This is a genomic window from Zarconia sp., from assembly GCF_057467645.1.
In genome coordinates, this window is record NZ_JBRJXU010000144.1 from 1 (window position 1) to 57,671 (window position 57,671).

Sequence of the window (57,671 nt, forward strand, 5' to 3'; positions counted from 1 at the left end):
GTACGCACGTCGGATTGTGTACAGAACGGCGTTGTACAAACTGTTGGCCGCTTCGCACTCAAACTCAATCAAAGCGCGAGTTGCGTCGTCAACGCTCAATCTCACTTGCTGCGTGTGGTAATTCACGATTTCGACCTCTATCTCGTGGTTTGGTGCGGGTTAAGCTGCTCGCATCTGTTAATTCTAATTGAAGTTCAGGCGCACAGAGCGGGTTAGGAGTAAGTATTAGCCCGTTGTTGAAGTGTTGAGTCGAGCCTGGATAAGGACGAGTGCATTCCCTATTCCCCCAATCGTTAACAAACGGCTAAAATTGTAGTATACTTAGAAGTACGCGGGGCCTTAATGGTTTCGACGTATTGGTGAAAGCTCCACCGCGATACAGGTCGAGAGTGAGTCTCCTCTCGTAAATCCAAGGCTCAAACAAAAAGTAAATGCGAATAAAGTCGTAAAATTCCAGCGTCAAGCAGCCTTCGCTGCCTAAAAATTACTATCTAAGTAAGACGCTACTTACAGTTTGACTCCGTTAAGGACTGCAAGTTTAACCCCAACGGATGCACCAATGATTTGCCTCTGGTCAATGAGTTGGTAAAGACTCTACCAGAGCATCCCACCATCGGGGATAAGTGATGGTTCCCGCCTTGAGGATAAGATAGGCTAAGCCTGTGAACGACCGGTAAGTCAATACCCAGTGCGGACACGGGTTCAATTCCCGTAGGCTCCATTTAAACGCTTAATTCAAAATCGTTTCACAACCCACGCTCTGGCAAGCGATCGAGAACGAATTTCGACGAACCAGAGCGTTTTGATTGGGTCTTCGAGTCACCAGCTCTTCGGAAGCGAAGGGGGCTTCGGGGGCTAAAGTTTCTCCGAATTCCGAATTCCGAATTCTCCCTTCCCCATTCCCCACTGACATCAATTAGGATTTTTGCTTCTGCAACATGGGCGTTACGTATTTCTCGATGATTCGCAAAAGGGTTTTGCGATCGAGCGGTTTGCTGGCAAAGCCAGATGCACCGGTGATTTTCGCCCGAAAGCGATCGACAACGCCATCGTTCCCGGTCACGACGATCGCTGGTATATCTTTAAACTGAGAAATGCGTCGAATCTGCGCGCAAACCTCGTAACCACTGGCAATCGGCATTACCAAATCGAGAAGAATCAAATCCGGTTTGCGATCGAGCAGCATGGGAATTGCCTGCACGGAATCCTGAATAGCGATAAATCGATAACCGGCATCGGTGACGATCGCCCCGATGTCATCGCAAGTCGTTGGACTATCGTCAATACAGGCAATCAGGGGTGGAACGGCTCCAGATGCACGATCGGATGGTGAGTGGGAAGCAACGCAGTCGGGTATGATGGGTGCGACCAAATCTGGAATGGGTTTGAGTTCGATCGCCCCCCGCTCGATGGCTCGAAAAACCGAGCTAGCGATCGCTGTCACTGGACGCTTTAGTTCCAGAGCAATATCCCACAAAGAATGATGTCCGCTCAGAAACTGACTCATGGCCAGATTGGTATTACCGCCGATGGGTTGGCGCAACAGGGGAGACCAATTCGGACAAAACGGCGGAAGCTGTAGGCTCTGTTTTTGAGCCAGTAGAGACTTCACCCGAGCGATTACTTTTTCCACATCGAGCATTAAACCCGAGATCGGTTCGGGGGCAGTCAGATCCCGCCATTGATGGCTCACATCCTGGCAACATTGCAGGGCGAATAACACTTCCCGAACGCAAAAGCCGATGATTTTTTGAGCTTGAACCCGCGCGAGCTGACCTTCAGATAAGCCTCGTGCGAGCAGGCGGTATTCCCAGGGTTCTCGGGCAAGAGATTGGGGTAATTTCGCTTCGTAGAAGTCGGGAGCGTGCTGTTTGAGAGCGCGATACCAGCGTCGAGCGCGATCGCTTCCTCCAGCCACGCACAGTAACTGACCTTCCCAAACGTAAAATTGCCAGGTTTCTCGACGATGGCTCACTTGTAGAACCCCTGTGGCTCGATCGCGCTTTAACTTTTTCAGGGTTGCCTCGACTCCTGCAACACCTTGCTCGGAGTGGGTTTTTTTGCGACGTTCCCGCTTGCATTCGGTAGAGGGTTTGGTGGAACGATTTGCGACCCGTTCCGATGGCAAATCCGCAACTTTAACAAATTCGAGGGTTCCTTGGCACTGGAATGGGAAAAGCAGTTGCACGACTTCAGACTCATCTTTCTTCGATTTCGCTGCGATGTCTCGGAGGGTTTGTTTGGTGTTGGTTAAAGCCAGCAGAGTTTTATAGTTGGGGTTGGAAGGATCGATATGGGGCGGGCAAACCGGTACTAAATTGGGCGATATATTTCCCCAACCCCGATCGCACCAAGCTTTCCAAGCCTGACGAGTATCCTGGAGCGCTCGATCCACACTGATGCGGGTAATGGGCAGTTTAATCCCAGACTCCCAGAGAAAATTTGCAGAAGCAGCTTGCTGGCGGTATTCCAATGGAGTGAGAGTTTCTCGTTGCAGAATATCGAATAAAACTTCGGAGATCGTATTGTGAATGAGCGTATTAAGTTGCTCTTGGGTCACGAGTCTGCGTTTGAGCAGAACGTTCAACACGTGATAGTTTTGGCACTCAAATGCGTCAGAATCGCGAATGGTAATTAGAGCTAAATCGAGATCGGGGCAAGAGCGGGTAAACAGTCGCTTCCAGCGTCGTTTAGGGTGAGTTCCCCCGTCTGCCCAAATTAGGCGAGATAAACAGAAATAGAGCGTCCACCGTTCGGAATGGGAGCGAATTTCGAGTTGACCGGTAAATCGCGATTGACAAATAATTTCTAATTGCTCGTCAATAGAATGGTTGGTCGATGGATTTGGGACGGGTTGCATATTTACCCCCTGATAACGAGATAAAATTCCATGAAAAAACTCGATCGAGCAGTCAGTCGCCATTGCTAACGATGACGATCGACTCACAAAAACTTGGCGTTCGATTATAGCAATTACAATTTACCCGAGTATTTCAATATACCGGTCGCGAATCGCTAAATTTTCGAACAATATAGAAAATTCTATATCTTGCTTTTTGTGATGATATAGGGTCTTGTTTTGATTAAAATTTTTGAGACCTCTCAAAATATACTTGAGGTATATCTTGACGCAGAACCTGTACGCAGCTCTATGAATGATGCTAGTTATAAAGATCGAGTAAAAATATAGTTTGGCAACTTATTGCCCGATTTCCAACTCGAAAAAATGGATAAATTAACCCAAGATACGAACGAACTGAATATTTATGAAGTTGAGAATAATGAGACTTCAGAAGCTTTATAGCAATCAAAAAGTGATTCAATTCACATGATAACATCTAGTTTTTTTTATGTCTAGATCGACCAATCAGTCGGTGTTCGTAACTCGGTCATGTGTCATTGATTTGAGAATCGTGGATTCAGGCTATGGAGGTAATGGAGTGACCGTTTAGAGGAAATGATTTAGGTCTGACAAAGAAATCACGAGCTTTTTTGATTCGCAATAAGATATTTTCGCTAAATTCTGACTTGAATTTAAATTTAAAAAATCAGTGGAGATACTGAATATTTATACTTTTAATACAAAATAAATTTAATTCGATCGCTATACCAAAAATCGAGATCGCTGATGAGAAAATTCCGATGGCAACGGATTGGAGAGACTTACACCGATCGCCGTTGTGAGAACTCATTCAGAAATGAGAATTGATGAGGTGGGGGAAAATGCGGATACGAACGATCGCGGATTCGAGCGATGGGTCTCGAACTCGAGTTTATAGCGCTTCGTCATCAGTTGATTTACACGATTGAAGAAATAGGTTGTTTCCATTCCCCATTCCCCATGCCCCATGACTGAAAATGTATAACGATACCGGCGCGAACTGCTATAAATGATTCTCACCCGAAATTCTAAGTGGTGCGAGTTCGGGTTCAGCTCGCTTTTGAGAAGCATTCCACGAAAGAATAAGGAGTTCAGGTTGTCTCGAACTGACGTTAGTCGACCGGGTGAGTTGTGCTGCGTACTTCCCACCCGGTCGATAAAGATAAAGGTTTGACATTCATGTACTCACGATCGAATATCGACTTTAATGGGCCAACTGTACCCGTCCCCGCAGTACGGCTCGCAACAGGCGATTGGCACTGAGTCGATCTTCTTCCGGTAGAGATTCATCGAGGGTTGCCGCCATGAGTCCGTAGCGATCGCCGAGGGTTAAGTATCCGGTATCTGCGACGGAAGCGAGGATTTCTGAAATAGCGCCGGGAATGAGTTGAATTTGAGGAGACATCGTGGAAAGCTGAACTCTATACTCTTAGTATCGGGTGTTTCCACTGAAGATACCGTGATGTAACATCCGACGCAGATGCGATCGTCAGGGTTTTTGCGGGTGATGGGAGAGCGGGGTGAGATGCGATCGCGATCGCATCAAATCTATATTTGAGAGATCGCGAAGTTTGGTTGAATTCTCAAAGCTTCAACGTGAATGTTCAAATGTTCAATGAGATTGCGATCGCCTATGTAGAAGTGGGGCAAGTTGAGAAAGCCTTAGCTGTTGCTCGCTCGATTGCCAATGAAAGTCAAACAGCGACGATACGAGCATCGATCGCCATTACGTTAGCTGAAGCGGGAGAGATTCAAGCCGCTTTGCAAGTGAGCACTCTCCTGGATGAGGATGACCGGCAAAAAGCTAAGGTATTTAGGTCGATCGCTGTTGCCTTCGCTAAAATTGGCAACATCCAACCAGCTCTACAGACTGCACGAGCGATCGCCGATGACAAGGCAAAAGATTCGGTTTTGGGTTCGATCGCCTATATCTTAAATCAACGGGGAGATCTCAAACAAGCCTTGCAAATCATTCGTGCCGTCACCCATACTGAGGAGCGTGGTTCGGCATTAGGCTCGATCTCTGTCGCTTTAGCCGAAGTCGGAGATTTCCAACAGGCTTTAGAAGTGGCTCGAGCCATTATCTGCGATCGGCAAAAAGCCAGGGTATTAGGGACAATATCTGAGACATTAGTCGAAATCGGAGATCTTCAACAAGCCTTGCAAGTCACAGAGACGATCGCTGATGACTGGGAAAAAGCCAGAGGGTTGGAGTCCATATCTGAGGCTTTAGCTGAAGTCGGAAATCTTCAACAAGCCTTACAAGTCGTCAATACCATTACTCACGACAAAGCGAAGGCTCGGGCTTTGGGATCGATTGCGATGGCTTTAACTGAAGCCGGAGAACTCGATCGAGCTTTACAAATCGTTCGTACCATCACCGATGATGAGGCAAAAGCCTCCGCGTTGTGGCATGTCTCCGAAATTTTAGCCGAAGCTGGAGACTTCGAGCGAGCTTTACAAATTGCTCGTACCATCGCAGATGACGAGGCAAAAGCGTGGGCATTACAGGACATTGCGATTGTCTTAACTCAAGCTGGACACCTTCAACAGGCTTTGCAGGTGACACAGACGATCGCCAATGAATGGGAACAAGTCAGTGCGTTGCGCTCAATTGTTTATGCCCTGGCAAGAACCGGAGACTTTCAACAAGCTTTGCAGGTGATGGAGACGATCGCCGATGAGACCTCCAAAGCTGGGGCATTAGAGAATATTGCGATCGCCTACGCAAAGGTAGGAAACTTCCCCCAAGCCTTACAACTCACCCAAACCATTCCCGATGATGAGATGAAAGCCTCGGCATTAGAGAATATTGCCCTTTCCTTCCACAAAGCCGGAGAAAGCGATCGCGCTGTAGAACTGCTCGATCGTGCCTTAGCACTGGTGAATGTTGAATCTTAGGCAGGGGAAAGATGGGGAGCGTAAATTTTGAATTTGTAACTTTTAATGCGCGAATTCTCTCCCCGATACCCCGCACTCTATCGATCTACAAATACTTGCGCAACAACAACTCCAACTTCTCCTTCGTCGCAGCCGGAACCTTATCGAGGGGGGTTAAAATTGCCGATCGCAAAGCGCGGTGAGCTTTCGATTCCGGGGCATTCTCGCTGATGCGGCGCACGGTTTCGCGAATCACCTGCTGGGCGTTGGTGGCATTTCGCCTTAAATTATCGATCACCAAATCCACGGTGACGCTTTCGTGTCCTGGATGCCAGCAGTCGTAATCCGTTGCTAAGGCAAGGGTTGCGTAGGCGATTTCCGCCTCTCGGGCGAGTTTGGCTTCGGGTAAATTGGTCATGCCGATGGTGGTTGCCCCCCAACTGCGATAGAGGTGGGATTCGGCTTTGGTGGAAAATGCCGGCCCTTCCATGCACAGGTAAGTTCCCGTACGGTGGACGGTGACATCTGCCAGGTTCAAACTCTCGGCCGCATCGGCGAGAACCTGTGCCAACGCCGGACAAACGGGATTCTCGAAGGTGATGTGGGCGACGATGCCATCGCCAAAAAAGGTAGAAACGCGATTTTTGGTGCGATCGATAAATTGATCGGGAACCACCATATCCAGGGGTTTGACTTCTTCTTGCAAGGAACCCACGGCAGAGGCAGAAATAATGTATTCGACGCCTACGCTTTTCAGGGCGTAGATATTGGCACGAAAGGGCAACTCCGAAGGCAGAAGATGGTGGTAACGACCGTGGCGGGAGAGAAAAGCAACCGGCGTTCCGGCTAAGGTTCCCATAATCAGGGCATCGGAGGGCGATCCGAAGGGGGTTTCGATTTGGACTTCCTTAATATCTTGCAGGTCGTCCATTTTGTAGAGTCCGCTGCCTCCGATAATGCCGATTTTTGCCTGAGCCATGTGTTTCCCTACGGTATTGGTTATTGGTGCAGGGCTATTTTACCTGAAAAGAAAGTGAGCCAAGAATCCCCTCACTTTTCTTTTCCGCAGGGGTGTGTCAATGAGAATTTCGATCGAACCTCAACCTATAGCGCAACGTCCGCAGTTTCTTTACACTAATCGAAGAAATAGGTTTTTTCCATTCCCCATTACCATGAGTGCTACCCCGATCGAAGCCACAGTAAAAAAAGCCACGGTAAAATACCTGCAAACGCCGACATCGGAGGCTTGGATCGAACAGGCGATCGCCAATCTCGACACGATTTTACTCGATCACTCTCATTGCGAGCGCAAAGCGGCTGGAGTCGCCCTCAATCTAATGTGCCGCTATCCCTCGAATACGGAATTAGTCTACCAACTCACGGAGATCGCCCGCGAGGAACTCGAACATTTCCAACTCGTCAACCAAATTCTCGAACGTCGCGGCATTCCCCTCGCCCCCCTTCCAGCCCCCCCTTACGGTGCCGGTTTGAAAGCCCAAGTGCGCCGCCAAGAACCGGAACGCCTGCTGGATTCGTTGTTGGTTTCGGGTCTGATCGAAGCGCGATCGCACGAACGGCTGGGGTTACTCGCCGCTCATCTGGCAGATCGGGAACTGGCGGCATTTTACCGCAGCTTGATGGCGTCGGAAGCTCGCCATTACGGGACGTATTGGGTATTGGCGACGACCTATTTCGATCGCGATGCCGTGACGCAACGGTTGGAGGAGTTGGCGGCGGTGGAAAGCGAGTTGCTGGCAACGTTGTATCCGCAACCGAGAATTCATAGTTAATAGACCTGGAGGTGGAAAAGGGTTAAGGGTTAAGGGTTAAGGGGGAAAGGGGGAAAAAATTCATGACCCAGGCATAGATATTGATGGCAATTTTTGCCCTTGAAACCATCAATTCTTCCCCCAGATCCGAAGTTCCCCGTTCCCTCTTTTCCCCATTCCCTATCACTGAAAATGTGTAATGGTAAGCTAATGCGCAGTTAAGTTGGTATAAAAGTAACTTATTCCAAAGCTCTCAAATCCTCTCCCCCTCTCCCCATCTCCCTCTCCCCCCGTCTCCCCCTCGAGCCACATATACAATTTAAATGCGTGACAGCTTAGGAATCCCCCAGAATCGATCTGGGGGAATGTCGTGGCTATATCTCCTCAGAAACACCAAAATACAGTGCCGCATACTGAATAATCTCATCAGCATGGGGCAACAACTCTGGCATGTATGTCGCTAGGGTATTGCGGACGGCCTCAGAGAATTCGGCATAGCTACCGGTTTTGTTCTTGACAAAGGGTTCGAGTTGTTTGATCAACTCGTAGTTGCTGTCGATATTCTCTGCCTTCATCGCACTCTCTAGGGATTCTTCTGTCGAATCGATAAAGTCGGGTAAAATTCGGCTGACAAAGGTGACTCGGTGCATCAGTCGCCAACAACCGGGCTTTTTCTCCGCTTGATTGGCTTGACGCATGGCGATCGCATTGGGATGGCTACTCTGTTGTAACCAAATGGGGTCTACAATCTTACTGAACAGATCTTCAAAGTTTTCCGTAGAAGAGTCCAAATAAAAGGTCATAAAACGGTAAGCATCGACTCGACCCGTAACTAATTTTGGCTGTCCGTTTTCATAGATTGGATCGCCAGTCTCTGGATCGCAATATTGCATATCCCCGGAAGGATCGATACTCACATCAATACTGAAGGATTTACTCGCCTCTTTACTCTTGGTTTTGGTGATATTGAGACTGCCGCCCATGCTACTATCGAGTCCAAATCCGCCAGCAACAGCCGCGATACTGAAATCCATGGAGAGTCCCGAAGAAAATTGGTTACCATAAGAATAGGAACCGGTAACCGAGTCTTGCATCACATCGATGGTATCGGTTGTTTCGGCGTAAAATCCGCCATCAGCGGTCCAGACATAGGTATTGGCTAGATTGCGTTTGGCAAATTTGCGGGCGATACTTTGGTCTTTGGTCAAGGCATCATAACGACTGCCGAAGGTCGCTTGCCCAGCTAAGGCTTGATTTACACCCGGTATATTCTCAGTACCAGCTTTTAAGACATTATAGTTATCCTTCATCATTTTGTTGACGGGATTGTTGGCAGAAAGGGGCGAGGCATCGAAGTTATCGTAGTAGTTTTGCAACTCCTGCATTTCTTGGTCAATGCGTTTTTTGAGAGCATACGCTTCTTTGGGTTTGAAGTAGCTATATTCTCCGTAGGTGGCTGCTTCGGGATAATTGGGATCGGTACAGACACTGCCGTTTTCGTTGTAGCCAATCTTGCCATCGAGAGTTCCCTGCATCGTATAGCGGGGATTGAGGGGGAAAGGAATGATATTCCAATCCTTGGGAATATCCGGGTTGGGTTGAAACTGGAAGGAGACCAGGGCATTGTTATGGGCCAAGCGCAGGGCAAAAATATCGGCGGTTTCTGATTGCACTAAGGCAAGACCACTATTACCGGATATCCAGCGCCGACCCAAGGTGGGATTGTACATATTGGTGGGAGCTTCCCAATTTCCCCCCAAAGCGGCACTCATTTCCTTGGTAACATTGCGACCGGTGGACATGCTTTGTTCCTGAGACCAAGCGCCGGAGGCTTCAAAATGGCTGGCGGTATTCGTCGCGATCGACGTCTCAATTGGCTGAGAAATGCCAAACCCTAAAGGGGCTATCAGTATCTCCGTCTCAAAATCGAATCCCACAAAACCGGACATGCCAAAGGAACTGTTAAAGCCGTTTTCTTTGGAGGTGGAGTAGTTGTACATCACCTCATCGGCTTGGGTGAAGGTAACGTTAGAACCACCGTCATAAGTGATAGCAGTGCCAAAGGTCATGTTTTCACTGGGGACTGGCGGTGTGCCTTCGATATAGCCAATCACTTGGGGGTTAAACTGTGCCTGACCCATCCATTCGGTGATTAAGTTCCCAACTTTGTAACCGGTGAATAAATGCCATTGACCGTCTTTAATGTAGGTGTAGCAGCGCTTCATCACCCCAGTTAGATTGCCTTCGGAGTCGTATTGGGTATCGCCATATTCCTGGACTGCCGGACGACTATCAATGGTGTCGTGGAATTGGGTGCTGACTCCGGCTAGGGCGGAGCGGACTAAGGCAATATCATTACTGATGGGGGCCGTTGAGACCATCGAATCAGGCTTGCTCTCGCCAGTGCCCACCTGGAGGTGATTGCCCAGGAGAGAATGGTCTTTGAGTTCGGTTTCGTCGTCCAAATCGAAGGTATAGTAAGCAATTAGGTCTTGTTTTTCCCCTTTGAGTCGGGTAAATAGATTATCCTGGATTTGCTCTTGAGTCCGACAGATTTTCCAAATCCGAATCTCTTCGAGGATACCGGAAAATGGCTCTCGTAACAGGCTGCCGTTTTTGTAACCGGCGAGGGTAAATTGGTCATTGCCCCAAGCTAAAGGGCTGGTCGTGGTGGTCTTGACGGGTTAGCCGTTGAGGTAAAGACTCAATTGAGACCCATTCACATCTGGGTTTTTCACCCATTGCACTGCACCGACAATATTGCCGTGGTTAATCCCCTTGGTGTCGTGGGCAATATTGCCCTGATTTTCTTCCAAACGCCACCAGGCCATGAGTCCGCTTTCTTGACCGTTCATCTCGCTATAGAGTAGATCGGGTTCTAAGGCTTTATTCCAAATACGGACTTCGCTGAGAATGCCGGAAAAATAGATTCGGTCTCCACTCAAAGACAGGCGACCAATTTCTAATTCTTGCTCGCTGCTACCGGCTTGACCCTCAAACCGATAATTTCCCGCCTGATTTCCATCAATGTAGAATTGAATATCATCCCATTGTTCAAAGTCAACTGAAGTCACTGCATCAAATGTATATGACTCACCGTTGACTTCAATGGTTTGTTCCTCTTTGTTTTGCCGGGTTGTTTGACCGCGTTTGCGCGTCAGGGCTATTTTGTGGAAACTGTTACGATCGAGAGCTGTTTTGGATTTGTACTGGTGATACTCGTGATTCTTGTCTTCAAAGGCAAACACCAGCTTAGAATCCGTATCAATGTAGAGGGCATAGGGAACATCTCGATCCGTACCGTCTTCTAGGTGTCCTTTACCGATCAGTCCCTGTTTTTGGTTGGTGTTATCCAACTCAAGGAAGATTTCAATCGTTAAATCTTGGTTGATGTTCAGGGAGGTTTCTGTACCGCATTTAAGATAGCCCCCGTTGAACTCTAGGCCGTAGGATTGGTTGAAAACGGCGGCCAGATGCTGCCATTTTTTCCAGGGCAAGTCTTTTTCGCTGACAACGAACCGATCTCCCACAGCCGCAACCACGAAGTAACGATCGCTTTCCTGTCGCGGCTTGAGTGCCAAACTATATTGGGAGTCAGGCGAATGGTGATGAATTAAACGGGTTGTACCGTCTAGGCTTAGACAATTAACCCAAGCTTCCAAGGTGAGGTCATCAGTGGCATCGAGTTTGGCAAGCTGACTATTCTCTCCCAGGGCAATATAATCATCTTGACCATCGAAACCATAAGCCTTCCCCGGTGAGTCGGCGACCCAGGCACAAGCTTGACCGATCCCATGACGAGTTGCTGTGCCATTGGACACATGACCTTTAGCCGTACCCAGATCGACCCGAAATAGCAGGGAACCTTTTTGCAGATTATAGGTGGTTGGATTCCCACTGGCCAGGGTTTCATAGTCGTAGGACAGTCGGTCAACTGAGGTTTGAGCGGTTAACTCGAGGCGGGCACTTTCAATGGGAATCACTGTGGCATTGCGTTCTACAGGGGCGCTGACTGTGACTTTCGTCCCACCCACTGACAGCCGGTCGCCAGTTTTGAGAGCTTGTTTGACTTTGCTTTCTAAAGTCAGGCTGGTAGTCGTGCCAGATACGTCAGCGGCCAGAGCACCAATGAACACCTGCTGATTCGCAGTACCATTCAACACCGAGGCAAACTCTGCGACATTGCGAGGAACTTGAGTCCAGGTTTCCGTTATCCCCACCGTTGTGTTCTCAATGACAACCGTACAGTTCTCAGCATTGCTTCCATCACTGACAGCGATCGCAGAAGTCTCCATTTCCGGTTCAGCCGAAGCCGCGATCGAATTCAGGGTTCCAGTTGCGGCATCCAGGGTATATTGGGCTTTGGCAACATTTGTATCGTAGTAAGCGGAGAAAAACTCTCCCGCTGTTCCTCGGAAGTAGAGAGACAGTTGACCGAGAACACTATCAAACAGTTGGGGCGTATCATTGGTCTTGGCAAACCCCAATAAACCACCTGCAACAGTTAAACCACAGGGGTCTGTATGTAGCAAGTGCATGGGCAAAGTCACATTCTCCAAACGCTGTTCGATAGCTTCGAGTTCTGTTTGCTTGTCGGCTAATTCTTGTTGTTTTAAGGCAGTCGAGTCCTTAATCCGATAGAGATAGGCACCACCTCTGACCCTTTGCCCTCTATTATCTGAGTTATGAATTCCGACAATGGCATAGTCTCCACTGATGGCGACTGAATGACCAAAGACATCATCCTCCTGCTTATCTGTGGCTTGGAGTTTAGCTGTTTGCAGCCACTTGCCGTTTTCCTTTTCAAAGATATAGGCTGCTCCAGCATCGTTTCCTCCAGTATCTTCCCCAGAAGCTCCGACAATGGCACAGTCTCCACTGATGGCGACTATACCAAAACCATCGCCCGCCTGCTTGTCTGTGGCTTGGAGTTTGGCTGTTTGCAGCCACTGGCCGTTTTGGTTACGTTCAAAGATATAGGCAGCACCGGCATCGGTTCCCCCTGTATCTTCGCCAGCAGCTCCGACAATGGCACAGTCTCCACTGATGGCGACTATACCAAAACCATCGCCCGCCTGCTTGTCTGTGGCTTGGAGTTTAGCTGTTTGCAGCCACTGGCCGTTTTCCTTTTCAAAGATATAGGCTGCTCCGGCATCGTTTCCCTCAGTATTTTCGCCAATAGCTCCGACAATGGCATAGTCTCCACTGATGGCGACTGAAGCACCAAAAAAAGCCCCGTTCTCCTGGTCACTTGCTTGGAGTTTGTCTGTTTCCTGCCACTGGCCGTTGACCTTTTCAAAGATATAAGCTGCACCAGCCCATCCTACTTCCCCAGTATCTTCCCCATAAGCTCCGACAATGGCATAGTCTCCACTGATGGCGACTGACCAACCAAACATACTAATCAGCTCCATGTTACTGTGTTGGAGTTTGGCTGTTTGTTCCCACTGGCCGTTTTGGTTACGTTCAAAGATATTGACAGCATTGGCCCCGCCAGTTCCGACAATGGCATAGTCTCCACTGATGGCCACTAGCCGACTAAATTCACCATCCTCCTGCTCGTCACTGGCTTGGAGTTTGTCTGTTTGCTGCCACTGGCCGTTGACCTGTTCAAAGATATAAGCTGCACCAGCTGTCTGGTCTATAGTATAAGTATATGGATTGCAAGATCCGACAATAGCATAGTCCCCACTGATGGCGACTGAAGCACCAAAACCATTGTTCTCCAGCATGTCATCGACTTCGAGTTTGGTGATTGGTCCGAAATCGAACAGACCTCGATTGAGCCCATCTTCTAGGGCTAATATTTCCTCTTGCAATTGGGCGAGTCTTTCTAAATCCCGATTGGAATCTGCTGCTAACGCTGTCCCCAAATCAATATTATCTGGCACTTGTGCCAGCTTCCCGAACCGGGAAAGACCAAAATCTAAAACCCCGACAGAATTCTCTGTCTCTGTGCCACCGGTGACCGCCGCCAGCATCACCCGCGCACTGGTCTTCATGGGCTTTTGCTGTTGGTCGTAGCCCCCCTGAGACTGTTCTTGCTGATAGTACAACAAAGAGGCAATGCCCGACTCAATGGTCCGCCCCTCAAACTTAAAGCTGGTACGGCGCATCCCGGGATGGTCTCCCACTGGGGCATCAGAATTAACCCATGTCGGAGTCCCCTGAATCGTACCGTGATAGGCATTTTCCGTTTGGTCGTAAACCATATCACCCGAACCTTCATCAAAACGCCAGTATCCCACTAACCCCAATTCATTCCCAATCAGGCGGTGGTTCATGTCTGCTTTGATTTCATCCCCAGCCCGGGCCCGGTTCCAGATGCGAACTTCGTCGATTTGACCTTTGAAGTTGACTCCTTGAGATGTTTTGCCGGCAATTGTGAGATTGACGGTGTTGCTAAACCCTTGAGCCAAGTTACTGTCGGTTTTGCTGCCATCGAGCTTTCCATCCAGATAAAGAGAAGCTGTTGTTGCTTCGAGAACCAAAGCAATGTGATGCCACTGACCGTCAGTCAGATCCGAGTCACCTGCAAAACCTGCATTTGCGGCTCCGACATCGAGGTTGACCCCTAAGCAACCTGTGGATTCATCGATATAAATTTCATAGCCTTTGTTCGTGCTCGATGACTCTCGTTTGGCGATAATTCGGGGGTTGCCTGCTTTTTCCGTTGTTTTCAGCCAAGCCGACAGGGTAAAGTTTTGACCGGCTGGCATTTCTAATCTGGAGTTATTATCAATCTCTACATCATCCTGCCCATCAAATGCCAAAGCTGATTCGGCATAGTCAGATTGGCTGACAATGGGAATCAAGGCTTCATCGGTAAAGGGACATTTCCCCGGTTCTCGCTCTAATACCGACGACTGATACTGAGGATCGGGACTGGTGTAAAGCTGAGTGCCTTTGGTATTAAATAATCCATCCGCCCCCCGCTCGATATTAAACGAATCAATTAATTCAGTGCGGCTGTTATGGGCAAAAATTTGCCAGCGCTGTACCGCAGCAATCTGAGTTGGCAATAACAACGCCGAAAAGCGTCCCTGCTGTAAGTGGCCAACAAACGCCAATTCTTGCGTCGGTTCAAAAAAGGGATTGCCGTTGAGATCTTTGGCCCCCAGACTATCTTTACTGCCCAAGGGGCGGGTTTTATGGCGACTGCGTTGGTAACGCACTTCCATTGTGGGACTCAGTTGAGTTCCGGCCAGGACAAAACGGTCTACAAGCAAGGTATCCTTAACAATGGGAACTTTGTCGCCTTCAATGTCGAGGACATAATCGTCCCTGTCGCTATCTCCCGAAGCACCGCCACTTTCGGTTTTGAAGACCATATCTTCATTGGCTTCAGCAATAGACTGACGGAAAATATATACATACTTCTCATCAGACAGGGCTTGAAAAGGAGCATCAGCGGTCAAGCGGGCGGTAGTGGAAAGGAAGGGGTCAATTTCTTCAGTGCGTAGGGTTCCTAATTCTGCTTCCTGGCGACTGCCTTTCTTGACAATGGGCATCAGTGTTGAACCGGCGATCGCATATCCCACCTGGGAAATCTCGTTGGGAAATCCTAATTCCTGGGGATTTTCTAACCAATAGTTCACATCTAGCGGACTATCTTGCTCCCCATCATCCAAGTTCAGCACAGTGTAGTAAATGCGTCGCGATCCATCCATCGCAAAAGCCACAACCACCCCATTGTGGCGAATCATGGTGGTGTGCTGATAGGTCTTATCCGTGTAGGTTTTGAGAAAGTTTTCCGAAATCGTCGTGTTATTTGTCGTCATTGTGATTGGCACCCTCAAATTAGATAAATTACAACAATTGAGTCCAGCTAGTGCGGCTACGCAGAATTAAAAATGCGTCATAACTTGGTACTTTATAGCCCAGCGCAAAGGACTTAGAACAATCGATTTAGGGACGCTAGAACTGTAGGGGTCAACGGCCGTTGACCCCTACCGAATTCTCAAGACTTATAGCGGTTTTCAAAAACATTGACCCGGCAAATAATTAGTCAGGAAAATGTGAAAATTTTTCGGGGTAGTGTTCCCGTGCATACCCCACCTACGAAACTGGGGTCTACCTTAATGAAAACCGCTATCACCTAAATCTCGATCGTCCTAATTGCGATGCGCTCGGCTATATTTCTGCCGCGCTGCACTAACGCCGTCATCCTATCAAAAACGCAAGAGGTGTTATATTAAAAGATCATGAAATTGATGATAAAACTTATCCGATTTGAGTCTAAACCCCAGTGAAGATTAACTACGGCGAATTTTTAATCCGAGATTGGGAACCGGGCGATCGCGATGCTGCGGCGAGGGCGATCGCGTCGGTACTGGCGGAATACGGTTTGGGTTGGGAACCCGAGGGGGCCGATCGCGATGTGGTGGAAGTCGAAGCGTTTTATCTCGAGGCGGGGGGAGAGTTTTGGGCGATCGAACGTCGGGGAGAACTGGTGGGAACGAGTGCCTACTATCCCGTCTCGCGGGGAGAAAAGGCGGTGGAGATTCGTAAAATGTATCTTTTACCCAGTGCCAGAGGGCAAGGGTTGGGCCGTTTTTTACTCCAACAACTCGAAACGGCGATCGCCGCGAGAGGATTTCGCACGATTTGGATCGAAACCGCAAGCGTCCTCAAAGAGGCCGTTCAACTCTACGAACAACGGGGTTATCAACCGGCGACAGGGGTAGAAACGTTGCGTTGCGATCGGATTTACGTGAAGTATCTCTAATTAAGTAATAAGTAATAACGCCATGTGCAACTTATCGATCCAAAACCTAACAACACGAGGGGAACGGGGAACGGGGAACGGGGAACGGGGGATAAGTCTGCTCGCTTGCCATATGGCTTTGACTAAAGTTGCAGATGGCGTTAATAAGTGATAAGTGATAAGTGATAAGTAATAAGTGATAAGTAATAAGTAATAAGTAATAAGTCATAGAATTCTGGTGAAAAAGGGTTAAGGGTGACGGGGGAAAGGGATAAAAAATGGATTCATTCGGGTTCTAAATTGATTTTATTTTGGATTTCTGGAGATATGGAATAAGTTCGATCGATTATAGCGCTTCGTCATTAGTTTATTTACACGATCGAAGAAATAGGTTTTTCCCATTCTCTATGCCCTATTCCCCATTCCCTATTCCCCATTCCCCATTCCCTATTCCCCATTTCCCATTCCCTATTCCCTATTCCCCATTCCCCGTTCCCCACCTTCACCAGAAACGGTTTTATCCAAAACGGACGTTAACCAAAAATAAAGCCTAGTGTCTGACACTAGGCTCGTTGGAAATGTGATTGCTAAATTCCAAAAACTACTTCATTGGGTGGAAAAGTAGATCGGGGAAAAAACGATTGAATTCAATTAAAATTCCAGCGGTGATAAACATCCAAACGCTAGCGAGGACTGGAGCACTCGATAAATACCTACGCATGAAAAATTCTCCCAAAATGAACAACAAAAAAACAGAATTAACGAGGAGAAACCGTGATTTCTTCTTCGCTGGCGAACATTTCACCCGAGGTCATTTCTTTGAATGCTGCCAAAGGCCATGCAAAGCCCGTTAAAGACTTTTGAACGGCGAGGGGAACGTCGATCACGATCTCTTTGTCTTCAGGAGATTTTTCGCTCTTAATGGCTTGTAGGTAGCTGCGACCGACCCAGCCAATCCAGCCGGTAATGTACAAGAAGAGAATACCGGGAATAATAAATTCACCCGCGTGACTCCAACGACCGTCTACGATGAGATGGGGCAAGCCATCATCGCCGCACAACAACTCATTACCGTAGACTTCAAAACGGCGTTTTGCTTGTTCGGTTGTTGCGGCCTGCGCGCGGGCAATAAATGCGGGGGACTCGTTACAAGGGGTCAGACCGGCCACATCCGCCGAGGCGGTGGGAGCAAAACTAAACCATAGAATTCCGGCAAGAACAAATGCCAATATTTTGCGCATAAAAGTGTTTCCTCTTTTAACGAAACTTAACAAATAAGTTTGTGGAGGTGAGTTGACAAACTAAAGGATACATTGACGCATCCTATCATAATTACTACGCTCTCCCTTAGTCACTTCTATCTTAAAACGGACACCGAATGAGCATAACGTTAGCAATTGAAACAAGCTGTGATGAGACCGCCGTGGCTATTGTTAAAAAACGCAAAGTTTTAAGTAGTATTGTAACTTCACAAATTGCCATCCATCGTCAGTATGGAGGGGTGGTTCCCGAGGTTGCTTCGCGCCAACATTTAGAGAGTATAAATGTGGCGATCGCTCAAGCCCTCGAAGCCGCCCAACTCGATTGGTCGCAAATTAATGGCGTGGCGGCAACCTGCGCCCCCGGATTGGTGGGTGCGTTGCTGGTGGGTCTCACCGCAGCCAAAACCCTGGCGATCGTCCATCAAAAGCCTTTTTTGGGGGTTCATCACTTAGAAGGTCATATTTACGCCGCTTATCTGGCCGATCGAGAACTCCAACCGCCCTTTTTATGCTTGTTAGTCTCGGGGGGTCATACCAGCCTGATTTACGTCAAAGATTGCGGGATTTACGAAACCCTCGGACAAACCCGCGACGATGCGGCTGGGGAAGCCTTCGATAAGGTGGCGCGCTTGCTGGGTTTGGGTTATCCCGGCGGCCCGGAAATCGATCGAGTTGCCAAAACCGGCGATCCGAAAGCGTTCACCCTTCCCGAAGGCAGAATCAAACAACCCGGTGGTGGCTTCCATCCCTACGACTCCAGCTTCAGCGGACTCAAAACCGCCGTCATGCGCTTGGTGGAAGAACTCAAACGATCTGAAGATCCCCTGCCGGTGGCGGATTTAGCCGCCAGTTTTCAAGAAACCGTCGCCCGATCGCTGGTGAAACGAACGATCGCCTGTGCCCTAGACTACGGCTTAGATACGATTGCCGTGGGTGGAGGGGTGGCCGCCAACTCTCGCCTGCGCCACCTCTTGCAACAATCGGCCACTCAACACAATCTACGGGTTCTTCTGCCGCCGATGAAATTTTGCACTGATAACGCAGCCACCATTGGCTGTGCGGCATCGGAACATTTGAGTCGGGGACATCTTTCATCGTTAAATCTGGGAGTGCGATCGCGCATGACACTCGCAGATGTGATGAAACTTTACGAACGAGAGCAATTGCAATCGATTTGAGTGATAAATTTTCCCTCGAATGCGCCCTGTGACACTCATTAACTGGCGTTTTAGCTGTACCCTCGTTATCAATTCGCTTGTTTTGCGATGAATAAACCCATCATTATATATCTATGAACATCCGAGATGCGACCCTCGACGATCTCAGGGCGATCGTCGAAATCTATAACGCGGCAATTCCCGGACGGATGGCCACCGCCGATACCGAACCCATTGCCTATGAAAGTCGTCTCTCGTGGTACCGAAAGCATTGCACGAGCGATCTTCCCCTGTGGGTCCTGGAAATGGACGGGGAAATCGGGGGATGGTTGAGTTTAGAGGAATTTTACGGTCGTCCGGCCTACCAAGCCACAGCGGAAGTCAGTATTTATATTGCCCCCACCTACCAAAAACAGGGATGGGGCAAAATGCTGCTCGGAGAAGCGATCGCCCAAGGGAGTCGTTTTGGCTTAAATACCTTAGTCGGTTTTATTTTTGCCCACAACGAACCGAGTTTGCGCTTGTTCGAGCAATTTGGATTTCGAGAGTGGGGATATTTGCCTCGGGTGGCCGAACTCGATGGGGTGGCACGGGATTTAACGATTTTGGGACGGCGAATCGATACGGATTGAAATACGAGAACTGGATGTTCAATGCTTGACTCTCGTCGCTTCAAAGGGGAAATCGAGGAAGAGAGTGGCAAAATGAGAAGAAGTGGCGATGCGAGCGCGATCGACGATCGAGCCACAGATGACTCTGTCAAAATAGTTTTAATGAATAGAAAAGCCATTTGCATCCCATGGGTGCGGTGGCGAACACGACCCTAGCGATGGAGATCGGAGACTTTCTTCTCAAACTCCTCAATTCAAAAGTTACAGAGTCGTTGGGGGTTGAGCGTGAAGTTGAGGTGACAAAGGGTGTGCGATCGAAATCGACGATCTCGACTGGATGGAATCTGCTGGTTCTTGTTGGGGAATGTTAGATTCGAGGATGTTAGATTCGAGGATGTCAGTATGCTATCGAACCGGAAAAGACAACACTCTCAAATTGACGGATTTCTTCTGCAAACCTGCCGTAAATTTCGATGCATCTGTCGAGTACACCTCTAAATCCGAAGCCGACGATCTCGATCTGTCACCTCGAACTCACCTGCATCTGCACCTGACCGGACTCTTCAATCTCGAACTCTACGATTAAGTCCATCGTCCACAGAATACGAATTATCATCTGCGAATTGCCATCTGCGAATTGCCATCTACGAATTGCCATCAGAGTGGGAGTCGGTCGATTCTTCTCCTTTCATGGGGTTCGTGAGGTCAGGTTCAACCGGACTCCAACGCACTGAATACATCACTTGACTCTCTGAAATGACTGTTACCTAGCGAATACGTCTGAGTTTGAGTGGAATTGGACGCACCTGACGATTTCAGATCGCCGACAAAACTGACGAGCCATGTTCTGCAAAGTGCATCCAAGGGTCGCGCTCCGCGTCCAGTCGGACTTGTCTCCCCAGTCGAGATGAAGGACAAACACCCAGCATTGAAGCTCTTCCCCACCCATCAAGTTTCCGGATTGCTTGAGAACGAAGCCCCCAAAATTTATGATTTCCCTCACTCATCAAGTTGCCAAAATTGCTCGAAAACTGCCATTGCGTTTGGTGCTGGTCGTTCCATTTACCGTCTTGGTGTTTGCAGCGGTGGGAATTACCGGGTTATTCTCCGTTCGTAACGGACAAAAAGCAATTGGCAAGCTGGCAACTCAGTTGAGTAACGAAATCACCGATCGCATCGAAGAAACCCTCGCCACCTATTTAGACGCACCCCACAAAATCGATCGACTCAACGTAGAAGCCATCCGTCTGGGTTTGTTGGATGTTGAAGATAAAGAAGCATTAGGACAACAATTTTGGCATCAGCTTCAAGCCTTTCCACGGGTCGATCGCATTTATTTTGGAGACGAACGGGGGGGATTTGTTTTAGCCGGCCGGGAAGGCGAAGGTGAATTTCAGATTCGGATCGCCTTGGGGTCTGGAGACGAGCGCTTTCTCATCTACGCAGCCGACGATTTAGGCCGACCGGCAGGACGCATTGAGGAACTTGCCGGCTTCGATCCGCGAGAACGACCGTGGTACGAGAGTGCCCGAGATGCGAGGCAGGCGACTTGGAGCCAAATTTACCCGATTTTTACCGATGGAACTCTGGCGATTTCGGCGAGCGAACCGGTTTACGATCCCAGTGGCAAGTTGTTGGGGGTCGTGGCTGCCGAATTGGATTTACCCCAAATCGATCGCTTTTTAGAAGAGTTAGATATTGCCAAATCCGGACTGGTCTTTATCGTCGAAGCTTCGGGAAATCTGGTGGCGGCCTCCGATCCCAACAGCCAATTGGTGGTTAAAGACAACGGAACCGGTCAAACCGAACGCATTCGGGCAATTGAGAGCGAAGTACCCCTCATTCGCGCCAGTAGCGACTATTTACAGGAAAATTTGACGACCCTAACGGCGATCGAGAATTCTACCCTCTCTCAGTTTCAGTGGGACGGCGATCGTTACTTTTTAACGGTGACCCCCATTTCTGACAATCGCGGTATCGACTGGTCGGTGGTCGTCGTGATTCCCGAGGCGGAGTTGATGGGTGATATTCACCAAAATACTCGGGTGGCGATCGCGATCTGCCTTGTCGCCTTCGTCGTGGCCGGGGTGTTGGATTTACTGGCCTCGCGTTGGATTGTCGGACCGATTCAGCGTTTGAGTTTTGCCAGCCAAGCGATCGCCCGCAGCGCCGGTTCTAAGGGCTTTCGCAAAGAACTCAACCGTCAAATTCACGAGTGGGGAATTCACGAATTAGTGCTGCTGGCTCGATCGTTCAATCAAATGGCCGCTCAGTTGCGAGAGTCTTTTAGCGCTTGGGAAAAAACCAACGAAGAGTTAGAAGCGCGAGTCCGAGAACGTACAGCTTCGTTAGAAAACGCTCAAGCGGAACTGCGTGCTTTATTTACGGCAATACCTGAATATATTTTCATCAAAGATGCCGACGGACGCTATCTCAAAGTAGCTTCTACCGATCCGAAGATGTTATACAAAGCCGACAAACTCGTGGGAAAAACAGAATACGATGAGTTTCCGCCAGCGCAAGCAGAAGAGTTCGTTCGTTGTATTCGCAAAGCCCTGGACACGGAGCAAACGGTTACCGTCGAATATCTACTCCCTTCCAAGGGAAAAGAGGTTTGGTTTAGTGCCAGTATTTCCCCCATTTTGGAAGGTCCGACAGCGAATTCCGTTCCAAAAGTGATTTGGGTGGCTCGGGATATTACCGATCGCAAACGAGTCGAAGAAAAACTCCGAGAACAAAAATATTATTTGCGTTTAATTTTAGATAATATTCCCCAACAGGTATTTTGGAAAGATGCAGATTTAGTTTTTAAAGGATGCAATACCCATTGGGCTAAATCCGCACATCTTGAAAGCCCAGAAGCCGTGGTGGGAAAAACCGACTACGATATGCTGCCACCCAAAGCTGCAGAAGAATTTAGAAACCAAGATCGTAAAATCATCGAAACGAAAGTTCCTTTGCTACACATCCAGGCGATTAAACAAAAACCCGGAGAAAACGGCGACAAGATTTGGCTCGACATTAATAAAATTCCCATCTACGACGAGCAGGGCAATTCTTTAGGAATTGTTGGTGTTCTCGATGATATTACTTCCCGCAAAGAAGCCGAAATTGCCCTCTTGGAAGCACAAGGAAAATCCGAGCGTCTCTTACTCAATATTTTACCGCAACCCATTGCCGAAAAACTCAAAAATACGCAAGCTAATTATCAATACCATCCTCAACATTCCGAACTCCAAAATATCGATCGTGAAGAATATTCAGAAGCGGCAATTGCCGAACAGTTCGATCGAGCCACGATTTTATTTGCGGATATCGTGAACTTTACCCCCCTCTCCGCTAAAATGCCCGCCCGAGAACTTGTCAACCTACTCAATCAAATTTTTTCCGAGTTCGATCTCCTTGCCGAAAAATATAAAGTAGAAAAGATTAAAACCATTGGTGATGCCTACATGGTTGCCGGTGGATTACCCGTTCCCCGAGAAGACAGCGTCCGCGCTATTGCCGAGATGGCACTCGAGATGCAGAAAGTGATTCAGGAAAAAGAATGGGGTCTCGAACCCCCTTTAAATATTCGCATTGGCATTAATTCCGGACCGGTGGTTGCCGGCGTAATCGGTCTAAAAAAATTTAGCTACGACTTATGGGGAGACACGGTTAATGTTGCCGCACGCATGGAATCTTCGGGAGAACCGGGGAAAATACAAGTCACTCAGACAACCTATCAATGCTTGAAATCTAACTACGATCTAGAAGAACGTGGAAAAACATTTGTTAAAGGAAAAGGGGAGATGAAGACCTATTGGTTGCTCGGGATAAAATCGATCGACTGAATTAATTTGTAAATACGAACTGTCGAAATTGAGTATTTTTTTTATTTTTTTAACGTGAGTTCGGGTTAAGCCACAGGCGGTCATGCTCACTCTGGGTGAGATTTGAGAATCACCCGACACGAACTCGGCGAACATGTCACAACTGAGTTCACCACAGGTGGTGAATATCCTCTTCGGGTGAGTGGGGCATTCATTTCCCATTCCCCATTCCCTCTCCGAAGGGGAGCGGGCGGAGAGAGTCATGAGGCCTCAGACTCTCCTAACCCGGCTGAGGACTGCTTAAATAGAATGTGGGTGTACCTCACAAGGTGCGAGAATTGCGATATCAGATGGCAACTGTAGAAATACGTACTATCCCTCGTCTTTTTCAATCGATTAGTCTTTACACTACTTAGATTATACGGATTGTATAGAGACTCTTTAATTAAATTTCCGTATTTATTACATTGTGTTTTCTGGTATTGTGCGTCTAACATAACCGTATCAATTGGTTGTTGATTTCAATTTTTTCTGTTTTTGTTAAGTTTTAGTCTTGCACTGAAAGCTTTGATAAAAACATAAGCATAACGTCTATCATGCCAATCGTTTTCAATGAAATGCGAGTATTCTTTTGGGCTTATATTTTTCTATTCATGCCCTGAATATGTAATTCTCAATCGTTGAAAATTGATTCAAAATGCGACAAGCTAAATGATTGTTAATGTAAAAACGTCGATCTAAAAAAATTCAATCTAACTGAGACAGCAAAAAATATTGTTTCGAGCTTCTGGAATATAGATATTCGACAATATGAGATTGAATGAGATAGGTGACGATATAACTGACCAAACGGCATTAGAAGAAAATAATCTCAGTCAACACAAAGATTCAAAATAACACTCAACAATCGAATCCAGTAGATTGCAAAGTTAGGCAAGCTTAAACTATTAATTGGCAATCCTTATTCTCAAGCGTCGTTGAGTTTCTCGAGATACCCCGTAGAAATTTTACCCATCTGGATCGTATCAACACTCTACTGAATGTAGCAGTGCATCTTCGCTCGCTCGATCGGAGCTGAGATAGTATTCGCTGGCAACCGAAATAACGATTCAATCTGAATAACATTTAACCAACACAATGAGCCAAACCAATACCCAAAGCATCGAATCTCTATTTCTCCCAACGAGTTCTGTACTGCCGAATCTGGATATCCAACCCTTAGCTTCCCTCGGTCAAATTCGAGGAACCGTCTGGAATGACGAAAATGCCAATGGTACCCAAACCGCTGATGAAATCCGACTTCCTTATTGGACGGTATACCTAGACCAAAATCAAAACGGTTCGTTCGATAGCGGGGAAACTTCAACCACAACAGATGCTGAGGGAAACTATCGCTTTAGTAATCTCGCACCGGGAACCTACTATGTAGCCCAACGGGTTCCCGAGGGGTGGGAACAAACCTATCCCGCCAGCAGTAACCCCAACGATGCCGAGATTGTCGCTCAAATCCTTCCCAATCTCACCACCACTAACTCCGATGTCGAGATCGAAACTTATGGGGAAATTGCCATCGCCGAGGATGGAGAACTGACGACACTCACCCAACAGTCCGGTTCCCTCATCAACCTCGATGCGTTTCAAAACGATGCCCGATTCGCCGGGATTGACGGTAGCGGCTATACCACCGTTATTATCGACACTGGCATCGACCTCGACCATCCCTTCTTCGGTCCCGATCGCGACAACGATGGGGTCGCCGATCGCATTGTCTATCACTACGATTTTGCCGATAACGATGCCGATGCCAGCGATGTGAACGGACATGGTTCCAACGTATCGAGTATCGTTGCTTCCTCCGATGGCAACCGACCGGGGATGGCACCCGGTGCGGATATCATCCACCTCAAAGTCTTTAAAGACAGCGGTTCGGGTAACTTTGGCTATATCGAACAGGCCCTGCAATGGGTGGTTGACAACGCCGCCACTTACAACATCGCCAGCGTTAATATGTCCTTGGGCGATACGGGTAACTACAATAATGCCGGCAGCCGGTACGGTATCGGCGATGAAATTTCGGCTTTGGCGAATCTCGATATTGCTGTCGTCTCTGCTGCGGGGAACGATTTTTACCAATTTAACAGCGTCCAAGGGGTCAGCTATCCGGCAGCCGATCCCAATTCGATCGCCGTGGGAGCTGTATTTGATAGTAATGGCGGTCGTGTCAGCTACGGCGGTGGAGCCAAAGCCTTCTCTCGGGTTGCTGATGCCCTGACCCCCTTCTCCCAGCGTCACGAAACCCTCACCCCCATTTTTGCCCCTGGAGCGCCGATTACCGGTGCTAATCGCAACGGAGGAACCTCTACCCAGCACGGAACCAGCCAGGCGGCACCCCATATTGCCGGGATTTCGGTACTGGCGCAGCAACTCGCGGAGCAAGAACTCGGTCGTCGCCTCAGCGTTACCGAACTGACAAATCTCTTCAACGAAACGGGCGTCAATATCAACGATGGCGATGACGAAGATGATAATGTCACCAATACCGGGGAAGATTTCAAGCGAGTCGATGTTTTAGCCCTTGGGGAAGCGATCCTGAACATGGCGGCTCCCGAACCCCCGGATGGAGCCTATGGGGTCACCATCGGCGGCAGCGAAATTGTGAACGATATCGACTTCGGCAATCGATCGCTCAATTCCAATCCCACCGACAATCCCGACTATCTTGCCGGCAATACCCAAAACGACAACATTCGTGGGGGTAACGGTGACGACACTCTAGTTGGTGGAGATGGTGCAGATACGCTGCGAGGTCAAAACAATGATGATATTGTAAATGGCGGAGCGGATAACGATCGCCTATACGGTAACGCTGGAAACGATTTTGTGGATGGCGGAGCGGATAACGATCGCCTATACGGTAGCGATGGCGATGATACGGTTCTTGGTGGCAGTGGCAACGATCTGCTCAATGGTGGCTCCCATAACGACGACTTATACGGTGAGGACGGAGAAGATACTCTACAAGGCTCGAAAGGAAACGATTACCTTGATGGCGGTGCTGACAACGATCTTTTAGTGGGGCATAACGATAACGACACCTTATTGGGTGGCATCGGTCACGACACGCTCCAAGGCGGCAGTGGCAATGACGAACTCGATGGGGAGTTGGGAGACGATCGCGTTCTCGGTCAAACTGGAAACGATATTCTCGCCGGTAACGACGGAAAAGATACAGTTCTTGGCGGTAGTGGTGACGACATTGTATTCGGTGGTAACGACAACGACAGTCTCAATGGTGGTAGTGGCAGCGATATGTTAATTGGAGTCGATCCCGATGCGAGCGAGCCGGGAGTCGGTGAACTCGATACCCTCGTTGGCGGGAACGATACCAATGTAGATATCTTTGTCTTGGGCGATGCGATCGGAGTTTACTACGATGACGGCGTTGCCGGTACGGGTACGGGAGATTACGCTTTGATTCGCCAATTTGACCCCAACGACGGCGATACCATCGAACTGCATGGCAGTGCCGATGATTATGAGTTAGGTGCATCTCCTTCCGGGCTTCCCAGCGGGAAAGCGATCTTTACTAGCGATGGGGAATTGATTGGTCTCGTTCAAGGAGGGGGGAATTTGAGTCTCGATAGCAGCGCATTTACCTTCGTGTAAGGTCGAGTTCGGACAATTGCTTATAGCACTACGCATTTAGGTTAGGACACGACTATCTCTGTATTCCCCTCGGGGTGTTGAGCAATTTTCCTGAATGTCCTAACGGACTTGCGTAACGCTATATCATCGATCGCGTTCCCGACGATCTAGTCTCCAATGCTCTCCCGACGCACCCGATGCTCAGATCGCAGCGAATTATCAGTCTTTAACCCAACTCGAAACGAACATTATACGACCCGATCAATTGTGAATTGATCGGGTCGGATTTGCCCTCTCACCTCAAAAAATACACCCGTGCCATCCCACTCTCGCTCAACCTCGACCTCACCTTCCCCTCTGAAATTAATAACTTGAGGACAATCAGTAGCATCGATACCGGACGATTGAGCTGGTGGGACAATTCACCCACACTTGCCCCATCGGGGTATCGAGTCAGCAAGTCGAGGAGCATTTCGACGGTGGTGGGACCGGGGGAAGGAATGAGAATCTGGATGTGGTTCAAGGCGATAAAATTTAACGGTTTCTTAATACTGCCGTAGTAGCAAACCACAATCCGGGAAGTTTGGGCAAGGTGGGTAAGCCTCCGGGGGGTGGCGCAAGGAATGGTTTTTAACTGCGCTGAACGTAACGGAGGACAGGGCTGATGGTTTAGTCGTAGCAGCACTAGCTTGCTGAATTTCCTTAACCCGAACTGGCGTTAAATAGAATTGTCGGGGTATTCGATCGTCACCCCTAGAGACCCCAGAAATAAAGTTGCATTTCCCTCTGCCAAGATTCCAGAAAAGACAGAACCGTGAAACGCGAAGATGCGTTCCTTGTTTTTTGGGTTAGCTTGAAACGCAAAAGGCTGCTTGTCAGACGCATAATTTCCCGTTCCGTAAGTTGCCGTTTTACCCGTTTGAGTTTTAAAGGTTAATTGCAGAATCACCGTCTGCCCGAACCAACTTCCCACCTCACCTGAAACTTCAATGAGAGCATCTCCGGGTTCGATTTCAAAGGTACTTTGTTGACCGCCGCTACCACCATGGGCAAACATCGGATTTTTTTCGCCGTAATAAGCTTCGAGGCGATCGATAATATCTCCGTGACGAACGACAATTTTCGTCAAAAATGGAAAGGCTAAGTTTTTTGCAACTTCTGTATCGTCAAACGAATTGTAAAGCTCGTTATCTGCTTCGTGACCGACTGCTTTTTCTTGACGCAAAAGGCGCTGACCGTAGTAGTACAAATCTCGCTGTTGGGTGAGAGGCGAATTATCGTTGACGGTAGCACACATGCGTTTAGCCGCCGCACAAGCGGCATTAACGGCGGTATGCATCGCACCTTCAGTCCAACCTCCCGCCCAAGAGACACTATCCCCAGCCAGGTAAACACCGCGATCGATATTGGCATCAAGTACGCTTAAAAATTGATAGTATGCAGCCTGAATATTGGTTTCTTGTCCGGGATACTGAAGCTTAAACGCGCCGTAGTAGTAATCTTCTCCCTGCCAGTCGATACACAAAATTTCGTCGTTTAAGGGAACCAGATTGTCGGCAAATTTGGAACTCACTTTGGCGATCGCATCTTTACAGAGTTTCAGTCGCGCTTTTGGGGGTAATCCCATTAATTTCGTGGAGTCATCTTCCCAAGTGTAGCTCACAACAACAACCCCATTTTTATCGGGATTGTATTCATCGGGATAGTTGAGAGCATAGACACCGCGCGGCAGTTCATCGGTTTGAATATTTTGGGGAATATCTCGATTCGGCTTACCCCTTTCATCCAACCAGAACTTAGTTTTCGTGCGAATAAATAGTTTGGAAGAGGTGGTGATATGAAGGTTTCGCAGTGCAACTTGTACGGGTTGTTCTTCCATGACAGACTCGGGATTCCCCGGCGCATCGAGGGTTAAACCCATGATTTCCATCGATCGCGTCGTGGTGGTGACAATAACCGCGGCAAAAGATTTCGAGTCCTCACTTCTATCTGGATTGGTGTAGTAAACAACGGGTTGATTATCTTTGTATTGAATCGCCGTAACTGGTGTTTTGAGATGAAGGGTATCTAAATCTTTGAGCGATCGAGCGCCTTGAGGAGATTGAACTTTCTCGGTATAAAACTTCTCAATAAAGTAACTAATTCCAAATGGAAGCAGAATCTGATTGTCTTCCCATCCATTGGCAACAATACGCAAAAATTCGAGAAAATTAACCGGAAATAACGGACCAAATCCACCCGAACCAATACCGAGCGCACCAAATTTATTCACATCTTCATCCGTCCAACTGGGAATTCCCTGACGCACGGCTTGATAGAAGCTGACATTTTGATAGCGATAGATATAACCTTGCCAAATTTGCCGGAGTTTTGTCCGTTTTTCTTCGTATTCTCGATCGTTACCTTTTTGTTTGGCTGTTGCGAGTTCCTGCCAAGCTTTGATGAGCGGTTCGACGAGATGATTGACAAATTTATTCCAATCATCTCCAATTTTCTTAAATTCTTCATTATCTGGGGATGGCGAATCCTCCTTCCAGTTGATTTCTTGATTCTCGTAGTAGAGTTTAGTCGGAACTTTACCCGGATCGGGAAAACTTCCCCCTGTCGTTTCTAGATGGAAAACCTTTTTCAGATAGTGAAAAAATAATTTTCCCGAGGGAGGAAACCGCATCGAACCCAACTCGGCTAGCAGAGGAGATTCGTTCCCATTAGACTCAGTAAAATGTTGAGAATACGCTCGTCCTCCAATGCGATCGGTCGCTTCAAAAATAACCGGATTTGCCCCAATTTTTAAAAGTTCGTAAGCCGCAACTAATCCCGAAACTCCCGCCCCAATAATGGCGACTTCTGCTCCTAATTTTTCTTCGGGGAGCGTGGCAATCCCATTATCGCTATTGACAAATTCAACGTAGTCGTAGATCGTATCAATCACCCCGAGAATATCGTCAGAACTGGCAGAAACTGCGGCTTGTTGGGGTAAGCCGGTTAGATTGTAAAATGGCATAGTTAGACTCCTAATGTGGCTGAATACTGACGATCGAGTTCAATCGGAAAACTGGCTCTCCGGCTCTCCTAACAGTCTGGGATCCAATGTATCTTTTGTAAAAAACGACCGGTGATGGGTTACGGTACGGTACTTCTTAAAATAGATTTGTTTGTCGTGCAAATTATTTCTGTAACTAACCCATAATATCAAGTTCGGTTAAACACTTACAATTCCGGTTTAAGTGAGCTTCGCTTGCTCTCGGGGGCGTGGGGAGCTTGGGAAGAGAATGAGAGAAACACTTTAGCAATCGCGCCTAATTGTAACGAATTATCCGAACTTGATATAAAATGCAATATCAGTCTAATTTTTTCCACCAGTACAGGAGAACCTAATTTAGCCGAGTTTCCTCTGTTGTCGGGCTACAAAAAACGCCGCGTGCATTCATTGAATCCGAGTTTTGTTAACAGAGGTAATTTAGGAGAATTGTCACGCAAACTCCCTAGAATTCCAATTTTTTTAGCTGGAAATAAGCTGACGGCTGAAAGCCGATGGCTGAATGCTTACCAATACCAGAATCAGACTAAAGCGTTTTAAAGACCTATGCTATATTCTTTATTTTTTCTCCTGAATCGGCAGCCAAACATGAAACGTCGTGCAACCCGGAACGCTCTCAAACTCGATTCGACCTTGGTGTTTTTCGACGATTTTACGGATAATATCTAGCCCTAAACCGCTTCCTTCTCCTGCCGGTTTCGTTGTAAAGAAAGGTTGGAAAATTTTGTCTTGAATTTCGGTAGGAATACCCGTTCCGCTATCGGTGATACTGACGCACAAATGCCGATCGCGCTGCTGAACTTCAACGGTGAGCATACCTCGATTATCCATCGCTTGAATCGCATTATGAACCAGGTTCGTCCACACTTGATTGAGTTCGTCGGGATAGCACAAAATTGAGGGGAGATTTTCCTCGTAATGGCGCGCGACTTCTACCCCCTGTTTGAGTTGGTTATTGTAGAGGGTTAAAACCGTTTCGATGCCGTCTGTGACGTTCGCTTCAACTTTTTGGGACGACCGATCTTCGTGAGCGTAGGTTTTGAGGGCGAACACCACTTTCGCAGCTCGATCGGTGGCAATGGAAATGGTTTGAGTGCTGCGGCGAAGGCTTGCCAATCCATCGATTGTATTGAGAATTTCCGTGCTATTTGGGTCTTGAAGGAGAGGCAAAAATTCTTCCACATTGTCGCGGACGCCAATATCGACTAAGGTATCTGCCACCAGATGGGCGCGATCGATTTGGGCGGCTTCGAGTTGGCGCGTCAGTTGGCGGCGAATTTTGCGTTTTTCCCGCGAGGATAACCGAGATGAATCGTCTGAAGTCTGCTTCGATCGATTCAGCAGTGCCAAGAAATCTCGTTGGCGATCGTCAGACAGGCTTTGAAAAAACGTCGGCAGCCGATCGAGTTTGACATCGATAAAGTCGGAGAGATTTTCGATCGAAGAACGGATTGCCCCCAACGGCGTGTTGACTTCGTGAGCCACTCCCGCCACCAGTTGACCGAGTGCCGCCATTTTTTCCGAGTGAATCAGTTCGTCTTGAGTTTCTTTTAACTGTTCGAGAGTTTCCGATAGTTCTTGGGTGCGTTGGGTGACTTTTTCTTCCAAGTTGTGGGAATAGTCGCCGAGTTCGGCGTAGAGTCGAGCATTTTCCAGAGAAATCGCAGCTTGAGAGGCGAGAATTTTCAACACTTCCACCCGATCGGACGTAAACGCCTGCCGCGTCCGGTTATTCTCCAGATAGAGCAGGGCGATCGCTTCTCCTTGTTTTTGCAGGGGCAAGCACAAGATCGATTGCGGTTGGCGATCGAGAATATAAGGGTCGGCCGCGAAGTTCGCTCGCTCGCTCCCATCGTTGAAAACCAAGGTTTTTTGAGTGCGCCAAACATAATGAATGACAGAGGAGGGAAGATTGGGACTGTCTTGGACGGGGGTAGTTCGGACATCGCACTGTCGTTCCCGATACTGAGCGGCGATCGTCAATTCTCCCGTCTCGTTCCCCGTCCGACGATATAGCACCAGCGCGCCATTTTCAGCCCCCGCATTCTCAATTGCCACCTGCATCAACATTGAGAGTAATTTATCGAGGTTAATTTCCTTGGAGAGCGCTTGAGAAGCTTTGAGGACAGTTGCCAGATCCAGAACGTTCGAAAAGCCAGTCTGCGTACTCGATATCGTGTCCGTCGTCCTCTGGGTGATGGTTTCGCTTTCTGGCTCTCGAATTGGGTTGTTCAGAATCGGGGCGAGCAGTTGGGGATAGGTTTCTTCGAGTTGGCGGGCTTTGGCAGAGCTGCCCCAACGGGCATAGCAATAGTAGGCCGCTTGCATATAGCTCGCGGCGATCGCCTCTTTTCCCCAATCGAGATAGAACTGGGCAGCGAGTTCGTTGGCTAATGCTTCTTCTTGAATGTATCGATCGGCTTTAGCTCCGGAAATCGCTTTGTCGTAGCATTCGATCGCCTCGGCTTTCGACCCCAAAATCCGGCATTTTTCCGCTGCCACCAAATCGACTTTGTGTTGGTAGTTCGTCGGGGCGTAGCGCGCCCAGTGTCGTAGCTGGGTTTGGTTTTCCTCCACCCGATCGAAGACTTCAGATGTCTCCTCAGATGTCTCCTCCACCTCCGACTTCAATTTGGCCAGAAGCCTCAACGAATCGTAGAAATAAAATGCCGCTTCCCCGACCGTTCCCCCACCGGCCACGAAATATTTTTTCGCCTCAACCCCGTGATGTTGGGCGGATTCCATGTCTCCAAAGAGATAGCACAGCATCAGCTTGTATAAATGGAAGAAATACAATCCAAATACGTCGCCGGCCGCCGTCAGTTGAGGTAAAAACTCGGCTTCTTGGAGGGCTTCCCCCGCCAAAATACTCGGATTTGTCCCGGCTCCGAGTAAATTTAAAAGGGGCTGCCAATAAATCCGACACCAGTTTGCAGTCGTCAATTGGTTCAATTGCACCAATCCATTGCAGTAAGCGCGCGTCTCTTGCTCTAAACCGGCCAGGGGTTGACCGCACCAGAAAGAATTGAGGCAATAAAAGTGGGCGGTATATCCGACGAATTCCAAGTTCCCGACTTCCAGAGCGGCTGCATATCCCTGTTGCGCCAGAGGCAGGGTTTCGCGAACGGGAGATTGGCGGTGAAGCAGGAATAACCCCACCACGTGTAAGACTTCCGCTTTGAAGGCTTTGGCATCGAGTTGGGAAATGACTTGGAGTGCGAGCTGACCGAACTTGACCCCGGTATTGACGTCTTTTTGCAGATTGCACGCGAGGATGCCATAGCAGGCATAGGCAAACGCCGAAGTTGATGTATTGCCATAGCGAACGGAGAGCCTGACACACAAGCAAACCAGTAGGGGAAATAACGCAGATCCGGAGTTGAAGGCGGTGGGAATGATGCTACTGGCAATCTGGACGATGGCTTGTTGTTGGCGATCGCTCATCTGAGGCAGATGGACCAAGTCTTCAATGTCTCGATCGCCTGTCAACTCCTGAATTTGTGCTAAACAATCTTGAATATCTTGTTGCGTCGGGGTGTCGGGAAACGTCACTCCCAACTGTTCGAGGAGTTGGCAGGCGATGGTAATGGCTTCGGTGAGTTGATTTTGGTATACCGTTGCCAGAATTTGAATCCGGTAAACATCGATCTTGTCGAGTAAGGAACGCGCCCGATCGATCGCCGTTTCTACGAACTGTGCCATCGCCTCAAAGTCACCGCACAGGGAAGCCAATTCTGCCGCCTCGTCGTGGAATGCCAAAGTCATCTCGTATTGCTGCTGCCATGCATGTTCCCCGAGCAACGAGAGTCCGGTACTGGCATATTCGCAACCCGCGCCATAGGCGGTAGCAGATTTGGCCTTGCGACAGGCAATGAGGTTGAGTTGGGCGAGTTCGTCAAGTTCCGCGCGATCGGTCATTAAAGTCGCGCCGTAGTTCAGTTGGTTGACCAGCTCGAAAATGCGATCGACCCGAGTTTCTGGCGGAATCTTTTCGAGCAGCAGTTGTCCGATGTGATAGTGAGTGGTGGTTTTTCGCGCATCGGGAATCAGGGAGTAAGCAGCTTGTTGGATGCGATCGTGTAGGAAACGATAGCTGACGGCGATGGCGTTTTCTCCCGCTTCTTCGATATGGTCTTGGAACAATTTGTAGGCTTCGCTAATCGGTACGAGCAGTTCTTCTTGGAGTGCGTCCCAAATATCTGCGGCTACATCTTCCTGGGACTTCTCGCACACCACCGCTAAAGTCTCGAGATCGAACTGGTTGCCAATACAAGCGGCTAATTTGAGGGCGTTCTGCGTCGCTTGGGGCAATTTTTGCAAGCGTCCCGCCACAAATGTCAGCACATCGTCCGTGAGGGCTGCATCGCGCACCCGCACCAGGTCGCATTCCCAATAGCCTAAGTCGCGATCGAACGCAATTAACCCGTCTTCGTGTAACCCTTTCAAAAACTGAGTGGTAAAGAACGGATTGCCTTGGGTTTTTTGGTAGACCAATTCTGTCAGGGGCCCTGCGAGTTCTTCGCTACAACTGAGGGTTTGGGCCACCAACCGATCGATCTGGGATTTGGCTAAAGGCTGCAAGGAAATCGTCGAAATCGCGGCTCGATTTTTTTCCAGTTCGGCTAAGCTCAACATCAAAGGATGAGCCGGAAATACTTCGTTATCTCGGTAAGCACCCAGCACGAGCGAGTATTTCGCGATCGTGCGATCGACGAATAACTTCAGCAGATTTAAGGACGCCGAATCCGCCCATTGCAAGTCGTCGAGGAAAATGGCCAGGGGATGCTCTTGGGTGGCGATCGCCCCGACAAACTTTCCAAACAGTAAATGGAAGCGATTTTGTGCCGCACTGCCTGAGAGTTTTGGAACTGGCGGTTGAGAACCGATGATGTGTTCTAATTGCGGAATCACCTCGATAATCACTTGAGCACTTTGGCCTAAGGCGTTGAGGATTTTGGTTTTCCAATGGGCTAACTCAGCATCGGATTCGCCGAGTAGTTGCTCCATCAAATCTCCGAAGGCTTGGACGAACGCACTGAAGGGAATATTGCGATTGAATTGGTCGAATTTCCCCTTGATGAAATAACCCCGTTGTTTGACGATCGGCTTGTGAATTTCATTGATAACGGCGGTTTTACCAATCCCAGAAAACCCCGCCACCAGCATCATTTCCGTTGTGCCGCCTGCCACGCGAGCGAAGGCATCGAGTAGGGTTTGTACTTGGGCTTCCCGTCCGTAGAGCGTTTCGGGTATCGTGAAGCGATCGCAAGCATCGCGCTGCCTCAGCTCGAAGGTTGCGATTGTACCTGTGGCTTCCCACTGTCGCAGACATCGTTCGAGATCGTGCTGCAAACCCAAGGCACTCTGATACCGTTCCTCTGCATTTTTTGCCATCAGCTTGAGGACGATTTCCCTGATGGCTTGAGGCACTTCCAACTCTTTTTGGGGGGGAAACTGCGGAACTCGGGCAATATGACAATGGACTAACTCCATCGGCTCGCACGTTGTAAAGGGTAATTGCCCACTGAGGAGTTCGAAGAAGGTGACACCGAGAGAGTAGAAGTCGGTGCGATAGTCAATACCCCGATTCATCCGTCCGGTTTGTTCGGGAGAAATGTAAGCCAGAGTTCCGTCAAGGACGTTAGGACTCACGAGTTGTTGCTGTTCTTTGGGCAGCAACGTCGAAATGCTAAAGTCAATGAGCTCAACTTGTCGGGTGTTGGGTTCGATGAGAATGTTGGCGGGTTTGATATCTTTGTGGATGATTTGCTGTCTGGCGAGATAGTGAAGGGCCCGTGCGAGTTGAATGGCAATGTTGAGAAATTCACTTGGATTTTGGGAGGATTGCTGCCAGTAGTCCAGCAGGGCGATCGCATTACGATCGGGCATCACTAAGGCATAGCCGTTGCCGTAACGTTCGAGGGCCAAGGGGCGAGTAATATTGGGATGGTCCAGATGACGAGCGATCGCGTATTGGTTGCGGAATTGGACTAGCTCGTGAAAATCGGGGTGAGAGTTTCCCAGAACTTTAATGATGACGGGTTTTTGGAGCGCTTGAGAAAACCCTCGATAGACTCGAGTTCTAGAGCCGTTATAGAGTTGTTCTGAGATCTGATAGTTCGGAAGAATGGTAGATATGCCGCTCATATTGAATTTGATGTTCGAAAGTCAAGAACTCAACGTATAGCAGTCGCCATATCGGTTAGGTCACAATTGACTGTGGGCAACCGGGGGCAGACCTCGGTCAAATTACACAATTTTCCGGTGTTGTCCTCACCGCACTGGCAGTTGCTATCAATGCACTCTGTGAATCCAATTTCTATCTCAATTTTTACTCAGGTCAATTCTCTCCAACGGACTATCTGCTGAAGCTGCATGAGGTTTCACTGCTGGTCCAAATCCTTTCCTAACTTGCCACCTGAGCGGACGATTCATTTGCTGCGACACTCCCTTTCTCTCAAACCGTCGGAAGTAATAAGACGTGAGTTTGGGTTAAGCTGACCTCACGTTAATAAAGTTATAGCGCTTCGCGCTGGTTGATTTACAAGATTGAAGAAATAGATTTTTCCCATTTCCCATTCCCCAGAACTGACAATGTTTAATCAAAAGGGCGCGAACTGCTATCAAAGACGAGCTTCGCAAACGGCTTCTATTTTCTGCCCTTGAGAAAATAGGTCGTCATCAGTCCTTTTCCTTTGATATTGATTTCCCCTCTCGGCTCAAATCGGTATTGATGTTTTAAGCGTTGATAGGTGGCTTCGGTGACTTGGATATAGCCGGGAATACCGTGGGATTCCATCCGGCTCGCTGTATTGACCGCATCTCCCCATAAATCGTAGATAAATTTTTTGGTGCCAATCACCCCAGCAATCGCCGAACCGGTATTGATGCCGATGCGAATACTCAGGGATTCTCCGGAGGGGATGCGAAATCCATCAATATGTGCTTGCATATCGAGTGCCATTTCGGCGATCGCTTCGGCACTATCGCGACGGGGAATGGGGAGTCCTCCGGCAACCATATAACTATCTCCGATGGTTTTAATTTTTTCGAGATCGTACTTTTGGGAGAGTCGATCGAAGGCTGAAAAAATTTCATTGAGCAAATTCACCAAATCTTTCGGTTGCGTGCGCGAAGAAAGCTGAGTAAAGCCGACGATGTCGGCAAATAAAATCGTGACTTCCGAAAAGCCATCGGCAATATTATTTTGTCCTTGCTTTAAACGTTCGGCGATCGGCTCTGGCAAAATATTGAGTAACAATCGATCGGATTTTTCTCGTTCGTTGCGCAAGCACAATTCTGTTTCTTGGCGATGTTGGATTTCGCGATGGACTCGCTCGAACATATGACAAAATGCTTGCATCACTTCTCCGAGTTCGTCTTGGCGGCGTATGGATAGGGAGTGAAACGTCGCGGGTTTTTCTTGACCTTGACTGAGGACTTCGGCAGCAATGGTTAAATCATCCCGGAGCTTTAAAATCGGCACAATAACGGTGACGCCCAAAATCAGAATCGTGCAAAAAGTTACAAATACTGAGATAATAACAACTAACCCCGCAATGCGCAGGGCAAATCTATAAAGCTCAGGTTGAATGGAAGAAACATCGTGACGAACGATAAAAATATATTCAACCCCTAAACTTCGGGCAGACCATGCCACATCATATCGATTTCTATGCCAAGTGCGTCGAGTGATAAATCGATCGAGATCGTTCAAATCGGTAAATTCCAATTCGGGAGGTTCGCCAAACGCACCGAGTTCTTCACCATCGCTGCGAAAAACTGAAACCCCTAAAATAAAGGGCTTGGCTAACAGAGATTCAATCGATTCAACGAGACGACTTTCATCGTACATTCCCTGCTGAACTAAGCGAATTGTTGTGGAAATTGAAGCCGCTGAAACTTCTTCAAATTGTAAAAGTAATTCGTTTTTTTTTCGAGAGTAAGAAGGAACTAAAATAATCGCTTCGATAGCAAGAATACTGACCCAAACTAAACCAACAATTTTGCGCGATAACCGAGATTTAAACAGAGTCAACAGGGTAGAAATTTTAACTGACATTTAATTTTCCTTTTTGATGTGTAGCTTATCTCCCTGATGTATAAATTCTCGAACGATATGAGATCGGATCGCTTTTTGTTATATTAACGTTGTACGAACAAAATACTCGCAAACAGACATGTTTGACTTGCCAATAAGGTCAACGATACTGACGCGCGCGACTATCTTGAAGGTTAGACATTCGATCGATTCCAAGGTGATGAGTTTGTCAAGGCTATCTTGGCTCTCTAGCACAACAGTCTGTTCGAGTTTTTAAAGCCCAAAGTTGACGAAACGTTCGATAACTCGATTGTAGTCTCAATTTTCTCAAAAAGCGATATTCTTCCTTTTCAGGATTCAGAAATTATGATGTTACAAACTTGACGATCGACTAAAATTTAGGTCATTATTTCTCCGTTCCCTTCAACTTTGATGCAACCGCATTCTTCAAAAATATACTGATGCTTTAACTCCCGTGCTTTAACTCCCGATCGCTAGCTTCCGCGATCTGAATTTTATAGCAGTTGCCATTCGAGTGAAGACAACACCAGTCAATTGTGTAATTCGCCCGAAGTCTTTCCCCCCGTGCGCCCGTTGTCCCCCGAAGCCCACCTTCACAACGGTCCTAATTGCGATGGCGACGGCTAGATTCGCAATCCCATGGGATTCTATCTGACTTGCCGTATTCACCGAATCTCCCCATAAATCGCCAATAAACTTTTTCGTGCCGATGACTCGAGCAACCACGGCTCCCGTATTCATACCAATCCGAATTCGAAGGTTGGTGCGATCTAGGCGATGGAAACTGACCAGAGCGTGTTGCATATCCAATTCCATTTCCGCTACCGCACGAGCGCTATCCGGGCGTTCCTGGGGAATGCCGCCAGCTACCATATCTGCATCTCCAACGATCTTAATGTTTTCGAGATCGTGTTTTTCGTCGAGGCGATCGAAATCCCTTAGAAACAGCTATATCTATTAATGTTCAGATTAAACTTCGCAACGATCGCTTTGCAACAATTGCGAGTCAGAGATAAATCAGCTGAAATCTTCCGATATTCTTACCAGAAGGACTGATAATAAAGCAAGGTATCCGTTCAGTTCTGTTACATAAACGTACGTTCGGTCGATCGACGCACGAAATCCGTAAGGGAATCTCCCACCAAGCGACACACTCGCCAATCTGGAAGTACCGTCGCCCCTAAGCCTTGGTAAAAGCCGATTGCCGATTCGTTCCAATCGAGTACCGCCCATTCAAGGCGCGCGCAATCTCGATCGACGGCAATCTGAGCCACTTGACCGATTAAAGCTTTGCCGATGCCTCGACTTCGATAGTCCGGCAAGACGAATAAGTCCTCCAGATATAGTCCCGGTTGGGTGAGAAAGGTGGAGTAGCGGTAGAAAAATAGCGCGAATCCGACGCTTTTGCCTTCCCATTCGGCAATGAGGGCTTCGGCGTAGGGTCGTTCTCCAAACAAGTGCTCGGTCAAACTGCCGACATCGCCAGTCACTTCAGCACAGAGATTTTCGTACTCTGCCAGAGCGCAAATGAACTCGAAAATCGTTGGTGCATCATTCGGCTGAGCCGATCGAATTGTCAGTTGGGAAGATAGGGCGATTTGAAACATAACGTCGAATGACGACTGCGATATACCTAAATATACGGCTGCCGACCCAGGAGTCAACAGCCGTATGTTTCAACAGATGGATTAGAGGCGTTTTTCGGCGTTCTCAATAGGTTGGCAAGTGAGGGCGAACGGCCAGAGAACTCGATCGATTCTCACTAAGCCATCACCTCCACCGAATCTAGTGCAACCATCCTTTCAACCGTTCTGCCACTTGGGGGCGACGCAGCTTCCGCATCGCTCGCGATTGAATCTGGCGCACGCGCTCCCGCGAGAGGTCGAACAGGTTACTCACTTCTTGCAGGGTTTGGGTTTGACCGTCATTTAAACCGTAGCGCAGAACCAGAATTTCTCGTTCTCGTTCCGTGAGCACTTCGTCGAGAACATCTTTAATTCCCTGGCGCATCATCGCTTCTCCCATTTGGGCATCGGGAGAGGGGTTGTGGCTGTCTTCGAGCAAGTCGAGCATTTCCGTATCGTCTTCGCTACCCACTCGGTAATTCAAGGAGAGCGATCGCACGTTCATTTGCTTGAGTTGGCGCAGTTGCACCACGGAGGTTTCCAAGGCCGAGGCCAGTTCTTCTTCCGTCGGTTGGCGATTTAAGGTTTGCGCCAGTTCCCGATAGGTGCGCTTGAGCCGATTGAGTTTTTCAACAACGTGAATCGGTAGGCGAACGGTCCGGCTGTCGTTGGCAATGGTGCGGGTAATGCCCTGGCGAATCCACCAGTAGGCGTAGGTGGAGAATTTATAGCCTTTATCGGGATCGAATTTTTCCGTCGCCCGACTCAGTCCGAGAACCCCTTCTTGAATCAGATCGAGGAAGGGTACGCCTCGGTTGAGGTAACGTTTGGCGATCGAAACCACCAGTCGCAAGTTCGATCGAATCATTTTGCGCTGGGCAATACAACCGCGCTCGAAACGCTTTTTGACCTGGCTTTCGCTCAGATTCGTCGCCGCCGCCAGTTCGGCAATCGAGGGGGGGCGATCGAGTTCGGCTTCGAGTTCGGCTTGGCGAGACTTAAGCACCACCATCTCTCGAATCCAAGCGGCTAATTTCGTTTCTTCTTCTGGCTTGAGCAGGGGATAGCGAGCCATTTCTTTAAAGAAGGCTCCCACGGAATCATCCCAAATGGTTTTGGTATAACCGGTGGGTTGAGCGGGGGCGATCGAAGCTTCCGAGACTTCGGGTAAAGCGCCATCGATTGAGGTGTTTTTTAAGCTGACCAAGATATCGTCCTCCCAAGTAACGTCTTAAAGACTGTTCGAGCTAAGGTTTTATTTTTTTTGAAACGTACTATAAATACTTTTGTTATTATGGGTATAGTATACACCTTTTATTCATACAATGTCAAAGCCAAAGCTAGCGCTCAAGCGGATTAATATCAACTTGTCCGAGATAGAACACGCGAAACTGCAAACCTATTGTCAATTAACCGGGCGCACGGCTACCGATGTTCTGCGAGAGTCGGTGCGCAAGCTCAAACTCCCCGCGATCGCGAGTCGGTAATTTCAGACCGAACGCCCACTCTGGGTGCATCGCCATTCCCTCGAGATTTGAGGGAGTTCATCCTGAGGAGACCGTCACTGTTGCTTGCCACCCATCGCAATCGAGAAGTCGGTCAGATCTCTTGACAAAACGGCTGCCAACCCCAAGTTCAGTCAGACATCAGAGAAGCGCACAAAAAGAAACAAGCACGCAAAGACCCCGAGTGAGTGGAACAAATATCCCCACTGTCGCTGGTGAGGGCGATCGAACCCACCAATATTCAACTGGGTTCGAATCTTCAAAAATGCGATCTTCCTCCAGGCCATATTAAGTTTTAGAAGTGTGGATTGCGGAAAGGTCGAGGGAAACTCGAGGGTTGGGAGATTTAGAAGACGGGGAGATGAAGGATCCCGAAAAATCCCATTCCCCGAAACCCCCGAGAGCGAACGAAGCCCCCAAAGCCTGCAAACCTCTATACTGGAAAGAGTTCTTGCGAAATCTCCCAACCCAATGCCGCTTTCGGAAAGGTTTACAGAAGCGCTCACCTATGCAACTCAACTCCACGCCCAGCAAATTCGCAAGGGATCGGGAGTGCCTTACGTGGCGCATTTGTTAGGGGTTGCCAGTACGGTTTTAGAGTATGGGGCCGATGAAGACGAGGCGATCGCTGCTTTGCTTCACGATGCCATCGAAGACCAGGGGGGCATCGGGACGCGAGAGGAAATTCGCCGCAGATTTGGCGATCGAGTCACAAAAATCGTGGAAGGCTGTACCGATGCTTACACCGATCCCAAACCCCCGTGGCGACCGCGAAAAGAAGCGTACATCGCCCGAATTCCCACCGCGTCCAAATCCGTGCGCTTGGTCGTCGCGGCTGATAAACTGTACAATGCCCGCTCGATATTAAAAGACTATCGAGTCCTGGGCGAGTCGCTGTGGGATCGCTTTACCGGACGCAAAGACGGAAGTCTCTGGTATTACCGAAGCGTTGTCGAAACTCTGCGCGCTGTCGAATCTAACCCCCTGGTAGACGAACTCGATCGCGTGGTGTCTCAAGTTGAAGGATTGACCGAGGAACGAGCGCCTTCCCCCAACGGTTAATTCGATCGGCATCCCGTTTGAAATCGGTAAATTTTCTAAATTTTCCCGCCCACTCGGCGCCATCTGTGCGACCGAATCTTTTTCATGGGGAAATACACTACATATAGGATTATTAAGACTTTTTTTGTAGCGTTAAACACTACCCATAGAGCTTAACCTTGTCGTAAACTGGTCAGAGTCAGAATCTATTCATCCACAGAAGCACCGAATATGTCACCGACCCTATCGATCGCTGCTAGTGCTACCAATCAGACAAAAATACAGGTGATTCGCCGGGATGGTTCCCCCACCTCCCTAGATATCTCTCGTATTCGCGCGGTGGTTGAATGGGCCTGTGCGGGTTTAGAGGCTAATCCCATCACCCTCGAAGCCGGACTGACCACCCGCTTGCGCAATGGGGTGACGACCCGCGAAATTCAGGAAAACTTGATTAACTGCGCCCTGGAGATGTGCAGCCCCACGGAACCCGACTGGCGCTACGTGGCCGGACGGTTGCATATTTGGAATCTGTGGAAAGATACCCAAGTGATGCGCGGATGTCGGGGGGCAAGTATTGCGGGAACGAATTTATATCAAGATTACGCCCGAGAAGCGATCGCCAAAGTGCGATCGGGTCAGTATAACGATCGCCTCCTCACCTACACCGTCGCCGAACTCGAAGAAGCAGCTTCGTGGATCGACCCCAACTGGGATATCGACTACGACTACGCCGGGGCAGTACTCCTCACCAAACGCTATCTGCTTGCCAACGAACTTCCGCAGGAAGCCTTACTCACTTGTGCCCTGCTGCTGGCCTCCGTTGAAACTCCCGAGAACCGCCTCATTTGGGCGCGTCGATTTTACGAAGCGATCGCCCGCCGCAAAATCTCGCTGGCCACGCCGATTCTCGCCAATTTGAGAATTCCCAAGGGTTCCCTGTCGTCCTGTTTTATCTGCGCCATGGACGACAATTTAGAGAGTATTTTTGAAACCATTACCGATACCGCCCGGATTTCTAAAAATGGCGGCGGAGTTGGGGTGAACGTGAGCCGGATTCGCGCCACGGGAAGCTGGGTGATGGGGAAAGATAATGCCTCCGGGGGCGTGATTCCCTGGATTAAACTCCTCAACGATACGGCCATTGCCGTCAACCAGGGAGGTCGTCGCGCCGGGGCCGTTACCGTCAGTTTGGATATTTGGCATCTGGACGTACCGGAGTTTTTGGAATGCCAAACAGAAAACGGCGACAGGCGGCGCAAGGCTTACGATATTTTCCCCCAACTGGTGATTAGCGATGAGTTCATGCGGCGAGTGGTGGCACAAGAAGAGTGGACTTTCGTCGATCCCTATGAAGTGCGGGTTAAATTTGGTGTAGAACTTTCAGAACTCTGGGGGAAAAAGTTCGAGGAACTCTACCAAAAAATCGAGCGCAGTTTAGGGCAAGAGATTACCCTCTACAAGCGAGTTAGCGCCCGCGAACTGTTTAAAGAAATTATGCGATCGCAGGTGGAAACGGGGATGCCCTATCTGTGGTTTAAAGATACCTCCAACCGCGCCAATCCCAACCAACACGAAGGCTATATTCCTGGTGGGAATTTATGCGTGGCACCCGAAACCCGCATTCTCACCGATGCCGGTCAATTCCCAATCGCCGAACTCGAAGGAGAATGGGTCAACGTCTGGAACGGGTCGGAGTGGTCGAAGGTTCAAGTCCGGAAAACCGGCGAAAATCAACCCCTGCTGAAAGTCGTGTTGAGTAACGGTGAAGACCTTGAATGTACTTACTACCATCATTTTTGGGTACAGGATACTTATAAGTCACAACCGCGCCGGGTAGAAGCCAAAGACCTACAACCGGGAGACAAGCTGATTAAATATCGCTTGCCGTTGGTGCAGTCTCCCGAGGATGTCGATTTCCCCTATTCCTACACTGCCGGTTTCTTCTGCGGCGATGGCAGTCATTCCGCCGAAGGACTCCCGGAACTGGATTTGTATGGGGAGAAAAAAGCGTTACTCGATCGAATGGCCGTCCGCAACAAACGGTGGGGAAGCCAATGGGGATCGAAGGAACTCGAACAGCTTGCCGTCTACCACGATGAAAAACAAGATCGCGTGGTTTGTAAATTGCCTCTGGATATTCCGGCGAAATTCACCGTTCCTCTCAACGGCTATACCGTGAAGTCTCGCCTGGAATGGCTGGCGGGATTGCTCGATGCTGATGGATGCGTGTATCGCAACGGCAGCAACGAAGCGTTGGCGATCGTTTCCACGGGTAAAACCTTTCTACTTGACGTGCGGTTGATGCTGCAAACCCTCGGAGTCGAATCTAAAGTGGCTCAAGTGTTGGAGAGGGGTTACCAATCAATGCCCGATGGCAAAGGTGGAAAGAAAGACTACCTTTGTAAAGATGCCTATCGACTGACAATTTCATCCAACGGTTTATTCCAACTGGGACAACTGGGACTGCGCACCCACCGCCTGCAATGGAAAATCCGCCAGCCTCAACGGGAAGCGAGTCAATTTATTAAGGTTCGAGAAATCGAACTCACTTGTCGTAAGGACGATACCTATTGCTTCACCGAACCCCTGCGCAACTTGGGGATGTTTAACGGTATTTTAACCGGGCAATGTCAGGAATCTTGGTCTAATGTCACCCCTCATAAATTCGCCCATACCTGTAATTTAGACTCTCTCAATTTAGCGAATTTAGATGTTTCAGAATTGCCGCAAGTTTGCGAAACGGCGGTGCGAATTTTGGATAACACCATCGACTTAACCGCACCGCCCTTTGAAGCTAGCGCCGCCCATAACGATCGCTATCGGACGATTGGCGTGGGGGCGATGGGATTAGCAGATTGGTTGGCGAAACATCGCATTTCCTACAGTGATTTAGAGGCGATCGATAATCTGTTTGAAGAAATCGGCTATCATTGCACTCGTGCGTCTGTAAATTTAGCGAAAGAGCGCGGTGCGTATCCGGCATTTGCGGGAAGTGAATGGAGTAAAGGGCATTTAATTGGGGCGAAACCCGTCGAGTGGTTTTTAGAAAATACCCAGGAAAAAGAGCGCTGGCAAACTTTAAGCGATGATGTCAAACAATACGGGATTAGAAACTCTCATATTACGGCGATCGCACCTAATACATCCTCTTCTTTAGTTCAAGGATGTACTGCTAGTATTTTGCCCGTGTACAGTCGCTTTTTCTACGACAAATGGGCAAAAGGAACGGTTCCCATCGCCCCGCCATTTATTCGCGATAGCTTCTGGTTCTACCCCGAAAATAAAACCATCGACCAAAAAATTGTGATTAAAGCCGTTGCCAAAATGCAACAGTGGATCGATACGGGCATTTCCATGGAATTATTGTTTAATCTCAATCAAGGAGTGTATTTTCCCGAAGACCCCGAGCGCGCGATTAAAGCCAAGGATATCTACGAAACATTGGTGTTGGCATGGCAAGAAGGTTGTAAGGCAATTTATTACATCCGCACCGTCCAGAAAGATGACTTTAAAGAGTCAAGTGAAGGCTGCGTTGCTTGCGCAAATTAAAGATACGTCAAAATGCACAAGCTGCATTCTAAAGCCGTAATTTCGAAAACCAAGATGGATTTCAAAATATATTGTTATGCATCTTGGTTAGATTTTGAGTAGACTAATAAAGAGTTGAGAAAAAACGATATTCGGAATTTACCTTCCGAACTTATAGTGCTTCGCGCTGGTATCATTAAACCCAAAAACGGGAAACGTTTATTTTCACAAGAGTTGAATTCAAAATTTTTCAATACACAGCTCGCGGACAGCTATAAATCCATCGATACTTCACCAACTCAAATATTTCGTCATCTTTTGTTCCCAATTGTTATCCATCACCCTCGAAGACTAAGACCATTTTTCTATGACTGTTAAAATGCCCGTCAATCCCATCTTTAATCCAGGTGGGGACGATCGCATCGAAACGCGATCGATTTGGTTTGGTGAAACCACCAATTTAATGCAACTCAACGACGTTCGCTATTCTTGGGCGATCGGACTCTACCAACAGATGCGGGAAAACTTTTGGATTCCCCAAAAACTCGATTTAACCCAAGATGTTACTGACTACTGGAATTTAACCCCAGAAGAACGGAATGCCTACGACGGAATTTTATCGTATCTAACCTTTTTAGATTCCGTACAAACCTGCAATATTCCTCACATTAAAAGTAGCATTACCGCACCGGAAGTTGCCCTGTGTATGGCCGAGCAAATTTCTCAGGAGGGAATGCACAACCAAAGCTATCAATACATTATCGAGACGGTGATTCCACCCGAGCGCCGACGAATTGTTTACGAGTTTTGGCGCACCGATAAAGTCCTGCACGATCGCTGTCAGTTTATCGCGGGTATCTATCAAAAATACGTCGATAATCCCACCCCCGAAAACTACTTTGTTTCCCTGCTCGCAGACTTTCTTTTAGAAGGAATGTACTTCTACAACGGGTTCATTTTCTTCTACAACCTCGCCTCGCGAATGTTGATGCCCGGAAGTGCGGATATTTTCAAAATGATTAACCGCGACGAACTCAGTCACGTTCGCCTCTTCCAAAAGCTAATTCCCGAAGCCATGGAAGTCTTTCCCCACTCCGTCGAGCAAATTTATGAAATGTTTGACGGTGCGGTGCAACACGAATGTCGGTGGACGAATCATATCGTTGGGGATAACATTCTCGGAATTACCGAAGCCAGCACCGAGCATTACACCAAATATCTAGCGAATATGCGGTTGAGATCGATCGGTTTAGAACCCCTCTATGCCGATAAAAAATATCAAAAGAGTCCCTACACTCATCTCGAACGCTTCTCCGATACCAAAGCCCAGGCACATACGAAAGCGAATTTCTTTGAAGCCAGCGTCACCAGTTACGTGATGTCTTCTGGCGTGGGAGGCTGGGACGAAATTTAACACTTGTCAAGGGGTGTGGGGTGTGGGGTGTGGGGTGTAGGAGATGAGGCGTCGGTGAAATATTAAGGAAATCGCTCGTTTGTCAAGCTCCAGATTTAGGGTTATTACTCGATCGACTATTGAGATCTGGACGGTTTCCGATGACGGAGCCGACCCTTATATCCCACACTCTACACCCGCGCACTATTCCCCGTTCCCCATTCCCCGTTCCCCTTGAATTGCGGCACACAAGCAAAACCGCCTCACCAATGCCTAATGACTTTCCCCAAATTCGATCGCCACAGTTACCTCGACCTCTTCACTAAACGATACAATCTCTCGGGCGCTGCCGCGATTCACTGCGATTTCCACCCAACCGTGACTTCCCACTAAAGCGAGGAGTTCTCCCGGTTGTCCCTGGCTGTAGGTACGAACGCCTCGAATTTTTCGATCGCCCATCGTCACGGAGAATGCTTTTGCGATCGCCCACTCGCCGGGAATATTCGTCACTAAATTGCCAAAGCGATCGCAGTATTGTATTCCCCCAAATGCATGGTTATCCTTTTTAGTCAACTTCGGTAAAGAAAGTTGTACTAAACTTTGGGGATCGATGGGGGTTCCCAGGGCCTGCAAACTCACCCCAGTTGCCAGATGCGCGCCAACGGGCGCAAAAATATCGCGACCGTGAAACGTGGTGCTGGGGGTGGGGGTACGCCAGTATCGAGGCTGGGTCAGTTCCACCGCAGCGATCGCCTCACTCTGACTCAACACGCCGCCGAACAGACCATTATCGGGTCCGACGAGAAACCCTCCGGCAAACTCGATCGCCACCGCTCGTCGGGAGCTACCCACACCCGGATCGACCACTGCCACGTGTACCGTACCGACGGGAAAATAAGCCCATGCACTCATCAAGCAAAACCGAGCCGCTCGCAGATTTTGCGGCGGAATCTCGTGGGTGAGATCGATTGCAGTTAAGCTTCGATCGATACAAGCGATCGTCCCTTTAATGACCCCCACATAGATATCGCTCGATCCAAAATCTGTTAGAAGAGTTATTAATCGACGTTCGGCCATGGGTGATATCGTGATAAAAAGTTCAGTGCGCTAGAGGGAACGCGAAGTGAAATTCGGTCAATGGCTTGGCTTAATTATCTTAATCGTTGCTCTCTATATTTTGTGGCAGATTCGCCAATTGCTGCTGCTAATTTTTGCGGCCGTCGTTTTAGCCACCGCATTGAATCGATTAGTTCGCCTCTTGCAAAGACGGGGATTGAAGCGATCGCTTGCCGTCGCAGCCACCCTCAGTTTGAGCCTATTGCTTGGGATTCTGTTCTTCTTTCTTATCGTTCCCCCCTTTATCGAACAGTTTCAAAAATTAATCGAGTTAATTCCCGATGTCTTCTTGCGAATGCGAGAAGAACTCGAAGTCTTTGAAAATCTCCTGCGAGATACGTTACCCCGTCCGCTACCGGACCCCCCGGATATTGGCGAGTTAATCGCCCAACTACAACCGGTGGGAACCGAACTGATCGTCAGGTTTGTGGCTTTTTTCCAAAACTCCCTCACCATCGCCCTCCAACTGCTGCTGGTGTTCGTTCTGACGCTGATGATGCTCGCCGATCCCCAAGGCTATCGACAGGCGCTCATTCATCTATTTCCCTCCTTCTACCGGCGGCGTGCCGATGAGATCCTCAACAAATGCGAGGTGGCTTTGGGTAATTGGTTGGCGGGTATCGTCCTCAATTCCCTCTTTATCGGTACCCTCAGCGGCATCGGACTGGCAATTCTTAACGTTCAATTCGTGCTCACCCATGCCTTACTTGCTGGGGTACTCAACTTCATTCCGAATATCGGTCCGGCCTTGAGCGTCGTCTTTCCGATTATGATTGCTCTGCTCGATTCGCCGTGGAAGATTTTGGCCGTTTTGATTTGGTATGTCATCATCCAAAATATCGAGAGCTATTGGCTGACTCCCACGGTGATGGCAAAACAGGTTTCCCTTCTACCAGCGGTGACCCTGGTCGCTCAAATTTTCTTTACAACCGCCTTTGGGATTGTTGGCTTGTTGCTGGCACTTCCCCTAACGGTCGTCGCAAAAACCTGGATCGAAGAGGTGCTCTTTAAAGATATTTTGGATATCTGGGGCCGCGAGGACAATCTCGCACTCGATGTATTCCCCGAATTTATCCTGGAACCGGAAGTTGGGGAGACGGGAGCTTCAGGAGCTGGGAAAGAGTAAATGGACAATTAATAGATCTCTTGGGTAATCAGCCCGCAAAACCTTGATTTGAGCGACTTGGGTAAAAAACCTACGGGTCTGTCAATTAATGGTTGATGTGTAAAAAACGTCAGTTTTGGATAAGACTGTTTCCGCTGAGGGCGGGGAATGGGGAATGGGGAATCGGGAATCGGGATGAAGTACTTTGCTCCCCAGCAACCAGATGTAGCCAGTGCGATCGCTTCGCTCATCAAGAGGCTTGCCAACCGCCCGAATCTCACCCAGAGTCGGCATCCCGTCGACGTCACGGTAGCAAAACTGACGTTAAAAAATATCCATAAAATCAAAAGTGTCCCCACACCCCACACCCCACCCTGAGCGGAAACCTTAATTGTCACGAATTATCCAAACTCGATCGAACTCGATCGCGACCTTGGGCTTTGGCTGCGTAGAGGGCGCGATCGGCATCATCGATGAGGGTGCTCGGAAGTCCCTTGGGGCTGGGAATTTGGCTGCTTGCTCCGATACTGAGGGTTAGAGATCGACCGATCGGGGAACCGGAGTGGACGATCGCTAATTTGCGGATTTCCTCCTGAATGCGGTGCGCCACGCAAATGCCCCCGTCTAAAGTGGTATTGGGCAGGAGAACGGCAAACTCTTCTCCACCGTAACGGGCCACGACATCCCCCGGACGCTTGACGCTGCGACGCAGAGCCGTTGAGACCTGTGTCAAACAGAGATCTCCAGCGGGATGACCGTAGGTATCGTTGTAGAGCTTGAAGTAGTCGATATCGATCAGCAGCAATACCAAAGGGACTTTTTCTCGCGCGCATCGCCGCCACTCTTTCTCAAGGCGTTCGTCGAAGCAACGACGATTAGACACTTGGGTTAAACTGTCGAAACAGGCAAGATTTTCTAAGTGCTGGTTGATTTGCGTCAGGTTCACTTCTGCTTGCAAAGCCTCGGCGATCGCCTGTTGTAGTTGCAGATTTTGGGATTGGAGTTGTTGGGCTTGGGTTTGCAACTGATGCTGCCACCGTCGAACGCTCAAGTGATTTTCGATGCGCGCCACTACTTCAACCAATCGCAGGGGTTGGCGGAGGTAATCTGCACCCCCCGTCGCAAAAGCCCGAACAATTTCCGCCCCATCTTTCACCCGGCCGAGGAAAATAATGGGAATGTGGGCGGTTCGATCGCTGGCTTTGAGGACGGAACAGACTTCGTAACCATCCATATCTGGCATATGCACGTCGAGTAAGATGGCATCGGGTTCGACGGTGCGGGCAGCGGTTAATGCCATGTGCCCGCTGAGTGCCTGACAGACGCGGTATCCCTGAGCTTCAAGCAAGGTGGATAAAATTTCAACGTTGGTGGGTCGATCGTCTACCACCAAAACAACTTTTGTCGGTTCCATCCAATGGGATCGCAATAAAATTTTTTCGTCAAGATTGTTAGTGTTTGGGGTTGGATAGCGCTGCAAAACGTCCAACCCATCAAAGCTACGATGCACCCCAATTTTAGACAGGGGTTCCGATGGCAAGATCGAACCCAACCTAGATCTATGTCACCCCGAACGCCCAACCCGAAAAAAAACACTGACATCCAAAGGCGATCGAGAACTCTCTGGTTCGGATCGATCGTCCGACACAACGTCAGTTTTGAATTGGTTCAAACCCATACTTTTTCGTTCCCGAAAAATGGACGAAAACTGGATTTTTTCCTTGAAACCGTCTCAATTTTGCTTGAGGGCAAAATCGACGTTACATAAAATAGCCTACAGCCAATTTCCCACCAACACAAACGGGGCCCACAAGCGGGGATTGCGATAGGTTTCTTCTGCCAAAAAAGACTGCTGTACCTGGCGCAGGGCTTCGGATTTGGTTTCCCGATTTTCCAGCAACCGGACGTAAAACCGACCCATAAATTCTGCGGTGGAGGCATCATCCACCACCCACAGAGTTGCCAAGGTACTGCGCGCCCCAGAACGGACGGCAACCCCAGCTAATCCCAAGGCGGCCCGATCGTCTCCCGTAGCGGTTTGGCAGGCACTTAAAACTAATAGTTCGATCGCGGCTTTTTTGCGTTCGTCTTGGTTTTGTAGAAGACGGTTGAGTTGGGAAATATCGAGGCGATCGAGCCAATCTAAAATAAAGGTTTCATCGAGAGTCGATCCGAATTGTCCGTGGGTGGCCAGGTGAACGATTTCCGAGGCTTCTAAATTGAGTTCGGTTTGTAGTTTTTCGCGGGTAAAGCGAGCGTTTCTCAAAACCCGATCGCGTTCGATAGAACTTGCTAATTGATTGAGTTCGGTGCCAACATATCTCAGGGTTCTCCAAGTTCCCGGATCTACTGTGGAATAACTGGGAGCCTTTTCGCTAATCCCAGCTAAAACGGCTCGCTGCGTCACTTGTTGAAAGGGTTTGGGGTCGAGTAGTTGCAAACCGGGAGCAAAGGCGACGGCGTAGTCTTTTTCGATTAAATATTGCTGACCGTCGTGGAGGGCGGCAATGGGGACGCTGCGCAATACGCCATCTAAGACGAATACCAAAGTTTGAAGCGATCGCGTCGTTGCAAGTTCGGCGAGTTTGGCTTCAGCTTCCGGGGGAAAGAGCCATTGATAAATTTGTTGGGCGTAGACTAAATGCCCGTCAGTATTATGTCGATACTCGATGTTGTCTTGTAGTTCTCGAACGGTGTTTTTGAAGTTTTCGGGTAAATCAGTTTTATAGTTAAATAGCGGTTCTTCCGGCGAACCGAGGATAATGTGAAGCTTATCTTTCAAAACAATGGAATAAAAAACAGCGGCAGTTGGATCGATTTCATCGATCTTTTTGGGTTCCCCTTGCAAGCACGCTTCCCGGAAAAAGTTATCGAGTTCCGCCAGTTGTAAATCCTCGATCGCTAACCGGGCTGATTCTAAATTTTTCTGGCTCGGATGCTCGAAGAGTAACTCCACAAATTGGCGGTAAACTGGTTCGACTTCATCGCGAAAGTTGTACTGAATATCTGGGTTGAGGGCCACTAAATCCCGGCGCAGGGTGGCAAGGGTTTTCACCGCTTCCGAGTAGGCCGAGATCGCCCCAGCATCTTTTGGATCGGCTTGCTGTTGCTTGAGAACGCGCCCCAACTGCCACTGCCACTGATAGGCAATTTCCCCGGCGTTGAGGGCTTGCGCGAGTTGGAGGGCTTTTTGGGTCGAGCGTTCGGCTTTGCCCCAGTCTTGTTGGGATTCGTAGATTTGCCCGAGGGTTCCCGCCCCGTAGGATTGGGCGATCGCATCGGCGATCGACTCCGCATCAGCAATGGCGCGATCGAGTTGGGGTATTGCTTCCCCCACAGAATCTCCACACGCAAGCTGTTTTGCATACTTCACCCGTGCGAAGATACTCGCTCGACTCGCAGCCAATTGCGACAGTTGCGCCTCGATATCCAGTGCGGAAGTTCCATCGGGTTGGATTTCCCGGAGATTTAGGGCGGCTTGCAATCGGACGATTGGCGATGGCGAGGCTGCGGCTTGTTGGTAATCGGCGACGGCTTCCGGATTCTGGGTGGGGCGATCGCAGCGCCAGGGTGCAGTTGTATAATCGCGATCGACTCTTTCTTGTAGGCGATCTCCCGCAGCCCGCGCCGTATTCCCCAAACTTAGATAGACGGCACTTCGGGTTTGAGGGGTTTTTGCCAATGCCAAACTCTTATCGAGGACTCGTTGAGATTGGGTGAGTTTCCCCGTCAGGCGAAACGTATTACCTAGAATTCGCAAACCCGCCCCTTGTAAAGACTCCGGCTGGTTCTCGAAGGCGGCTAGAACTCGATCGAGCGTCGGTTCGTCTGCGATTTCGGCGCAGGTTAACTCCTCAATCCCGAAGCCTCGCAACACGATTTCACAAGAACGACGGTACAACCCCAAGGATTCCAGGGCTTGAGCTTGGTTGATTTGAGTCCCGAGGCGGCCCGAGGCATATTCGAGGCGATCGTACAGGGTTTGGGCTTCGAGCCAGGTTTCCAGGGCTGCTTCCCCCCGTCCTAGGGCTAATTGCAACTGTCCCTGGGTTCCCAGAACCTGGGCGCGCAGTTGGGTGGTGGTGTCGTCGCGATCGGTTTCCGGTAGTAGGGAGAGGCTGGTGGCGATCGCCCGTTCTGCATCCTCCCACTGCCCCAGTTCCTGGTATGCCAAACTCAGATAGTTCGATGCAAGCGATCGATTCAGGGGTTTCCCCTGCCGTTCGTAAGCTGCCGCAGCTTGTTGCAATAGTGACGCGGCATCGACAAATCGTCCGGCTTGGTAGTTCTCCCGTCCCTGTTGGATGAGGGTCGCGGGTTCGACGGCCGAAACCGGGGCTGGCGGTGCAGAGAAGGCAGGGATTGCCAGGGCGATCGATAGTCCTAAAATGACTAGTATGAAGTAGCGAAAAATGCGGTTCATATCAAATCCGGATAGTTTCCCACGTGCGGTGCGTCCTGCCTCCCCTGCTTCCCCTACCCATTCAGGCAAACCAGCTTCAGCTTCGGCAATTCGTTCTACCGCCCAGGCTAAAATCTTTCCTTGAGCGTTCTACTCAAAGATTCTGGGTGTATTGTACTCGGTTGGATTCGATCGCGATGAATCCAGAGGAAATTCGTTTTTGACCCAACGCGATCGCTTCAGGTTAGATTCAGGGTTCGCGATGGGGGAGGAGCGATCGACATTCGATCGGCACTCGTCCCGATTGATGGGGGGTTGTCGTGATGGGATTGGCTGTCAGCACCACCTGACCGCTTTCGTTGACATACCACCCTTGGGCTTCTACGAGGCGATCGCCCTGAAGTCTCGTTTCCACTGGAGTTGTCGCCGTAGTCGGAGTTTCCGGGATTTCGGTGAGGCTCCAATCTTGCCAGACGGTGGTGGGACTGGCGGGGTCGCTGGGTTGGGGTGGAATCCCTCCCCGTCCGGTGTAGATAAATTCGCTCTCCCGTCGTTGGGAGCAAAAATCGGTTCCCAGCAGGCTGGCGGCATCGATAGTATCGAGATCGGGAATTTCTGCGGGGTCGGGATCGAGTTCCCCTTCAATGACGAGTTCTCCTTCGGCGTTGATGAGGCTGTCGGGAGATTGAAGTAAAACCAACGAGCCATTTTCCCCATCAATGGGACTGAAGCGGATGTTACTGCCTCCTTGGGGGTCGGTGGAACTGGTGATAATTTGGCTATTGTCGAGGAGGACGAGGGTTTCGGCACCGATGGCGATGTTGCCGTCTAGGGTAGGGTCGCTGCCGCGTCCGGAGGCGGTAATCAGACCTTGGCGCAGGCGGATATCTCGGGCGCGAATGTCGATGTTGCCCCCCTGTCCGGTAGAGGAGAGTGCATCGAGCAAACCGCCATTTTCTAGGCGTACGTCGTCGGCTGTAATGTGAATACTACCGGGATTTCCCAAAGGTTCGGCAATCTCCGCGCCTTCCAAGTCAAAAGATGCTAGCTCTTCGAGGGTCAGTACGCGACTGCTTACAGATATCTCTGCTTCATCGGCAACGCGCAACTCTCCAGTTTCAACGGTAACATTACCGCCATTACCCCGACTGCGGGTTAAGGCCAATAAACTGCTAGGCAATCCATCGGGAGTTAAGCCAATCAGTTCTACAGACTCAGTGGCGTTGACTGTTACTGTGCCTGCGGAACCCGAACCAAATGAGCTCGCCACAATAACTCCTCCATCACGAAGTTTCAATTGCTCTGTGGAAATGATAATTTCTCCGCCATTTCCTCCTCCAAAGGTAGAAACAATCAAGAAACTCGCATCATCTTCAAAATTACCGCTGAGTTCGACGGACTCAGTCGCATTAACAGTCAACGTTCCCCCCTGACCGTCCCCTTGCGTCTGTAATGATACGATCGCCCCATCGCGAACGCTCAACCTTCTAGTAAAAATATCGATTTGTCCACCATTGCCAGATCCTGAAGTGCCGACAAGCAGACCGCTGAAACTCGTTTGAATGTTCGTAAAAACGCTCTGTCCCGATTCCGTTTCTCGGACGATCGTTATTTCATCGGGAATTGCAGCCGCGCCAACAACTTCAACGGACTCCGTTGCATTGACCGTTAGCCTACCACCTTTTCCCGAGCCGTTCGTGTTAGCAAATATATTTGCTCCATCCCTGACATCCAACCGCCCCGTGTTAATTACGATTTCTCCTGCATCTCCTTCACCAAAAGTAGCAACATTGAAACCGCTCGGAAATGTTGCAGTACTCTGGAATAATTCAGTTTCATTCAACTGAGTTTCTATGGTTTGAGGAACGGCAGTTGTGCCGATAAGTTCGACGGACTCTGTTGCATTAACTCTCAGCGTTCCACTGCGTCCTCCGGCTTCCTGATTTACGGAATTCAAGAGTATCTGGGCACCATTTTGGAGCAACAACCGTCCGGTGTTAATCGTGATATCTCCCGCATCTCCCAACCCACTCGTATTCGCAAAAATATCACTTCCTGCCGTTCCATCGGGCGTTGTGCCTGTGAGTTCGACGGATTCGGTAGCATTTACCGTCAGTCTTCCACCGCGTCCGCCTGCCCCCTCATTCAGGGAATTCAGAGAGATATCAGCTCCATCTTGAAGCCGCAATCGCCTGGTGTTAATCACGATCTCCCCACCATCTCCGACTCCACCTGTCGCAGTCGTTAGGTTACTTGAAAGAGTTTGCGTGAAAACGATGGGTTCAGCTCCTGGCTGAAAAGTTGTGACCTCACGCGGTTGTGCTTCTACGCCGATGAGTTCGACGGATTCAGAAGCATTAACTCTCAGCGTACCCCCTCCTCCCTCGCCACTAGTTGTAACAGAAATATTAGCCCCATCTCGGACAATCAATCGCCCAGTGTTAATGTCGATGGTTCCCCCATCTCCGGTTCCAGATGTAAGGGAGGTTAAAGTACTGTTCAGCCTTGCCGAGATCGTGCCTGATTCGTCTTCAAGGACAGTCGGGACGGTAGCAGTCCCAAGAACTTCGACGGACTCACTGGCATTCACCGTCAGATTCCCACCTCCTCCTTCACCGTCGCTCGTGAGCGTTATCGTCGCGCCATCCCGAACAATCAATCGTCCTGTGTTGATGTCGAGAGTTCTTCCATCTCCGATGCCAGAAATAAGAGCAAAAACCCCACTGCCCAAGCTTCCATCAGGAGTTGTACCAATGAGTTCGACGGACTCTTTCGCATTGACCGTTAGCGCTCCACTGCTTCCCCCTTCTTCTTCATTCAGGGATGCCAAACTGATATAAGCTCCATCCTGGATTGTTAACTCTCCAGTGGTAACATTAATGATTCCTCCATCCCCCGACCCAGAGGTAAAACCCACTAAGCCACTTCTAAAACTCCCATCAGGAGTCGTTCCGATAAGTTCGACGGACTCTGTCGCATTGACGTTTAATATTCCCCCTTGAGCTGCACTAACAGTGGAAATAAAGATAACGCCTCCATCTCGAACGCTCAACTGTCCCGTGTCAATATTGATTTCTCCTGCATTTCCCATTCCAGATGTGTTAGCAGACACTCGACTTCCGGAGGTGCCATCAAAATTTGTACCGCTGAGTTCAACGGATTCGGCGGCATTGATAGTTAACGTTCCCGCGCGTCCACCAGCTTCTTGATTAAAGGAATCCAGGAAGATGTTGGCCCCATCCTGAAGCAGTAATTGACCGGTGTTGATGTGAACTTCTCCCGCATCCCCGATTCCCACCGTACTGACGGACACATCACTTCCAATAATTTCAACGGATTCACCCGCATCAACCGTTAGCGTGCCGCCACGTCCACCGACTCCTTCATCCAGTAGTGATTCGAGCAAGATGGTGGCTCCATCTCGAATGGTTAACTGCCCGGTGTCGATGTGAACTTCTCCCCCATCTCCCATTCCCAAAGTGCTGGCAAATACGCCGCTTCTAAAAATGCGATCGGGTGTTGTGGCTATCCCACTCAGTTCAACGGAATCAGTCGCATTGACATTGAACCTTCCAGCACGTCCGCCTGCTTCCGGATTCAGGGATTCCAGAAATATCCCGGCTCCATCGAGAACTCGCAACTGCCCCGTATTGATATTGATGTCTCCGCCATCTCCCGATCCCAAAGTTCTTGCAGACAACGCACTTATCGCCGTTCCATTCTCAGGATTTGTCACTGTGCCGCTGAGTTCGACAGATTCCGTCGCATTGACGCTCAGCACTCCCCCTTGACCTTCACCACGAGTTTCAATTGATATATTGGCTCCATCGAGGATGGTCAACTGTCCCGTATTAATGTCTACTTCCCCAGCATCACCCGACCCATCAGTTCTTACAGACAAAGCAGTCACCAACGATACATCGGGAAATGTGCCGCTGAGTTCGACAGATTCGGTTGCATTGACGCTGAGCGTTCCTCCTCGACCGGCACCTTGGGTTTCCGCCAAGATTGCACTTCCATCGTGCAGACTTAATCGATTCGCCCGAACTTGGACATCGCCACCACTCTCGCCACGGGTATCCACTCGAGCCTGTTGAGACAGGTTAATATTCTGAAAGTTCTCCACCCCT

Annotated in this window: 31 protein-coding genes, 1 other RNA gene and 1 pseudogene (1 of these 33 running past the window's edge); 15 read left to right on the plus strand and 18 right to left on the minus strand. The window is 49.2% G+C overall.

Going from position 1 to position 57,671, the window contains the following annotated elements; genetic code table 11:
• Positions 1-333: 333 nt before the first annotated feature.
• Positions 334-724: a transfer-messenger RNA gene (ssrA, locus tag AC2215_RS21810) on the plus strand.
• A 192-nt stretch (positions 725-916) separates the two neighbouring features.
• Here the strand turns inward: ssrA and AC2215_RS21815 are convergent.
• Positions 917-2,860 carry a DUF4388 domain-containing protein gene (locus tag AC2215_RS21815; protein WP_486812122.1) on the minus strand — a complete coding sequence of 648 codons (1,944 nt, stop codon included), beginning with the start codon at positions 2,858-2,860 and terminating at the stop codon, positions 917-919.
• A 1,225-nt stretch (positions 2,861-4,085) separates the two neighbouring features.
• Positions 4,086-4,286 (minus strand): hypothetical protein, encoded by a 201-nt coding sequence (locus tag AC2215_RS21820; protein ID WP_486812123.1) that lies wholly within the window; start codon positions 4,284-4,286, stop codon positions 4,086-4,088.
• A gap of 203 nt (positions 4,287-4,489) precedes the next feature.
• On the opposite strand from AC2215_RS21820, the gene AC2215_RS21825 reads away from it, so the two are divergent.
• A complete protein-coding gene (locus tag AC2215_RS21825) occupies positions 4,490-5,782 on the plus strand; it encodes a tetratricopeptide repeat protein (RefSeq protein WP_486812124.1) in 1,293 nt (430 codons plus the stop codon).
• A gap of 85 nt (positions 5,783-5,867) precedes the next feature.
• Here the strand turns inward: AC2215_RS21825 and AC2215_RS21830 are convergent, their stop codons facing one another.
• A complete protein-coding gene (locus AC2215_RS21830) occupies positions 5,868-6,740 on the minus strand; it encodes an S-methyl-5'-thioadenosine phosphorylase (protein ID WP_486812125.1) in 873 nt (290 codons plus the stop codon).
• Between the two features lie 193 nt (positions 6,741-6,933).
• On the opposite strand from AC2215_RS21830, the gene AC2215_RS21835 reads away from it, so the two are divergent.
• A complete protein-coding gene (locus tag AC2215_RS21835; protein ID WP_486812126.1) occupies positions 6,934-7,551 on the plus strand; it encodes a MiaE family protein in 618 nt (205 codons plus the stop codon).
• Positions 7,552-7,904: 353 nt separating this feature from the next.
• On the opposite strand, the gene AC2215_RS21840 is transcribed toward AC2215_RS21835, so the two are convergent.
• A complete protein-coding gene (locus AC2215_RS21840; RefSeq protein ID WP_486812127.1) occupies positions 7,905-9,995 on the minus strand; it encodes a hypothetical protein in 2,091 nt (696 codons plus the stop codon).
• 219 nt (positions 9,996-10,214) lie between these two features.
• On the minus strand, positions 10,215-15,311 hold the full coding sequence (locus AC2215_RS21845) for a LamG-like jellyroll fold domain-containing protein (protein WP_486812128.1): 5,097 nt from the start codon (positions 15,309-15,311) through the stop codon (positions 10,215-10,217).
• A gap of 467 nt (positions 15,312-15,778) precedes the next feature.
• Between AC2215_RS21845 and AC2215_RS21850 the strand changes: the two genes are divergently transcribed.
• The gene (locus AC2215_RS21850) at positions 15,779-16,258 is read left to right on the plus strand and encodes a GNAT family N-acetyltransferase (protein ID WP_486812129.1); all 480 of its coding nucleotides are present in this window, start codon (positions 15,779-15,781) and stop codon (positions 16,256-16,258) included.
• A gap of 580 nt (positions 16,259-16,838) precedes the next feature.
• On the opposite strand, the gene psaJ is transcribed toward AC2215_RS21850, so the two are convergent.
• Together psaJ and AC2215_RS21860 are read right to left on the minus strand one after the other, a co-directional pair.
• Positions 16,839-16,958: a photosystem I reaction center subunit IX gene (psaJ, locus tag AC2215_RS21855; protein ID WP_486812130.1), complete on the minus strand. Its 120-nt coding sequence runs from the start codon at positions 16,956-16,958 to the stop codon at positions 16,839-16,841.
• 37 nt (positions 16,959-16,995) lie between these two features.
• The gene (locus tag AC2215_RS21860) at positions 16,996-17,478 is read right to left on the minus strand and encodes a Photosystem I reaction center subunit III (RefSeq protein ID WP_486812131.1); all 483 of its coding nucleotides are present in this window, start codon (positions 17,476-17,478) and stop codon (positions 16,996-16,998) included.
• Between the two features lie 137 nt (positions 17,479-17,615).
• Between AC2215_RS21860 and tsaD the strand changes: the two genes are divergently transcribed.
• From tsaD to AC2215_RS21885, 5 genes are all read left to right on the plus strand, one after another.
• Complete coding sequence (tsaD, locus tag AC2215_RS21865) at positions 17,616-18,677, plus strand: tRNA (adenosine(37)-N6)-threonylcarbamoyltransferase complex transferase subunit TsaD (RefSeq protein WP_486812132.1); 1,062 nt, start codon at positions 17,616-17,618, stop codon at positions 18,675-18,677.
• A 113-nt stretch (positions 18,678-18,790) separates the two neighbouring features.
• Positions 18,791-19,288 (plus strand): GNAT family N-acetyltransferase, encoded by a 498-nt coding sequence (locus AC2215_RS21870; protein ID WP_486812133.1) that lies wholly within the window; start codon positions 18,791-18,793, stop codon positions 19,286-19,288.
• Between the two features lie 373 nt (positions 19,289-19,661).
• Positions 19,662-19,853, plus strand: a complete 192-nt coding sequence (locus tag AC2215_RS21875; RefSeq protein ID WP_486812134.1) for a hypothetical protein — start codon at positions 19,662-19,664, stop codon at positions 19,851-19,853.
• A gap of 403 nt (positions 19,854-20,256) precedes the next feature.
• On the plus strand, positions 20,257-23,100 hold the full coding sequence (locus AC2215_RS21880; protein WP_486812135.1) for an adenylate/guanylate cyclase domain-containing protein: 2,844 nt from the start codon (positions 20,257-20,259) through the stop codon (positions 23,098-23,100).
• A gap of 1,116 nt (positions 23,101-24,216) precedes the next feature.
• Positions 24,217-26,745 (plus strand): S8 family serine peptidase, encoded by a 2,529-nt coding sequence (locus AC2215_RS21885; RefSeq protein ID WP_486812136.1) that lies wholly within the window; start codon positions 24,217-24,219, stop codon positions 26,743-26,745.
• Positions 26,746-27,019: 274 nt separating this feature from the next.
• On the opposite strand, the gene AC2215_RS21890 is transcribed toward AC2215_RS21885, so the two are convergent.
• The 7 genes and pseudogenes from AC2215_RS21890 to AC2215_RS21920 all read right to left on the minus strand — a co-directional run bounded on the left by AC2215_RS21890 (position 27,020) and on the right by AC2215_RS21920 (position 40,658).
• On the minus strand, positions 27,020-27,409 hold the full coding sequence (locus AC2215_RS21890; protein WP_486812137.1) for a hypothetical protein: 390 nt from the start codon (positions 27,407-27,409) through the stop codon (positions 27,020-27,022).
• 33 nt (positions 27,410-27,442) lie between these two features.
• Complete coding sequence (locus AC2215_RS21895; RefSeq protein ID WP_486812138.1) at positions 27,443-29,728, minus strand: FAD-dependent oxidoreductase; 2,286 nt, start codon at positions 29,726-29,728, stop codon at positions 27,443-27,445.
• 594 nt (positions 29,729-30,322) lie between these two features.
• Complete coding sequence (locus AC2215_RS21900; protein ID WP_486812139.1) at positions 30,323-35,911, minus strand: trifunctional serine/threonine-protein kinase/ATP-binding protein/sensor histidine kinase; 5,589 nt, start codon at positions 35,909-35,911, stop codon at positions 30,323-30,325.
• Between the two features lie 502 nt (positions 35,912-36,413).
• A complete protein-coding gene (locus tag AC2215_RS21905; protein ID WP_486812140.1) occupies positions 36,414-37,826 on the minus strand; it encodes an adenylate/guanylate cyclase domain-containing protein in 1,413 nt (470 codons plus the stop codon).
• Between the two features lie 636 nt (positions 37,827-38,462).
• Positions 38,463-38,759: pseudogene (locus AC2215_RS21910) on the minus strand (adenylate/guanylate cyclase domain-containing protein); the annotation flags it as partial.
• 152 nt (positions 38,760-38,911) lie between these two features.
• Positions 38,912-39,433, minus strand: a complete 522-nt coding sequence (locus AC2215_RS21915; RefSeq protein ID WP_486812141.1) for a GNAT family N-acetyltransferase — start codon at positions 39,431-39,433, stop codon at positions 38,912-38,914.
• A gap of 178 nt (positions 39,434-39,611) precedes the next feature.
• A complete protein-coding gene (locus AC2215_RS21920) occupies positions 39,612-40,658 on the minus strand; it encodes an RNA polymerase sigma factor, RpoD/SigA family (protein WP_486812142.1) in 1,047 nt (348 codons plus the stop codon).
• Between the two features lie 118 nt (positions 40,659-40,776).
• Here AC2215_RS21920 and AC2215_RS21925 point away from each other — a divergent pair, with 118 nt between their 5' ends.
• The 4 genes from AC2215_RS21925 (at position 40,777) to AC2215_RS21940 (ending at position 46,939) form a co-directional block, all read left to right on the plus strand.
• On the plus strand, positions 40,777-40,938 hold the full coding sequence (locus AC2215_RS21925) for a plasmid partition protein ParG (protein WP_486812143.1): 162 nt from the start codon (positions 40,777-40,779) through the stop codon (positions 40,936-40,938).
• A 489-nt stretch (positions 40,939-41,427) separates the two neighbouring features.
• Positions 41,428-42,018 carry an HD domain-containing protein gene (locus tag AC2215_RS21930; protein WP_486812144.1) on the plus strand — a complete coding sequence of 197 codons (591 nt, stop codon included), beginning with the start codon at positions 41,428-41,430 and terminating at the stop codon, positions 42,016-42,018.
• A gap of 210 nt (positions 42,019-42,228) precedes the next feature.
• The gene (locus AC2215_RS21935; RefSeq protein ID WP_486812145.1) at positions 42,229-45,546 is read left to right on the plus strand and encodes a ribonucleotide reductase N-terminal alpha domain-containing protein; all 3,318 of its coding nucleotides are present in this window, start codon (positions 42,229-42,231) and stop codon (positions 45,544-45,546) included.
• A 346-nt stretch (positions 45,547-45,892) separates the two neighbouring features.
• The gene (locus AC2215_RS21940) at positions 45,893-46,939 is read left to right on the plus strand and encodes a ribonucleotide-diphosphate reductase subunit beta (RefSeq protein ID WP_486812146.1); all 1,047 of its coding nucleotides are present in this window, start codon (positions 45,893-45,895) and stop codon (positions 46,937-46,939) included.
• Between the two features lie 252 nt (positions 46,940-47,191).
• Here AC2215_RS21940 and AC2215_RS21945 read toward each other — a convergent pair whose 3' ends face one another.
• The gene (locus tag AC2215_RS21945; protein WP_486812147.1) at positions 47,192-47,995 is read right to left on the minus strand and encodes an SAM hydrolase/SAM-dependent halogenase family protein; all 804 of its coding nucleotides are present in this window, start codon (positions 47,993-47,995) and stop codon (positions 47,192-47,194) included.
• A gap of 46 nt (positions 47,996-48,041) precedes the next feature.
• Here AC2215_RS21945 and AC2215_RS21950 point away from each other — a divergent pair, with 46 nt between their 5' ends.
• Together AC2215_RS21950 and AC2215_RS21955 are read left to right on the plus strand one after the other, a co-directional pair.
• Positions 48,042-49,160, plus strand: coding sequence for an AI-2E family transporter (locus tag AC2215_RS21950; protein WP_486812148.1), 1,119 nt, complete (start codon positions 48,042-48,044; stop codon positions 49,158-49,160).
• A 174-nt stretch (positions 49,161-49,334) separates the two neighbouring features.
• Complete coding sequence (locus AC2215_RS21955; protein WP_486812149.1) at positions 49,335-49,517, plus strand: hypothetical protein; 183 nt, start codon at positions 49,335-49,337, stop codon at positions 49,515-49,517.
• Positions 49,518-49,533: 16 nt separating this feature from the next.
• Here AC2215_RS21955 and AC2215_RS21960 read toward each other — a convergent pair whose 3' ends face one another.
• From AC2215_RS21960 to AC2215_RS21970, 3 genes are all read right to left on the minus strand, one after another.
• The gene (locus AC2215_RS21960) at positions 49,534-50,553 is read right to left on the minus strand and encodes a GGDEF domain-containing response regulator (protein WP_486812150.1); all 1,020 of its coding nucleotides are present in this window, start codon (positions 50,551-50,553) and stop codon (positions 49,534-49,536) included.
• A gap of 360 nt (positions 50,554-50,913) precedes the next feature.
• Positions 50,914-53,562, minus strand: coding sequence for a CHAT domain-containing protein (locus tag AC2215_RS21965; RefSeq protein ID WP_486812151.1), 2,649 nt, complete (start codon positions 53,560-53,562; stop codon positions 50,914-50,916).
• A 229-nt stretch (positions 53,563-53,791) separates the two neighbouring features.
• Positions 53,792-57,671: the 3' portion of a two-partner secretion domain-containing protein gene (locus AC2215_RS21970; protein ID WP_486812152.1), read on the minus strand. 779 nt of this gene lie beyond the right edge of the window; 3,880 of the gene's 4,659 nt are visible here — the last part of the coding sequence; its start codon lies off the right edge, out of view; the stop codon is at positions 53,792-53,794.

Excerpts from the sequence above, each read along its gene's own strand:
- AC2215_RS21815 (WP_486812122.1), bottom strand. The coding sequence starts at position 2,860 with ATGCAACCCGTCCCAAATCCATCGACCAACCATTCTATTGACGAGCAA.
- AC2215_RS21820 (WP_486812123.1), bottom strand. The coding sequence starts at position 4,286 with ATGTCTCCTCAAATTCAACTCATTCCCGGCGCTATTTCAGAAATCCTC.
- AC2215_RS21825 (WP_486812124.1), top strand. The coding sequence starts at position 4,490 with ATGTTCAATGAGATTGCGATCGCCTATGTAGAAGTGGGGCAAGTTGAG.
- AC2215_RS21830 (WP_486812125.1), bottom strand. The coding sequence starts at position 6,740 with ATGGCTCAGGCAAAAATCGGCATTATCGGAGGCAGCGGACTCTACAAA.
- AC2215_RS21835 (WP_486812126.1), top strand. The coding sequence starts at position 6,934 with ATGAGTGCTACCCCGATCGAAGCCACAGTAAAAAAAGCCACGGTAAAA.
- AC2215_RS21845 (WP_486812128.1), bottom strand. The coding sequence starts at position 15,311 with ATGACGACAAATAACACGACGATTTCGGAAAACTTTCTCAAAACCTAC.
- psaJ (WP_486812130.1), bottom strand. The coding sequence starts at position 16,958 with ATGCGTAGGTATTTATCGAGTGCTCCAGTCCTCGCTAGCGTTTGGATG.
- AC2215_RS21860 (WP_486812131.1), bottom strand. The coding sequence starts at position 17,478 with ATGCGCAAAATATTGGCATTTGTTCTTGCCGGAATTCTATGGTTTAGT.
- tsaD (WP_486812132.1), top strand. The coding sequence starts at position 17,616 with ATGAGCATAACGTTAGCAATTGAAACAAGCTGTGATGAGACCGCCGTG.
- AC2215_RS21870 (WP_486812133.1), top strand. The coding sequence starts at position 18,791 with ATGAACATCCGAGATGCGACCCTCGACGATCTCAGGGCGATCGTCGAA.
- AC2215_RS21875 (WP_486812134.1), top strand. The coding sequence starts at position 19,662 with ATGTCAGTATGCTATCGAACCGGAAAAGACAACACTCTCAAATTGACG.
- AC2215_RS21880 (WP_486812135.1), top strand. The coding sequence starts at position 20,257 with ATGATTTCCCTCACTCATCAAGTTGCCAAAATTGCTCGAAAACTGCCA.
- AC2215_RS21885 (WP_486812136.1), top strand. The coding sequence starts at position 24,217 with ATGAGCCAAACCAATACCCAAAGCATCGAATCTCTATTTCTCCCAACG.
- AC2215_RS21895 (WP_486812138.1), bottom strand. The coding sequence starts at position 29,728 with ATGCCATTTTACAATCTAACCGGCTTACCCCAACAAGCCGCAGTTTCT.
- AC2215_RS21900 (WP_486812139.1), bottom strand. The coding sequence starts at position 35,911 with ATGAGCGGCATATCTACCATTCTTCCGAACTATCAGATCTCAGAACAA.
- AC2215_RS21905 (WP_486812140.1), bottom strand. The coding sequence starts at position 37,826 with ATGTCAGTTAAAATTTCTACCCTGTTGACTCTGTTTAAATCTCGGTTA.
- AC2215_RS21915 (WP_486812141.1), bottom strand. The coding sequence starts at position 39,433 with ATGTTTCAAATCGCCCTATCTTCCCAACTGACAATTCGATCGGCTCAG.
- AC2215_RS21925 (WP_486812143.1), top strand. The coding sequence starts at position 40,777 with ATGTCAAAGCCAAAGCTAGCGCTCAAGCGGATTAATATCAACTTGTCC.
- AC2215_RS21930 (WP_486812144.1), top strand. The coding sequence starts at position 41,428 with ATGCCGCTTTCGGAAAGGTTTACAGAAGCGCTCACCTATGCAACTCAA.
- AC2215_RS21935 (WP_486812145.1), top strand. The coding sequence starts at position 42,229 with ATGTCACCGACCCTATCGATCGCTGCTAGTGCTACCAATCAGACAAAA.
- AC2215_RS21940 (WP_486812146.1), top strand. The coding sequence starts at position 45,893 with ATGACTGTTAAAATGCCCGTCAATCCCATCTTTAATCCAGGTGGGGAC.
- AC2215_RS21945 (WP_486812147.1), bottom strand. The coding sequence starts at position 47,995 with ATGGCCGAACGTCGATTAATAACTCTTCTAACAGATTTTGGATCGAGC.
- AC2215_RS21955 (WP_486812149.1), top strand. The coding sequence starts at position 49,335 with ATGAAGTACTTTGCTCCCCAGCAACCAGATGTAGCCAGTGCGATCGCT.
- AC2215_RS21960 (WP_486812150.1), bottom strand. The coding sequence starts at position 50,553 with ATGGAACCGACAAAAGTTGTTTTGGTGGTAGACGATCGACCCACCAAC.
- AC2215_RS21965 (WP_486812151.1), bottom strand. The coding sequence starts at position 53,562 with ATGAACCGCATTTTTCGCTACTTCATACTAGTCATTTTAGGACTATCG.